Origin of the sequence: Comamonas sp. NyZ500 (assembly GCF_016772095.1) — a bacterium.
Classification (GTDB): domain Bacteria; phylum Pseudomonadota; class Gammaproteobacteria; order Burkholderiales; family Burkholderiaceae_C; genus Comamonas; species Comamonas thiooxydans.
Genome location: NZ_JAEIJE010000004.1, coordinates 222,252 through 279,665, shown reverse-complemented (window position 1 = coordinate 279,665; position 57,414 = coordinate 222,252). Strand labels below are relative to the sequence as shown.

The 57,414-nt window shown below is 65.1% G+C and carries 48 protein-coding genes (2 of these 48 running past the window's edge); 26 read left to right on the top strand and 22 right to left on the bottom strand.

Features of this window, described 5'->3' with window-relative positions:
- From JAO85_RS09180 to JAO85_RS09095, 18 genes are all read left to right on the top strand, one after another.
- On the top strand, positions 1–716 hold the 3' portion of the coding sequence (locus JAO85_RS09180) for a tripartite tricarboxylate transporter substrate binding protein (protein ID WP_039049527.1). Its footprint begins 313 nt before the window's first position; 716 of the gene's 1,029 nt are visible here — the last part of the coding sequence; its start codon lies off the left edge, out of view; it ends in the stop codon at positions 714–716.
- Between the two features lie 13 nt (positions 717–729).
- Positions 730–1,155: a DUF2809 domain-containing protein gene (locus JAO85_RS09175; protein ID WP_237734772.1), complete on the top strand. Its 426-nt coding sequence runs from the start codon at positions 730–732 to the stop codon at positions 1,153–1,155.
- Between the two features lie 6 nt (positions 1,156–1,161).
- Entirely contained in the window at positions 1,162–2,487 is a 1,326-nt protein-coding gene (locus JAO85_RS09170; protein WP_237734771.1) for a nitrate regulatory protein, read from the top strand.
- A gap of 259 nt (positions 2,488–2,746) precedes the next feature.
- Entirely contained in the window at positions 2,747–4,021 is a 1,275-nt protein-coding gene (locus JAO85_RS09165; protein WP_202787926.1) for a CmpA/NrtA family ABC transporter substrate-binding protein, read from the top strand.
- Positions 4,022–4,047: 26 nt separating this feature from the next.
- Entirely contained in the window at positions 4,048–5,040 is a 993-nt protein-coding gene (gene ntrB / locus JAO85_RS09160; protein ID WP_039049531.1) for a nitrate ABC transporter permease, read from the top strand.
- A gap of 109 nt (positions 5,041–5,149) precedes the next feature.
- Complete coding sequence (locus JAO85_RS09155) at positions 5,150–5,962, top strand: ABC transporter ATP-binding protein (protein WP_012836969.1); 813 nt, start codon at positions 5,150–5,152, stop codon at positions 5,960–5,962.
- Positions 5,963–6,252: 290 nt separating this feature from the next.
- Positions 6,253–8,715 carry a nitrite reductase large subunit NirB gene (nirB, locus tag JAO85_RS09150; RefSeq protein WP_039049532.1) on the top strand — a complete coding sequence of 821 codons (2,463 nt, stop codon included), beginning with the start codon at positions 6,253–6,255 and terminating at the stop codon, positions 8,713–8,715.
- A 177-nt stretch (positions 8,716–8,892) separates the two neighbouring features.
- Positions 8,893–9,291, top strand: coding sequence for a nitrite reductase small subunit NirD (gene nirD, locus JAO85_RS09145; RefSeq protein WP_039049533.1), 399 nt, complete (start codon positions 8,893–8,895; stop codon positions 9,289–9,291).
- A 79-nt stretch (positions 9,292–9,370) separates the two neighbouring features.
- Positions 9,371–9,484, top strand: coding sequence for a hypothetical protein (locus JAO85_RS25810; protein ID WP_080771226.1), 114 nt, complete (start codon positions 9,371–9,373; stop codon positions 9,482–9,484).
- Entirely contained in the window at positions 9,481–12,342 is a 2,862-nt protein-coding gene (locus JAO85_RS09135; protein WP_039049534.1) for a nitrate reductase, read from the top strand. The genes JAO85_RS25810 and JAO85_RS09135 overlap by 4 nt, the downstream gene beginning before the upstream one ends.
- Before the next feature lie 36 nt (positions 12,343–12,378).
- Positions 12,379–13,203: a uroporphyrinogen-III C-methyltransferase gene (cobA, locus tag JAO85_RS09130; RefSeq protein ID WP_202787925.1), complete on the top strand. Its 825-nt coding sequence runs from the start codon at positions 12,379–12,381 to the stop codon at positions 13,201–13,203.
- Between the two features lie 145 nt (positions 13,204–13,348).
- Positions 13,349–14,791: an NAD-dependent succinate-semialdehyde dehydrogenase gene (locus tag JAO85_RS09125; protein WP_202787924.1), complete on the top strand. Its 1,443-nt coding sequence runs from the start codon at positions 13,349–13,351 to the stop codon at positions 14,789–14,791.
- Positions 14,792–15,047: 256 nt separating this feature from the next.
- On the top strand, positions 15,048–17,012 hold the full coding sequence (locus JAO85_RS09120) for a TonB-dependent siderophore receptor (RefSeq protein WP_237734785.1): 1,965 nt from the start codon (positions 15,048–15,050) through the stop codon (positions 17,010–17,012).
- 5 nt (positions 17,013–17,017) lie between these two features.
- The gene (locus JAO85_RS09115; protein ID WP_237734770.1) at positions 17,018–17,914 is read left to right on the top strand and encodes a substrate-binding domain-containing protein; all 897 of its coding nucleotides are present in this window, start codon (positions 17,018–17,020) and stop codon (positions 17,912–17,914) included.
- Positions 17,915–17,939: 25 nt separating this feature from the next.
- Positions 17,940–18,476: a DUF2478 domain-containing protein gene (locus tag JAO85_RS09110; protein ID WP_003061844.1), complete on the top strand. Its 537-nt coding sequence runs from the start codon at positions 17,940–17,942 to the stop codon at positions 18,474–18,476.
- A complete protein-coding gene (locus JAO85_RS09105) occupies positions 18,470–19,522 on the top strand; it encodes an iron ABC transporter substrate-binding protein (RefSeq protein WP_202787922.1) in 1,053 nt (350 codons plus the stop codon). Before JAO85_RS09110 ends, JAO85_RS09105 begins: the two co-directional genes overlap by 7 nt.
- Positions 19,523–19,657: 135 nt before the next feature.
- Positions 19,658–20,659 (top strand): iron ABC transporter permease, encoded by a 1,002-nt coding sequence (locus JAO85_RS09100; RefSeq protein ID WP_202787979.1) that lies wholly within the window; start codon positions 19,658–19,660, stop codon positions 20,657–20,659.
- Positions 20,659–21,414, top strand: coding sequence for an ABC transporter ATP-binding protein (locus JAO85_RS09095; RefSeq protein ID WP_202787921.1), 756 nt, complete (start codon positions 20,659–20,661; stop codon positions 21,412–21,414). Before JAO85_RS09100 ends, JAO85_RS09095 begins: the two co-directional genes overlap by 1 nt.
- Before the next feature lie 5 nt (positions 21,415–21,419).
- Here JAO85_RS09095 and JAO85_RS09090 read toward each other — a convergent pair whose 3' ends face one another.
- From JAO85_RS09090 to JAO85_RS09080, 3 genes are all read right to left on the bottom strand, one after another.
- A complete protein-coding gene (locus JAO85_RS09090) occupies positions 21,420–23,414 on the bottom strand; it encodes an FUSC family protein (RefSeq protein ID WP_202787920.1) in 1,995 nt (664 codons plus the stop codon).
- A complete protein-coding gene (locus JAO85_RS09085; RefSeq protein WP_034381440.1) occupies positions 23,411–23,902 on the bottom strand; it encodes a MarR family winged helix-turn-helix transcriptional regulator in 492 nt (163 codons plus the stop codon). Before JAO85_RS09085 ends, JAO85_RS09090 begins: the two co-directional genes overlap by 4 nt.
- A gap of 179 nt (positions 23,903–24,081) precedes the next feature.
- A complete protein-coding gene (locus JAO85_RS09080) occupies positions 24,082–25,170 on the bottom strand; it encodes a YeiH family protein (RefSeq protein ID WP_202787919.1) in 1,089 nt (362 codons plus the stop codon).
- A 265-nt stretch (positions 25,171–25,435) separates the two neighbouring features.
- Between JAO85_RS09080 and JAO85_RS09075 the strand changes: the two genes are divergently transcribed.
- Together JAO85_RS09075 and JAO85_RS09070 are read left to right on the top strand one after the other, a co-directional pair.
- A complete protein-coding gene (locus JAO85_RS09075) occupies positions 25,436–26,392 on the top strand; it encodes a LysR family transcriptional regulator (protein WP_202787978.1) in 957 nt (318 codons plus the stop codon).
- A 127-nt stretch (positions 26,393–26,519) separates the two neighbouring features.
- Positions 26,520–26,741, top strand: a complete 222-nt coding sequence (locus JAO85_RS09070; protein WP_003058848.1) for a hypothetical protein — start codon at positions 26,520–26,522, stop codon at positions 26,739–26,741.
- A gap of 69 nt (positions 26,742–26,810) precedes the next feature.
- Here the strand turns inward: JAO85_RS09070 and JAO85_RS09065 are convergent, their stop codons facing one another.
- Entirely contained in the window at positions 26,811–27,311 is a 501-nt protein-coding gene (locus tag JAO85_RS09065; RefSeq protein WP_012836984.1) for a CreA family protein, read from the bottom strand.
- A 272-nt stretch (positions 27,312–27,583) separates the two neighbouring features.
- Here JAO85_RS09065 and JAO85_RS09060 point away from each other — a divergent pair, with 272 nt between their 5' ends.
- Positions 27,584–28,777: an MFS transporter gene (locus JAO85_RS09060; RefSeq protein ID WP_087864165.1), complete on the top strand. Its 1,194-nt coding sequence runs from the start codon at positions 27,584–27,586 to the stop codon at positions 28,775–28,777.
- Here JAO85_RS09060 and JAO85_RS09055 read toward each other — a convergent pair.
- The 4 genes from JAO85_RS09055 to cphA (JAO85_RS09040) form a co-directional block, all read right to left on the bottom strand.
- Positions 28,774–31,080, bottom strand: coding sequence for a TonB-dependent receptor (locus JAO85_RS09055; protein ID WP_202787918.1), 2,307 nt, complete (start codon positions 31,078–31,080; stop codon positions 28,774–28,776). The two genes, JAO85_RS09060 and JAO85_RS09055, sit on opposite strands and share 4 nt — an antisense overlap.
- An 84-nt stretch (positions 31,081–31,164) precedes the next feature.
- Complete coding sequence (locus JAO85_RS09050) at positions 31,165–31,539, bottom strand: DUF2946 family protein (RefSeq protein ID WP_202787917.1); 375 nt, start codon at positions 31,537–31,539, stop codon at positions 31,165–31,167.
- Between the two features lie 298 nt (positions 31,540–31,837).
- Positions 31,838–34,408: a cyanophycin synthetase gene (gene cphA / locus JAO85_RS09045; protein ID WP_003061870.1), complete on the bottom strand. Its 2,571-nt coding sequence runs from the start codon at positions 34,406–34,408 to the stop codon at positions 31,838–31,840.
- Between the two features lie 96 nt (positions 34,409–34,504).
- Entirely contained in the window at positions 34,505–36,685 is a 2,181-nt protein-coding gene (gene cphA / locus JAO85_RS09040) for a cyanophycin synthetase (RefSeq protein ID WP_087866060.1), read from the bottom strand.
- 225 nt (positions 36,686–36,910) lie between these two features.
- Between cphA (JAO85_RS09040) and JAO85_RS09035 the strand changes: the two genes are divergently transcribed.
- From JAO85_RS09035 to JAO85_RS09025, 3 genes are all read left to right on the top strand, one after another.
- A complete protein-coding gene (locus JAO85_RS09035; RefSeq protein WP_034361307.1) occupies positions 36,911–39,208 on the top strand; it encodes an ABC transporter ATP-binding protein in 2,298 nt (765 codons plus the stop codon).
- Entirely contained in the window at positions 39,205–39,696 is a 492-nt protein-coding gene (locus tag JAO85_RS09030; RefSeq protein WP_012836991.1) for a DUF1854 domain-containing protein, read from the top strand. Before JAO85_RS09035 ends, JAO85_RS09030 begins: the two co-directional genes overlap by 4 nt.
- A 205-nt stretch (positions 39,697–39,901) precedes the next feature.
- Positions 39,902–40,339, top strand: a complete 438-nt coding sequence (locus JAO85_RS09025) for a hypothetical protein (protein WP_034361309.1) — start codon at positions 39,902–39,904, stop codon at positions 40,337–40,339.
- 65 nt (positions 40,340–40,404) lie between these two features.
- On the opposite strand, the gene JAO85_RS09020 is transcribed toward JAO85_RS09025, so the two are convergent.
- The 4 genes from JAO85_RS09020 to gspF all read right to left on the bottom strand — a co-directional run bounded on the left by JAO85_RS09020 (position 40,405) and on the right by gspF (position 44,468).
- Positions 40,405–40,872 (bottom strand): EF-hand domain-containing protein, encoded by a 468-nt coding sequence (locus JAO85_RS09020; protein WP_202787916.1) that lies wholly within the window; start codon positions 40,870–40,872, stop codon positions 40,405–40,407.
- 71 nt (positions 40,873–40,943) lie between these two features.
- Positions 40,944–41,861 (bottom strand): 5'-nucleotidase, encoded by a 918-nt coding sequence (locus tag JAO85_RS09015; RefSeq protein WP_202787915.1) that lies wholly within the window; start codon positions 41,859–41,861, stop codon positions 40,944–40,946.
- 61 nt (positions 41,862–41,922) lie between these two features.
- Positions 41,923–43,125 (bottom strand): ammonium transporter, encoded by a 1,203-nt coding sequence (locus JAO85_RS09010; RefSeq protein ID WP_034381457.1) that lies wholly within the window; start codon positions 43,123–43,125, stop codon positions 41,923–41,925.
- Positions 43,126–43,244: 119 nt separating this feature from the next.
- Positions 43,245–44,468 carry a type II secretion system inner membrane protein GspF gene (gene gspF, locus JAO85_RS09005; RefSeq protein ID WP_045838483.1) on the bottom strand — a complete coding sequence of 408 codons (1,224 nt, stop codon included), beginning with the start codon at positions 44,466–44,468 and terminating at the stop codon, positions 43,245–43,247.
- 160 nt (positions 44,469–44,628) lie between these two features.
- On the opposite strand from gspF, the gene JAO85_RS09000 reads away from it, so the two are divergent.
- Entirely contained in the window at positions 44,629–45,378 is a 750-nt protein-coding gene (locus JAO85_RS09000) for an SDR family NAD(P)-dependent oxidoreductase (RefSeq protein ID WP_012836997.1), read from the top strand.
- 71 nt (positions 45,379–45,449) lie between these two features.
- On the opposite strand, the gene JAO85_RS08995 is transcribed toward JAO85_RS09000, so the two are convergent.
- From JAO85_RS08995 to JAO85_RS08975, 5 genes are all read right to left on the bottom strand, one after another.
- Positions 45,450–46,106: a glutathione S-transferase family protein gene (locus JAO85_RS08995; RefSeq protein WP_202787914.1), complete on the bottom strand. Its 657-nt coding sequence runs from the start codon at positions 46,104–46,106 to the stop codon at positions 45,450–45,452.
- 93 nt (positions 46,107–46,199) lie between these two features.
- Positions 46,200–46,889, bottom strand: a complete 690-nt coding sequence (locus tag JAO85_RS08990; protein WP_034381465.1) for a YafY family protein — start codon at positions 46,887–46,889, stop codon at positions 46,200–46,202.
- 125 nt (positions 46,890–47,014) lie between these two features.
- Positions 47,015–48,022: an LLM class flavin-dependent oxidoreductase gene (locus JAO85_RS08985; RefSeq protein ID WP_202787913.1), complete on the bottom strand. Its 1,008-nt coding sequence runs from the start codon at positions 48,020–48,022 to the stop codon at positions 47,015–47,017.
- Between the two features lie 45 nt (positions 48,023–48,067).
- Positions 48,068–48,352, bottom strand: a complete 285-nt coding sequence (locus tag JAO85_RS08980) for a hypothetical protein (RefSeq protein ID WP_202787912.1) — start codon at positions 48,350–48,352, stop codon at positions 48,068–48,070.
- Between the two features lie 96 nt (positions 48,353–48,448).
- The gene (locus tag JAO85_RS08975) at positions 48,449–50,401 is read right to left on the bottom strand and encodes a hypothetical protein (RefSeq protein ID WP_202787911.1); all 1,953 of its coding nucleotides are present in this window, start codon (positions 50,399–50,401) and stop codon (positions 48,449–48,451) included.
- 173 nt (positions 50,402–50,574) lie between these two features.
- Here JAO85_RS08975 and JAO85_RS08970 point away from each other — a divergent pair, with 173 nt between their 5' ends.
- The gene (locus JAO85_RS08970) at positions 50,575–51,753 is read left to right on the top strand and encodes a helix-turn-helix transcriptional regulator (protein ID WP_202787910.1); all 1,179 of its coding nucleotides are present in this window, start codon (positions 50,575–50,577) and stop codon (positions 51,751–51,753) included.
- 11 nt (positions 51,754–51,764) lie between these two features.
- Here the strand turns inward: JAO85_RS08970 and JAO85_RS08965 are convergent, their stop codons facing one another.
- The 5 genes in view from JAO85_RS08965 to gspL are tightly spaced (at most 13 nt apart) and all read right to left on the bottom strand, a layout consistent with a single transcriptional unit that may run on beyond the window.
- The gene (locus JAO85_RS08965) at positions 51,765–53,126 is read right to left on the bottom strand and encodes a GspE/PulE family protein (protein ID WP_012837004.1); all 1,362 of its coding nucleotides are present in this window, start codon (positions 53,124–53,126) and stop codon (positions 51,765–51,767) included.
- 13 nt (positions 53,127–53,139) lie between these two features.
- Positions 53,140–55,521, bottom strand: coding sequence for a type II secretion system secretin GspD (gspD, locus tag JAO85_RS08960; protein ID WP_039049558.1), 2,382 nt, complete (start codon positions 55,519–55,521; stop codon positions 53,140–53,142).
- A 3-nt stretch (positions 55,522–55,524) separates the two neighbouring features.
- Entirely contained in the window at positions 55,525–56,355 is an 831-nt protein-coding gene (gene gspN / locus JAO85_RS08955) for a type II secretion system protein N (protein ID WP_202787909.1), read from the bottom strand.
- 8 nt (positions 56,356–56,363) lie between these two features.
- A complete protein-coding gene (gene gspM / locus JAO85_RS08950) occupies positions 56,364–56,906 on the bottom strand; it encodes a type II secretion system protein GspM (protein WP_054074446.1) in 543 nt (180 codons plus the stop codon).
- Positions 56,903–57,414, bottom strand: the end of a protein-coding gene (gene gspL, locus JAO85_RS08945; RefSeq protein ID WP_202787908.1) for a type II secretion system protein GspL. It continues 715 nt past the right edge of the window; the window shows 512 of its 1,227 coding nt (coding positions 716–1,227); its start codon lies off the right edge, out of view — the gene reads right to left on this strand; the stop codon is at positions 56,903–56,905. The genes gspM and gspL overlap by 4 nt, the downstream gene beginning before the upstream one ends.

Here is a 57,414-nt window from a genome sequence, read left to right as displayed (position 1 = left end):
GCGCGGCCGACGGCTACACCTTTCTCGTGACGGCGCAAAGCGCCTACACCATCAATCCGGCACTGTATTCCAGGGTGCCGTTCGATCCCATCAAGGATTTCACTCCCGTGATGCAGCTGGCCGTCGCGCCTTATCTGCTGGTGGTGAATCCGAACTTCCCCGCCAGGAATCTGGACGAGCTGGTGGCCTATGCCAAGGCGCATCCGGGCAAGGTGGAATACGCTTCTGCCGGCAATGGCACGCTCAATCATCTGTTGGGCGAGATGCTGAAAAAGCAGAAGAACGTGAGTCTGCTGCATGTGCCTTACAAGGGAGCGTCGGCAGCCGCCACCGATGTGGTGGCCGGCCAGTTGCCGGTGACCTTCGGCAGCTTTCCCGGCGTGATGCCTTTTGTCAGCAGCGGCAAGCTGCGCGTGCTGGGCGTGGCCTCCGACAGGCCCACATCGCTGGCGCCCGAGATCCCCGTGCTGGGCAAGGGCCTGGCCGTGACCAGCTGGTACGGCTTGTTTGCACCGGCCGGTACGCCGCAGCCGGTGGTGGACAAGCTCCATCAGGCCGTCAAGACCGTGCTGGCCAGGCCCGAGATGGCAGAGCGCCTCAAGACTCTGGGCGCCGAGCGCGTGGAGTCCACGCCGCAAAGCTTCAAGGCCATGCTGCCGGCCGAGCTGGCGTACTGGAAGCAGGTGGTCAAGGACTCCGGCGCGCATATCGACTAAAGGGGACGACAGCTTGCTGATACATCTGGCCGCTGCCGGGCCCTTTCGTCGCTCACGGGCGGGCTTGACCCTGCTCATTGCGGCGGTCATTGCCATCGGGCTGGCCTCGCGCCGGGGCTACATGCCCTTTCCCGCCTGGCTGGGCAACTATCCGGGCGATGCGCTCTGGGCCTGGGTGGTGCTGCTGTGCGTGGCCTGGCTGAGGCCGGCCATCACGCGCGGCAAGCTCATGGGCTGTTCCCTGGCCATCGCCTTTGCCATCGAGTTCCTGCAGCTCTATCAGGCCCCCTGGATGCAGGCCCTGCGCGCCAACAAGCTGGCCTATCTGGTGCTGGGCAATGGCTTCGATCCCCTGGATCTGCTGGCCTATGTCGTGGGCATCGGTGTGGGCGCCATGGTGGACTGGCTCTGGGAGAGGCGGCAGCGTCGCCTTGCCTGAGATGGCATGAATCGTGCTCGTCGTCCATGGAATCAACATGACGACAAGCACTACCCCATGAAAACGCCTCTGCACTATCTGGTGGCTGCAAGGCAAAGCGAGATTGCCGAGCTGGAGCAGATCAGCCGCGCCAGCAGCCTGGTGGCGAGCATGTCCGAGCTCGTCCATGCGCTGCAGAAAGAGCGCGGTCTCTCGAATATCTTTCTGGTCAGCGGTGGAGCACAGGCGCAGCAGAGCCTGCTCGATCATGGCCTTCATGTGGACCGGGTCATGGAGCGGGTCTGCCTTGCGCTTGAAGAGCTGGGTGCGCGGGCGCCGGGCGCGCATGGCGCTCGCCTGTTCAACGCGATCGCCAATGCACTGCAAGGCTTTGAAGCCCTGCCGCTGCTGCGCCGCCGGCGCGATGCGCTGCAGCTGAGTGCCGAGGATTGCACGCAGGCGCTGATCCGCATGATTGCGGCCTGCCTGACCGTGGTGTTCGAGGCGGCGGACAGCGCTTGCGATCCCGATATTGCGAAATTGCTGGTGGCGCTGTTTCATTTCATGCAGGGCAAGGAGCTGGCGGGCCAGGAGCGCGCCACGGGGGTTGCGGCGTTTACCGTAGGGGTCGGCAAGTCGGAGCGTCAGCGCCATTGGCTGCATCTGATCGAGTCGCAGGAGCGCTGCTTTCAGGTGTTTGCAGACTTCGCCAGTCCCTCGGGGATGGAGCGCTGGCAGCAGCAATGCGGGGCCTGCCCCGATATGACGGTGATCGAGCGGCTGCGTCGAATGGGCTGCACGGCGGGGGACGGCGTGCTGCTGGACTGCAGCTTGAGCTCGCCATGGTTCGAAGCCTGTTCCAGCCGGCTCGATGCCATGCACCAGATTGAGGCATTCCTGGCCGAGGAGCTGCAGGTCCAATGTCTGCGCAAGCTGGAGCAGGCCGGTACAGCGCTCTGCCAGCAACTGGCGCTGCTGGAGATGCAGCCGCAACCAGGGACTCGTGCCGAAGCGGCTGCGGCCTTTCTGGGGGCCACGCAGTCAGCCGCCTCCTTGCCTGCGGAGGGGGCGTATGGGCTGCAGCTCGAGAAAAGCATTGTCTTGCTGGTGCAGGAGCAGTCCATGCGCCTGCAGGACATGCAGACCGAGATCGACAAGGCGCGCGCCACGCTCAAGGAGCGCAAGACCATAGAGCGGGCCAAGGGCGTGCTGATGAACTACCGCCAGCTCGGCGAGGGCGATGCCTACAAGCTGATCCGCCAGACGGCCATGAACCAGAACCGGCGCATGCTGGATGTAGCCGAGGCGATTCTGGCCACGGTGGACCTGCTGCCGGGTAGCACCAATTCATAGCCTTGGCCGCGCGGTGTTTGTTGCGCTGCACCAAATATGGGCCAGAACCGGAAGCGCAAAGCATGCTCCGCCTCTGATCACGGTCTGGCATGGTTTGTGCATGACTGTTGATGTCAAGCAGACCAAAGGCGGTCGCGCTTAAAGCGTTATTACGAGTGACCTGGGACAACGGCGTCCTTTTCTCCTCACACCCGAGGAGGGAAGGGCGCCTTTTTGTTTTCCGGATCGCCTTCACCACGATTCTTGATGGAGTTTTCTCATGAGCCAGCGCCTTCCTTCGTCTACTGTTCCTGCGCCCGAGCCTGTATCTGCCGGTGGGCGGCGCGAGTTTCTGCGCGTGGCTGGCGCCGCCGCCCTCTATGGCTCGCTGGGCCACCACGGCGCCTGGGCCGCAGGCTCCGACGCGCCGGAGAAGAAAGAGGTCAGGATAGGCTTCATCCCGCTGACCGATTGCGCCAGCGTGGTCATGGCCTCGGTGCTGGGCCTGGACCAGAAATACGGCGTGAAGATCGTCCCCAGCAAGGAAGCGAGCTGGGCCGGCGTGCGCGACAAGCTGGTCAACGGCGAGCTGGACTTCGCCCATGTGCTCTACGGCCTGCTCTACGGCCTGCATCTGGGCGTTGGCGGCCCCAAGAAGGACATGGCGGTGCTCATGGGGCTGAACAACAACGGCCAGGCGATCACGCTGTCCAAGGCCCTGGCCGACAAGGGGGCGGTCGACGGAGCCAGTCTGGCGAAGGTCATGGCCAGGGAAAAGCGCGAATACACGTTTGCCGGTACCTTCCCCACCGGTACCCACGCCATGTGGATGCATTACTGGCTGGCGGCTGCGGGCATCAATCCGTTATCCGAGGCCAAGCTGATCACCGTGCCGCCGCCCCAGATGGTGGCCAATATGCGCGTGGGCAATATGGATGGCTTCTGCGTGGGCGAACCCTGGAACCATCGCGCCATCATGGATGGCATCGGTATTACGGCCAACACCACGCAGGACATCTGGAAGGATCACCCCGAGAAGGTGCTGGGCACCACGGGCGAGTTTGCGCAGAAGAATCCAAACACCTGCCGCGCCGTGATGATGGCGATTCTCGAGGCCAGCCGCTGGATCGATGCCAGCCTGCAGAACAAGACGAAGATGGCCGAGACCGTGGCCCAGAAGTCGTACATCAACACCAGTGTGGACGCCATCAACCAGCGCATTCTGGGCCGCTATCAGAACGGACTGGGCAAGACCTGGGACGACCCCAACCACATGAAGTTCTTCAACGACGGGGCCGTGAACTTCCCCTATCTGTCGGACGGCATGTGGTTCCTCACCCAGCACAAGCGCTGGGGTCTGCTCAAGGCCCATCCCGACTATCTGGCCGTGGCCAGGCAGATCAACCGCATCGACCTCTACCAGCAGGCGGCAAGCCAGCTCAAGGTCAGCGTGCCCAAGGATGTGCTGCGCACCAGCAAGCTGATCGACGGCGTGGTCTGGGACGGCAAGAACCCTGCCCAGTACGCCGACAGCTTCAAGATCAAGGCCGCCTGAGGCCGCCACCTTAACGGAGAACCATCATGGTCAGTGCCGTACTTCACTCACCGCTCGAACTCGATCCTCCGCACGATCCGCAACTGGCAGCCCAGGCGGCCAATGATGCGCTGCTCGAAACTTCAAAAGAGATAGCTGCCGGCACAGAACTTGTAAAGGCTGAAGTGGAAAAAGATATCAAACCCAAAGCGATAGTCACGGCTCCGGTTGCGGTGGCGCCCAGCCGCTTGCGCCAATGGGCTGAACAGCTATTTGCTCAGGTCCTGCCTCCGCTGCTGGGGCTGGCGCTGCTGGTCGGGCTGTGGTCGCTGGTATCGAGCAGCACAGGCAAGAGCATTCCGACCCCGGCCGAGACCTGGGAGCAGGCCCTGCAGGTGTTCAGCGATCCCTTCTACCGCAACGGGCCCAACGACCAGGGCGTGGGCTGGAATGTGCTGTCCTCGCTGCAGCGTGTGGCCCTGGGCTTCGGTCTGGCGGCACTGGTCGGCATTCCTTTGGGCTTCGTGATCGGGCGCTTCGGCTTTCTGTCGCGCATGTTCAATCCCTTGATCAGTCTGCTGCGCCCGGTCTCGCCGCTGGCCTGGCTGCCGATCGGCCTGCTGGTGTTCAAGGGCGCCAATCCGGCAGCCATCTGGACCATCTTCATCTGCTCGATCTGGCCCATGGTCATCAACACCGCCGTGGGCGTGCAGCGTGTGCCCCAGGACTATATGAATGTGGCGCGCGTGCTCAATCTGTCGGAGTGGAAGATCGCCACCACCATTCTGTTTCCTGCCGTGCTGCCCTATATGTTGACGGGCGTGCGCCTGGCCGTGGGTACGGCTTGGCTGGTGATCGTGGCCGCCGAGATGCTGACGGGCGGCGTGGGCATAGGTTTCTGGGTCTGGGACGAGTGGAACAACCTCAACGTCAAGAACATCATCATCGCCATCTTCGTGATCGGCATCGTGGGCCTGGTGCTGGAGTGGGCCCTGGTCAAGCTGGCTTCGGCCTTTACGTTTGAAGAGGTCAAGACTTAACCCACCCCTGAGCCGCGCCCTCGGGCGCGTCACTCCCTCAAGGGGGCGCCACCGGTGGCCCGGCAAAGCCGGCGCCACGGTGGCCTCGGAAAAAAGCAAGGAGTACCTCATGCATACATCTCTCAGCACCAAGTACATCGAGATCCACGGGGTGGAGCAGACCTTCAAGACCGCCAAGGGACTGTTTCCCGCGCTGCGCGACATCAATCTGAACATTGCCAAGGGCGAGTTCGTCAGTCTCATCGGGCATTCGGGCTGCGGCAAGTCGACGCTGCTCAATCTGATTGCCGGCCTGACCATTCCCACGGGCGGTGCACTGCTGTGCGCCAACAAGGAAATCAAGGGCCCTGGGCCCGAGCGTGCGGTGGTCTTCCAGAACCATTCGCTGCTGCCCTGGCTGAGCTGCTGGGGCAATGTGCACCTGGCCGTGGAGCGTGTCTTCGGCAAGCGCGAAAGCAAGGCACAGCTGGCGCAGCGCACCGATGCGGCGCTGGCCATGGTGGGCCTCAGCCATGCGGCGCAAAAACGCCCCGGCGAAATCTCGGGCGGCATGAAGCAGCGCGTGGGCATTGCGCGTGCCCTGTCCATGGAGCCCCAGGTGCTGCTCATGGACGAGCCCTTCGGCGCTCTCGACGCCCTGACGCGTGCCAAGCTGCAGGACGAGTTGCTGGAGATCGTGGCACGCACCCAGAGCACCGTGGTCATGGTCACGCACGATGTGGATGAGGCCGTACTGCTGTCCGACAAGATCGTGATGATGACCAACGGTCCCGCTGCCACGATTGGCGAGGTGCTGCATGTGGCGCTGCCACGCCCGCGCAGCCGGGTGGAACTGGCCGAGGATGCCCAGTATCAAAGCTATCGCAAGGCGGTGATCGACTTTCTCTACACGCGCCAGGGCCATGTGGAGAAGGCGGCCTGAGCCTTTTTGATTTCAAGCTGCATGGCGCCTTGGGGCGCCATGTTTGTTTTGCACAGCAATAAAGCGGCCATGCACAAAAGCAGTGCATGCCGCGGGATGGAATAGTCTCTGCAGGCTGAGAAAAGCTGGCACAGCAATTGCGTGTTGTTCAGCGTGGCCAAGGTGGGTCACCGGGGGATGGTGCAAGGCTGGACCAGAACCCACAGACAAAGACGTCTACGCGTTCATGCAAGTCATGAAGCGCGCAGACGTCTTTTTTTTTGGCTTTGCAAATGCCCACGGGGACTCAGATGAAAAAATCCAAACTGGTCATGATTGGAAACGGAATGGCAGGCGTGCGTGCGCTGGAAGAGCTGCTGGCCATTGCCCCCGATCTGTACGACATCACGGTCTTCGGCGCCGAGCCGCATCCCAACTACAACCGCATTCTGCTGTCGCCGGTGCTCGCTGGCGAGCAGACGCTCGGCGATATCGTGCTCAACGACTGGTCCTGGTACCAGGACCACCATATCCTGCTGCACGCCGGCTATACCGTGACGGCCGTCGACCGGGCCCGGCGCACGGTGCATGCGGTCAATGCCCAGGGCGAGACCGCCAGCGCCGAGTACGACCGCCTGATCATGGCGACGGGCTCCAGGCCCTTCATCCTGCCCATCCCCGGCAAGGACCTGGAGGGCGTGCTGGCCTACCGCGACATCGCCGATACCGAGGCCATGATCGATGCGGCCAAGACGTTCAAGCATGCAGTGGTGATCGGCGGTGGCCTGCTGGGACTGGAAGCGGCCAACGGCCTCATGAAGCGCGGCATGCAGGTCACCGTGGTGCATGTCGGCGACTGGCTGATGGAGCGCCAACTCGACGATCAGGCGGGCCGCATGCTGCAGAAATCGCTGGCCGAGCGCGGCATGCAGTTCTGCATGCAGGCGCAGACCCAGGAGCTGCTGGGTGACGCAGGCGGCCGCGTGCGTGCCGTGCGTTTCAAGGACGGCAGCGAGATCCCGGCCGAACTGGTCGTGATGGCCGTGGGCATTCGCCCCAGCACCGAACTGGCCGAGTCCATGCACCTGCATGTGAACCGCGGCATCGTGGTCAGCGATACGCTGCAGACCGTGACCGATCCGCGCATCTATGCCGTGGGCGAATGCGCGGCACACCGAGGCATTGCCTACGGACTGGTGGCGCCCTTGTTCGAGCAGGGCAAGGTGCTGGCCAACCATCTGGCCGAGTTCGGCATCGGCCGCTATCTGGGTTCGCTGACCTCGACCAAGCTCAAGGTCACGGGCATCGATCTGTTCTCTGCAGGCGATTTCCAGGGCGGCAGCGATACCGAGGAAATTCTCATGAGCGACCCCTATGCGGGGGTCTACAAAAAGCTGGTCATCAAGGACGACAAGCTGGTCGGTGCCTGCCTGTACGGCGACACGGTGGACGGCAGCTGGTACTTCAAGCTGCTGCGCGAGGGCCGCAGCGTGGCCGATATCCGGGACAAGCTGATGTTTGGCGAATCCAATCTCGGCGACACCGGCCACCAGGGGCAGAGCAAGGCCGCGGCCATGGCCGACGGCGACGAGGTCTGCGGCTGCAACGGCGTGACCAAGGGCGCGATCTGCAAGGCCATCAAGGACAAGGGCCTGTTCACGCTCGACGATGTGCGCAAGCACACCAAGGCCAGTGCCAGCTGCGGCTCCTGCACGGGCCTGGTGGAGCAGATCATCATGTTCACGGCCGGTGGCGACTACTCGGCGGCCCCCAAGACCAAGGCCATGTGCGGCTGCACCGACCACGGGCACCAGGCTGTGCGCGACGCGATCGCTGAGCACAAGCTGCTCAGCACCGATGCGGTGTTCCGCTTCATGGAGTGGCGCACGCCCAATGGCTGTGCCTCCTGCCGTCCGGCCGTCAACTACTATCTTGTAAGCACCTGGCCCAAGGAGGCCAGGGACGACCCGCAAAGCCGCTTCATCAACGAACGCAGCCATGCCAACATCCAGAAAGATGGAACCTACAGCGTGATTCCGCGCATGTGGGGCGGTGAGACCACGGCCTCCGAGCTGCGCCGCATTGCCGATGTGGTGGACAAGTACCAGATCCCCACGGTGAAGGTCACGGGCGGTCAGCGCATCGATCTGCTGGGCGTGAAGAAGGAGGATCTGCAGGCCGTCTGGAACGATATAGGCATGCCTTGCGGCCATGCCTATGCCAAGGCGCTGCGCACGGTCAAGACCTGCGTGGGCAGCGAATGGTGCCGCATGGGCACGCAGGACAGTACCCAGATGGGCAAGGACCTGGAGCGCGCCATGTGGCGCATGTACGCCCCGCACAAGGTGAAGTTCGCCGTCAGCGGCTGCCCGCGCAACTGCGCGGAGTCCGGCATCAAGGATGTGGGAATCATCGGCGTCGATTCGGGCTGGGAGATGTATGTGGGCGGCAACGGTGGCATCAAGACCGAGGTGGCGCATTTCTTCACCAAGCTCAAGACCGCCGAAGAGGTGATGGAGTACACGGGCGCCTTCATGCAGCTGTACCGGCTGGAAGGCTGGTATCTGGAGCGCACGGTGCACTACATCAATCGCGTGGGTCTGGACTATGTCAAGCGCCGCATTCTCGACGATGCCGAGGGCCGCAGGGCGCTGTGGCAGCAGCTGCAGTTTGCACTGGATGGCGAGCCCGATCCCTGGTTCGAAACCGACAAGGCATCCGTGGATACGCGCCAGTTCCAGGCTCTGCCTGCTGATGTGTCAGTTGTTGCCTGAAACCGAGAACCTCTTTCAATTTTTCAGCAATTTACGAACCTGGCGCGGCATAGCCAAGGGACGGCGAGCAAGGGCCTGGGCGGCCCCGCCGCCCCGTAGTGAGGCCGTCGTCCCCCTCCCGCGAAGCGAGAGAGGGGGAAGCCGCAAAGCGGCTCAGGGGGAGCTTAGGAGATGTAAATGAGCGAATGGATTTCTATCTGCACGATGGACGACATCCCCGTGCTGGGAGCACGCCGCGTGGCGCGTGCACAAGGGCTGGATGTGGCCGTGTTTCGCAATGCCGACGATGAGGTGTTTGCGCTGCTGGACCGCTGCCCGCACAAGGGCGGGCCGTTGTCGCAAGGCATTGTGTTCGGGCGCAGTGTGGCCTGCCCGCTGCACAACTGGACGATTGCACTCAGCACCGGCGAGGCGGCGGCGCCCGATGAGGGCTGCACGCCTTATTTCAGCGTGCGCGTGGAGAACGGCGAGGTGCAGCTGCGCGCCGACGAACTGGCCAGCCGCGCCCTGGAGCAGACCCGCCCGCATGCCGGTCCCGCACATTGCGCAGCCAGGTCCGGCTGTGCTGCGGCCTAGCGTCTTGATTGATATGAGTTGAGTAGCAGCATGCGCTTGATAGCCGGGCGCTGCGGCGCAATTTCACTGAAAGTCTGCCATGCATGAGACCCGATCCACCTGTCCCTATTGCGGTGTCGACTGCGGACTCGCCTTCGGCGGTCCGCGTAGGAGTGAATCTGAACGCCGCCGCCTCTCTCTGGTGACGCCATGAAAGAAACCAAGTCCACCTGTCCCTATTGCGGTGTCGGCTGCGGCGTGGTCATCGAGTCCGATGGCCTGCAGATTACCGGCGTGCGCGGCGATCCCGAGCATCCTGCCAACTTCGGGCGCCTGTGCACCAAGGGCAGCACGCTGCATCTGACGGCAGCTCCTGCCTATGCTCAGCAGGGCCGTTTGCTGCAGCCCATGCGCAGGCTGGAGCGGACATCTGCGCCGCAGGCCGCGAGCTGGGATCAGGCCCTGGATGAACTGGCGGCGCGTATCGCCGGCATTCGCGCCGAACATGGGCCAGATGCACTGGGTTTCTATCTCAGTGGCCAGCTGCTGACCGAGGACTACTACGTCTTCAACAAACTGGTCAAAGGCCTGCTGGGCACCAACAATCTTGACACCAATTCGCGCCTGTGCATGAGCAGCGCCGTGGCCGGCTACAAGGCCACATTGGGCGCTGATGCACCGCCGGCCTGCTATGAGGACATAGATCTGGCCGGCTGCCTGTTCATCACGGGCAGCAATATGGCCTGGGCGCATCCCATTCTGTTCCGGCGTGTGGAGGAGGCCAGGGCGCGCAATCCGCAGCTCAGGATCATCGTGGCCGATCCGCGCCGTACCGAGACCGCCGAGCTGGCCGATCTTTATCTGCCGTTGCAGCCGGGCAGCGATGTGATGCTGTTTCACGGTCTGCTGCACATCATGTTGTGGGAGGGCTGGACGGACAGCGCCTTCATCGCGCAGCACACCAGCGGCTTTGCACAGCTCAAGGAACTGGTGCGTGAAGCCACGCCCGAGAAGGTCGCTGCCATCTGCGGCCTGCCCGTGGCGGACCTGTACCGGGCGGCGCGCTGGATGGCGCTGGGCGGTGCCGAGGAGCCGACGGACGTGCGTCGTCCCACGCTCAGTCTGTACTGCCAGGGTCTGAACCAAAGCCGCAGCGGCACGGCGAACAACGCCGCGCTGATCAATCTGCATCTGGCAACGGGTCAGATCGGCAGGTCTGGCGCCGGGCCCCTGTCGCTGACGGGTCAGCCCAATGCCATGGGAGGACGCGAGGTGGGCGGACTGTCCAATCTGCTCAGCGCGCATCGTGATCTTTCCAACGCCGCGCACAGGGCCGAAGTGGCGCGGCTATGGGGTGTGGAGTCGATTCCGAAGCAGCCCGGAAAGTCCGCGCTGGAGATGTTCGAGGCCGCTGCCGACGGCCAGATCAAGGCCTTGTGGATTGCCTGCACCAATCCCGCGCAGAGCATGCCCGAACAGGCTATGGTGCGCAGGGCGCTGGAGCGTGCCGAGCTGGTGGTGGTGCAGGAGGCTTTTGCCGCAACCGAGACCACGGCCTATGCCGACTGGTTGCTGCCTGCCTCCACCTGGGGCGAGAAGCTGGGCACGGTCACGAACAGCGAGCGGCGCATCTCGCGGGTGCGCGCTGCCGTGGTCGCGCCGGGGGCGGCACGCCATGACTGGCAGATAGGCGTGCAGCTGGCGCGGCGCCTGGAGCAGCATCTGCGGCCCTCGCTGCCAAGCTTGTTTCCCTATGACACTGCGAATGTGGACGCGGGTGCCGAAGCCATCTGGAACGAGCATCGCGAGTCCACACGCGGGCGCGATCTGGATATCACGGGTCTGAGCTGGGCGGTGCTGGAAGTCAAGGGACCCCAGCAATGGCCCATGCCCCAAGGCGCCAGCCAGGGCCGTCAGCGTCTGTATGGCGACGCAGTCTTTGCAACCGATGACGGGCGCGCACGTTTTGATGCCCAGCCCTGGCAGGCGCCGGCCGTGCCGCGCGATGCGCGACATCCGTTCAGTCTCAACACCGGTCGCCTGCGCGATCAATGGCATGGCATGACGCGCACCGGCCAGCTGGGGCGCCTGTTTGCCCATGTCAGCGAACCGCAGCTGCAGGTCGGCCCTCAGGACATGCAGCGCCTGCAGCTGCAGGATGGCGATCTGGTCCATGTCTCCAACCGCTATGGCGCCATCGTGTTGCCCGTGCAGGCGGACCCTGGCTTGCAGCCCGCACAGCTCTATCTGCCCATGCACTGGGGCAGCATGTATCTGAGCGGCATGGGCTCCAAGGGGCAGCGGCTTGCGGGCGTCAATGCCCTGACCACGCCCGAGCGCTGCCCGCGCTCCAAGCAGCCCGAGCTCAAGCATGTGGCCGTCAAGCTGCTCAAGGCCGAGCTGCCCTGGACTTGTCTGGGCATGGCATGGCTCGATGAACGGCAGCTGCAGTCGGTTCGCCAGGCTTTGACTGAATTGATGGCTGAGTTCGACTTCGCCAGCTGCGTGCTGTTCGGACGCGCCGTGCCGCTGGAAAAAGCGGATCAGGGCCGCACCGGCGTGCAGTTTCGCGCAGCGGCCTATGCCCAGCCCGGCGCCGAGGTGCTGGCGCGGCTGCATGGTTTGCTGCAGCTCGATGGCCCGCAGGCCATGCGCTATGCCGACGTGCGTCGCCAATGCAGCCGCGCCATGGCGATAGGCCGGCAGACGGAGGAGCCAAGGCTTGATGCCTTTTTGCTCTGCGGCGACGCCAGCGCCGGCCGCTGGCTGGGGCCGGTATTGCGCGACGAGCAATCGGTGCAAAGCTATGGGCGTCTGCTGCTGTCCTCGGGGGCCAGGCCGCCCGCCGCCATGCCGGCCCGGTCGCCGCAGATCTGTGCCTGCATGAATGTGGATGAGGCCAGCATCAACTCGGCGCTGACCACCTGCGAGGGCTCCGCCGACGAGCGGCTCGCGCAGCTCAAGACTTCTCTGGGTTGCGGCACGCGCTGCGGCTCCTGTATTCCCAGGATCAAACAACTGGTACATGCGACGCCTGCGCCTCAGTCGGCAGCCTTGCCGGTTGCCGCCTAGATTTCGATGTCCGGCAACGCATATGAAAGGCCAGTCATGACAAACAGCCATGCCACTTCCCTGCCGCCCGTGGGCCGCTGCTACCTGGTCGGTGCCGGCCCCGGTGATCCGGAGCTGCTCACGCTCAAGGCGCTGAGACTGATCCAGTCCGCCACGCTGCTGCTGGCAGACGATCTGGTGTCTGCCGACATCGTGAAGCTTGCCAGCGCTAGCGCCCGCATCGTTCATGTGGGCAAGCGTGGCGGGCGCGAGAGCACCTCGCAGGAATTCATCGAAAAGCTCATGATCATGGCGGTCCGCCAGGGTGAGCTGGTGGTGCGCCTCAAGGGCGGCGACCCCTTCATCTTTGGCCGTGGCGGCGAGGAGATCGAGCATCTGCGCATGGCGGGCATAGCCGTCGAAGTGGTCAACGGCATCACTGCCGGGCTGGCCGCGGCCACCAGCCTCGGCGTGCCGCTGACCCATCGCGACCATGCCCATGGTGTGGTGTTCATCACCGGTCATGCCAAGCCAGGCAGTGCCGGTCACGACTGGCAGTTGCTGGCCGGCACGGCCCGGATGCTGGGGCTGACGCTGGTGATCTACATGGGCGTTGCCACTGCCGGCATTATCCAGCAGCAGCTGCTGGCTGGCGGACTGCCGGCATCTACTCCGGTGGCCCTGGTCCAGAGCGCCAGCCTGCCCGCGCAGCAGCAGATACTGACCGAGCTGGGGCAGATGACGCAGGCGCTGGCATGCAGCGGACTGGGCAGTCCCTGCGTGTTCGTGGTGGGCGAGGTGGTCAGGCTGGCCTCATCGTCCGCCGAGGGCCTGGGCGGGCTGCTGGAGCAGGCGCAGCTGCGCCGGGCCGTGGGCGCATGAGGCCGATTGCTGACAGCTGTCTCCCTTTTGTCTGAGTGCCGAGCCCGCATGACTAGAATTTGTCCGGTAACCCCTGAACATTTGTCACACCCGGCCTCGTCAGTCTGCAGGGGGATAGCGGCGGCCGACACCTATGAGTCATGCGATGAGCACTGCATATCCCGATACCCAGCTTTTGATCGACGGACAGTGGCAGGACGCTGCCAGCGGCAAGAAAATTGATGTGCGCAACCCTGCAAGCGGCGAGGTGATTGGCCGTGTGGCCCATGCCGATATTGCCGACCTGGACCGCGCCCTGGCGGCGGCAGGCAAGGGCTTTCAGGTCTGGCGCAAGGTGTCTGCCCATGAGCGCGGCGCCATCATGCGCCGTGCCGCAGCCCTGCTCAAGGAGCGTGCCGACGAGATCGCCGCGCTGCTGACGCAGGAGCAGGGCAAGCCGCTGGCCGAGGCCAAGGTGGAAATCATTGCCGGCGCCGGCATCATCGAATGGTTTGCCGACGAGGCCCTGCGTGTCTATGGCCGCATCGTGCCTTCGCGTCGCCCCGAGCAGCAGCAGCTGGTGATCAAGGACCCCGTGGGCCCGGTCGCCGCCTTCACGCCCTGGAACTTCCCCGTCAACCAGATCGTGCGCAAGATCGGCGCGGCCCTGGCTTCGGGCTGCTCCTTCCTGGTCAAGGCGCCCGAGGAGACTCCGGCCTCGCCCGCAGCCCTGCTCAAGTGCTTTGTCGATGCCGGCATTCCTGCCGGTGTTGTGGGCCTGGTCTATGGCAACCCCGCACAGATTTCCGAATATCTGATTGCTCACCCCGTAATCCGCAAGGTGACCTTCACGGGCTCCACGGCCGTGGGCAAGCAGCTGGCGGCGCTGGCCGGCCAGCACATGAAGCGCTCCACCATGGAGCTCGGCGGCCATGCCCCCGTGATCGTGGCCGAGGATGCCGATGTGCAACTGGCCGTCAAGGCCGCGGGTGCGGCCAAGTTCCGCAACGCGGGCCAGGTCTGCATCTCGCCCACGCGCTTTCTGGTGCACAACAGCGTGCGCGAGGAGTTCACGCGTGCCATGGTGGCCCATGCCGAGGCATTGAAGGTCGGCAACGGCCTGGAGCAGGGCACGCAGATGGGCCCGCTGGCCAATCCGCGCCGCGTGACGGCGCTGACCCAGCTGATCCAGAACGCCGAGCAAAGCGGTGCCAAGCTGATGACGGGCGGCGCATCCTTTGGCTCTGCCGGCAACTTCTTTGCGCCCACGGTGCTGGCCGACGTGCCTTTGACGGCCGATATCTTCAACCAGGAGCCCTTCGGCCCCGTGGCGGCGATTCGCGGCTTCGACAAGATCGAAGACGCCATTCAAGAGGCCAATCGCCTGTCCTATGGCCTGGCCGCCTATGCCTTCACGCGCTCGCTCAAGACGACGCACCAGCTGTCGCAGGACGTGGAAGCCGGCATGCTGTGGATCAACCAGCCGGCACTGCCGTCTGCCGAGCTGCCCTTTGGCGGCATCAAGGATTCGGGCTATGGCTCCGAAGGCGGCCCGGAGGCGCTGGAGGCCTACCTGGTGGCCAAGGCCGTGGCGATCAGCTGCGTTTGAATCTGCAAGGCATTTGATGCAAGGCCACCCTCGGGTGGCCTTTTTTCATGGGATGTGTATGCCGTGGGGCGTATGGGGTCTGTTTGTCGATCGTTATTCCATAAATGAATAGCGGTGGCTAGAATCGACGGTTTTTTACATTCGACAACAAATTCCAGCCCGCGCCATGCCATTGCACTCCACGGTTTCCCAGATCCATCCTCCAAGTTTTGTTCTTCGCCGCAGCTGGTTGTGGGGCGCGCTGGCCATCGTGCCCATGGGCACGGCCTGGGCCCAGGTGGCAGCTGCGGGCGCAGCCGAAGCAGCCCGCCAGACTTTCACGCTGGGGACGGTGGAAGTCAGCGCGCGGCGCGAGGCCGAGGAACTCGGGGCCGGCGATATGCAGCGCGTGGGCAGTGCCGAGATGGAGCGCAGCAACGCCAGCACCGTGGCCGATGCCGTGCGCAATCTCCCCGGCGTGAGCCTGTCGCGCAACAACCGCAACGAGGAAATGATCAGCCTGCGCGGCTTCGACTCGCGCCAGGTGCCGATTTTTGTGGATGGCGTGCCGCTGTACGTGCCCTATGACGGTTATGTGGATCTGGGCCGCTTCACCACCTTCGACCTGGCCGAGATCAATGTGGCCAAGGCCGGCGCCTCGCTGCTGTACGGTCCCAATACGCTGGGCGGTGCCGTCAATCTGGTCACGCGCAAGCCGGTCAAGCCCTTCGAGGGCGACGTGCGCCTCGGTGTGGGCAGCGGCGGCGAGCGCAGGGCGAGCTTCAACCTGGGGGGCAACCAGGGCAGCTGGTACTACCAGCTGGGTGCCTCCTACCTGGAGGCCGACAGCTTTCCCCTGCCCCGGGGCTTCAGGGATTACAAGAAGCAGCCCACCGATACCGGCAGCAAGCGCGAGAACGCGGACCGCACCGACAAGCGCCTGTCCTTCAAGCTCGGACTCACGCCCAATGCCACGGACGAATACGCCATCGGCTATGTGCGCCAGGAAGGCGAGAAGGGCAATCCCGTCTACACCGGCCAGTCCACGCAGAAGAACGCCGTGCGCTACTGGCGCTGGCCCTACTGGGACAAGGACAGCCTGTATTTCCTGAGCACCACCCGTCTGAACGGCAGCAATGTGCTCAAGACGCGTCTCTACCACGACACCTACAAAAACGGTCTCGACATGTACAAGGACGCCAGCTACACGGCCCACGATCCGACCAGCAGCTACAAGGATGTGAGCAAGGGGGCCAGCGTGGAGTGGGTCAACTACGCCTTCTCAGGTCATGAGCTGCATGCGGCCTTCCACTACAAGCAGGACGAGCACACCGACGCGGCTTCGGGCAAGGACCCGCAGAAGCACTACCGCGATGTGGCCACCTCGCTGGTGCTCGAGGATCACATCGCCCTGGCCGAGCGCTGGCGCCTGACGCTGGGCCTGAGCTATGACCAGCGCGACGCCAAGCAGGTCTACCAGTGGCCCACGGGCTCGACCAGCGCCACCAACGGCCTGGCACGCCTGAGCTATGCGCTCACGGCCCAGGGCGACGAGGTCTATCTGATTGCCTCGCACAAGACCCGTTTTGCGACCATCAAGGACCGCTATTCGGCACGCATGGGTACGGCCCTGGCCAACCCCGACCTCAAGCCCGAGGTGGCCAACCATCTGGAGTTGGGCCTGAGCGGCAAGCCCTGGCAGGGCGGCAAGGGCCAGGCGGCGCTGTTCTACAGCCGGGTGCGCGACCAGATCCAGACCATGGTCGTTGACTCCACGGCCTGCGGCGGCAAGACCTGCAACCAGGCGCAGAACGTGGGACGCACGCGCAATGCCGGTTTTGAGGTGTCGCTGGCGCAGCAACTGTCGGCCCAATGGGCTCTGCATGCGGGCTACACCTATCTGAGCCGCACCAATCTCAGCGACCGCAGCATCACCTTGACGGACACGCCGCGCCAGCGCCTGACAGCGGCCCTGCAATGGAATCCGCAGGCCCAGTGGCAGCTGCGCGCCGAGCTGGAGGCAGAACAGGGCCGCAAGGTGCCGCTGTCGGCCAGCGGCCAGGCCCAGGTCTATCAGATGGCCGGCTACGGCGTGGCCAATCTGCGCGCGCGCTATCTGCCGCGTCCGGACACCACGCTGGACTTCGGCGTGGCCAATCTGGGTGACAAGTGGTATCAGCTGGCCGACGGCCTGCCCATGCCGGGGCGCAGCTGGTATGTGAACCTGGGCTACCGGTTCTGATGGTCATGCAAAACCTGCTTCGGACATCGCTGGCACGGCGTGACTGGCTGCGCAGTCTGGCTGCCCTGGGCATGGCCGGTGGCCCGGCCCTGGCGGTGAGGGCACAACCCGCTTCGGGCACCGGCGTACAGGTGGCGGCCGTGGGCGGACTCGTGCTGTGCGGCGTGTGGCCGCGCGTGGCCGAGCAGGCCAGCCAGGCCCTGGCCATGCCGGTCACCACCGTGGCGGCCGCGCCCAAGGAGGGCGTGGTGCCCGCCTTCGCGCGCGGCGAGGCGCAGATGCTGCTGATCCACGCCAGCGACGAAGCCATGGCACTGGAGGCCAGCGGCATGGCTTCCGCCGCGCGCGTCTGGGGCTGGAACCAGCATGTGATTGCAGGACCCGCTCATGACCCCGCAGGCGTGCGTTCGGTCGCTGACGGCACGCAGGCGCTGCGGCGCATTGCCGAGACCGGCTCGCCCTTCATCGCGTTGCGCGACCCCGGCAGCTATACCGTGGTGCAGCGTCTGTGGCGGCGCGGCGGCATACGACCCGATGCGCGCTGGCTGCGCGCCGACACCGGCCCGCGACCACAGGCCGTGCTGGAGCTGGCGGCGCGCGAGCAGGCCTATGCCGTGGTCGGCCATATTCCCCTGGCCTTCGGCAAGATGGGCGCCCCTGGCATAGAACTTCTGCTGCATGGCGATCCGCTGATGCGCAGGCCCTATGTGCTGCTCACGCCCGGCCCGCGCCATCCGGCCACGCCGGAGCAGCGCCGGGCGGCGGGCCTGCTGGCCGAGTATCTGCTGTCTGCGGCCGGCCAGCAGGTGCTGGAAGCGGCCAGCGGCGCGGGCGGCCCCTGGGTGTTTGGGCGCGACAGCGTGCCCGCCGGCATGAGCGCCGGTGCCGATGGACAGACTTGAGCGAAGGAGCTGCATGAGCACCGCTATGACGCCGCCGCTGGCGGCATTGATTTACCCCGATGAGCGGCACGATATCGAGGACTTGCTCGAAGGCGTGGCGCGGCGGCTGCAACAGTCGGGCCGGCAGGTGGGCGGACTGGTGCATCGCCAGAGTCGCTATGCCAATGGCAACAAGTGCATGCGTCTCGTGGATCTGCGCAGCGGCCAGCAGTTCGAGATGACCGAGGACCTGGGCGCTGCCTCGCAGGCCTGCAGCCTCAATCCGCAGGCCCTGGCCCGGGCCAGCGTTGTGCTGCGCCAGGCACTGGCCGATGGTGTGGAGCTGGCCGTCGTCAACTGCTTCGGCCAGCTCGAAGCCGCTGGCGGCGGTTTTGTCCAGGAGATCGCCGCTTTTGTCGAGGCCGGCATTCCCGTGGTCACGGCCGTGGCGGCCCGCCACGAGGCTGGCTGGCAGAGCTTTACCGGTGGCGCCTTCGTGCGCCTGCCGGTTGACGAACAGGCACTGCTGCACTGGTGCCGTCAGCAGCTGCAGCGCGAAGACCAGGGAGACCGGTCATGCTGACGCGGCGCCAATGGCTGCAGGCCGGTGCTGCGACGCTGGCATCGGGCCTGTATCAGGGCGGGGCCTGGGCGCAGGATGGCGGCTCGGTCATTGCAGCCCGCTTTGGTTCGCTGCCGGCGCGGGCTGGCCGCGTGTTCGCTTCGGGGCCGCCGGCAGGCGTTTTGCTGGCTGCGCTGGCGCCGCAGCAACTGCTGGGCTGGCCCATGCAGCTTGGCGATGCGGCGCGCGCCCATCTGGGAGCGCCACTGAAGACCTTGCCCTATCTGGGGCGCCTGTCGGGGCGCGGCAGCACGCTGCCGCTTGAAAAGCTGCTGGCGCTGCAACCCGATCTGGTGCTGGACTCCGGGACCTCCGACGCTACCCATGTCTCTGCCACCGAACGTCTGGCGCGCCAGACGGGCCTGGCATGCGTGCTGGTGCAGGGCAGCCTGAGCGACCATGCGCGCCAGCTGCGCGAGGTCGGTAGCTTGCTGGGTGCAGCCGAGCGTGGCGAGACCCTGGCCCGACATGCCGACGAAGTGGCCAGGCTGGTGCGCGCCGTGACCGCGGGGCTGGGGGAGCAGGCCCGGCCGCGCGTCTATCTGGGGCGCGGCGCCAACGGCCTGGAAACCGGGCTGGCCGGCTCCATCAATGTCGAGGTGATCGAGTATGCGGGCGGCCGCAATGTGGCGGCCCAGGCCGGCAGGGGCGGACTCACGCGCGTTTCCATGGAGCAGATCCTGGCCTGGGACCCCGAAGTCATACTGACCCAGGAGGCGGGTTTTGCAGAGCGCGTGCGCCAGGACCCCTTGTGGCGCGGCATCAGCGCCGTGCGCAGCGGCAGAGTGCACTGTGCGCCCGTGCTGCCTTTCGGCTGGCTGGACGGCCCGCCCAGCGTGAACCGGCTGATCGGCGTACGCTGGCTGCTTGAGAAGCTGCATCCTGGCCGGCCCGCGCGGCATGGCGCCACGCCCCTGGAGCAGGCGGTACGCGAGTTCTATGCGCTGTTCTATGGCATCCAGCTGTCGCCTGCGCAGTTGCAAGCGCTGCTGCAGGCGGCGCGCTGAATGCATGGGGCTGGCATGAAGTCATTCGATATCAGCGAAGGCACTCAAAGCCCGAAAGAAGCGGGAAGCCCGGAAAGCGCGGCATCCAGCAATGCCTCCGGGCATAGTCGCCAGCGCAGTCATCTGCGTGTGGGCATGGGCTGGTGGCTGGCCCTGGTCCTGCTGGCTCTGGTGTTGCTCTGGGCGCTGGGTTCGGGCCAGTTTGCGCTGGCACCGGCACAGCTGGCCGAAGCGCTATGGACACGGGCCACGGGAGCGGCTTCGCCGCTGCCGCCAGCGGCCGAAACCGTGCTCTGGAACATCAGGCTGCCGCGCATCGCAGCCGGCGTGGCGGTCGGCGCGATGCTGGCTGCAGCCGGTGCGGCCTACCAGGGCATGTTTCGCAACCCGCTGGTCTCGCCTGACATCCTGGGCGTTTCGGCCGGTGCCGGCCTGGGTGCCGTCATCGCCATCTATCTGGGCCTGTCGATGTTTGCCGTGCAATGGCTGGCCTTTGGTGGCGGTCTGATCGCAGTGGCCGTCGTGGTGGCTATCAGCGCCTGCGTGCGCAGGCACGATCCGGTGCTGGTGTTGGTACTGGCCGGTATTGCACTGGGCGCCCTGCTGGGGGCCGGCATTGCCCTGATCAAGACCCTGGCCGACCCGAACACCCAACTGCCGTCCATCACCTTCTGGCTCATGGGCGGCCTGTCGGCCGTGACGCTGCAGGAAGTGGCCGCCACGGCGCCCGTGATGCTGGCGGCCCTGCTGCCTTTGCTGCTGCTGCGCTGGCGTATCAATCTGCTGGCCCTGCCCGATGAGGAGGCACGGGCTCTGGGCGTGCCGGTCGGGCGGCTGCGCCTGGTGCTGGTGGTTTGCGCCACGCTGGGCACGGCGGCGGCCGTGTCGCTGGCCGGCATCATCGGTTGGGTCGGGCTGGTGGTACCGCATGTGGCGCGCCTGCTGGTCGGCCCCGATTTCGTGCGCCTGCTGCCGGCCTCGGCCCTGCTGGGCGCGGGCTTTGTCGTGGCGGCCGATACGCTGGCCCGCAGCATGGCGCGCATCGAGCTGCCGCTGGGCATTCTGACGGCCCTGGTCGGGGCACCGTTTTTTCTCTATCTGCTGGCCTGCACGGGCCGCCGCGAAGGAGATACCTGATGACGGTGCTGGACTTGCAGGGCCTGAGCACCGGCCATGGCCGCAGCGTGGTCAGCGAATCCGTGGATCTGTCGATTGCTACGGGCGAGGTGCTGTGTCTGCTCGGCCCCAACGGCTGCGGCAAGACCACGCTGTTTCGCACTGTGCTGGGCCTGCTGCCGCCGCTGGCGGGCCGGGTGCTGGTGGAGGGCCAGCCGGTACAGCACTGGCCGCGCGCGGAGTTCGCGCGCCGCGTCGGCTATGTGCCCCAGGCCCAGGCCGGGGTGTTTGCCTTCGAGGCGCTGGACATGGTGCTCATGGGCCGCGCCGCGCGCCTGCCCCTGCTGGTCAGGCCGTCCGGAGCGGACCGGGCCATGGCACTGGCCTGCATGGAGCGGCTGCAGATCTCCCATCTGGCCGCGCGCCGCTACACCGAGCTCAGTGGCGGCGAGCGGCAACTGGTGCTGATTGCACGCGCGCTGGCGCAGGAGCCGGCGCTGCTGGTCATGGACGAGCCCACGGCCAGCCTGGACTTCGGCAACCAGATCCGCGTGCTGGAGCAGATCGAGGCGCTGAGCGCACAGGGCATGGCCATGTTGTTGTCCACCCACCAGCCAGAGCACGGCTTGCGCGTGGCCAGCCGGATCGCTCTGCTGGGCCATGGTCGGCTGCTGGGCGTGGGCGAGCCGCGCGCCGTGGCCACGCCCGCAGCGCTGGCTGAGCTCTATGGCGTCAGCAAGGCAGCGATTGCCGCCCATCTCTCGGGCAGCCTCTGAAGCGCTCAGCGCAACGCGGCGCTGGAGGCAAAGAAGGCCGGATGCTCGCGGATGTCCTGGGCGGCCAGCCGCAGTTGCAGCGCCTGCTCGGGCTGGCGCTGCTGTATGCGCCGGGCCAGGCCTTGCAGCAGCGGCACGGCCCTGGCGGGAGCGCTGGGCAGTTGTTGCAGTCTCTGCAGCGTGCAGCGCACACCGCGCAAGCTGCTTTCGGACAGGAGTACATCCGCCTGCAGCTGGTGCAGGATCAGCACGGCCTTGCCCACCCGCAGCGCGGCCAGACCGCAGTCGGCCGCGTCCTGCACGGCGGGGGCGCTGACTTTTTCGGAGGCGCGCACCAGGCGCAGCAGGCGGTGATAGAGGCGGGCGCGCCACACGCGCACGTCGCGGGCGTGTACCGGGGCACAGGCCATGTCCTGCAGCTCATGAACCATCATGGCGCGCAGGCCGTTGAGCCTGCCTTGCGCGGTGACGGGCAGGATGAAGCGATAGGCGGCCCAGCCGGCCAGCGGGCCGGTGACGATGGCAAAAGCCATGGACAGCGAGTGGCCCACATCGAGCTGGTAGGGGAAATGCGGCGACAGCGCCAGCAGGATCACCATATTGCAGTCAAAGCCGTACAGCGTGGTGCGGCGGTGGCTGAGCAGCAGGGCGCCAAGGAAGATGAAGGGCAGCATCATCAGCACCATCTGCAGCTGGCTGTTGGCGAACGGCCAGGCAAACCACTGGCAGGCCAGCGCCACGCCCGCGCCCATGGCCTGGCCCAGAATCACGAAGCGCATGGTGAAGGCCGGGTTCTCGAACGAGGAGAACACGGTGATCATCACCGACAGGCCCAGCAACATATAGGCGCCGCCATGCCAGCCCGTGACGACCCAGATCAGGCCGACCAGAAAAATGGAGCTGAAGGCCCGCAGCATGGCCCGGCGCGCGCCCACCCAGTCGCTGTGCAGGACTACGGGCAACTGGCGTGCGCGATGGTGGGCCGGCAGAGTCAGGTCGCTGGCAGCCACAAAGTGGGCCTGCAGGGCCAAGCCGATATTGCCCAGGATTTCCTCGGCATGGCCCCAGCCTGCGGCGGCGCTGCGGGCCGTGGCAATGGCGTCGATGGCGGCCAGCGGTGCGGGCTGGGTTTCGAGCAGCATGGCAGCCTGCTCCAGTGCAGCCGTCATGGCCTGGGCGTGGTCGGGCGAGAACTCGGGAGTGATGGTCTTGCCCGTGCTGTCGCGCAGCCAGAGCAGGGCCGAGATCTGGGTGTTGATCAGGCGACGCAGCGCCCGCACGGCGCGGCGTGAACGCTGCGAGCCCGCGGCATGTGGGTCCAGCCCTTCTTCGATGGCAGCCATCACGGCCAGTCGCTCGGCCAGGTCCCTGGGGCTGAGGGCGCTATGCCCGCTGGCCGTGGCCTGTGCCGCATCGGCGATATCGCGCAGCAGGCGGGCGCAGAGCCGGCGTACCCTGCCGTCGCCGGGGATTTCAGCTCCCACGGGCGTGAACAGCCAGCCCACGACAAGGGCGGCAGCCACGCCGGTCAGTGCGGTGAACAAACGATCCCAGCCCAGCGCGTAAACATGGGCGGGGTTGCCGTTGTCCAGCAGGGCAACCATGGAGGCCGAATAGCCGGCCAGCATGGTGCCGTAGGAGGCAAAGCTGCGCTGCAGATTGCCCAGGCCCGCGCAGATGCCTATCCACACCGCCAGCCCCGTGACCAGCCAGAGCAGATCTCCATTGGCCACCAGCACCAGCACCACGCCGGCGGCCGTGCCGACCAGCGTGCCCGTAGTACGGAAGAAGCTTTTCTCGAGCAACTGGCCGCGCAGCGGCTGGGAGGCGGCCCAGACCGTCATGCCCGCCCATTGCGGATGTTCCAGCCCCAGGGCCCAGGCGGCGAACACGGCAATACAGGCTGCAAAAGCCGTGCGCAGATGCTGGCGCAGGCGGGCGCTGTCAAAGCCCCATCGCGTGGCGCTCTCCAGCAGGCGGTCGTAGGCAGCCACGCTCATGCGCGCTCCTCGGTGTCGGGCTGGGCTTGGGCTGAGCGCTGCTCGTGCATCTGCTCGATGCGGGCGCGAATCTTGTTGACGCCGTCCAGCATGGCTTCGACCTCGCAGTCCTCAAGGTCCTGCAGCAGGCTGAGCTCGGCCTCGAGCATGGTGGCTCGGACATGGTCCACGGCGCCATGGCCTTCGGCAGTGAGAAAGATGCGCTTGCTGCGGCGGTCGGCCGCATCGGCGCGGCGCTCCACCCAGCCCTTGCCTTCGAGAATGTCCAGCAGGCGCACCAGGCTGGAGCCGTCCAGGCCCACGCGCTCGGCCAGCTCCTTTTGCGTCACGCCGTCGCCCCAGGCGCGCAGATGCAGAAGCGGCGTCCAGGTGGCGTCGGTCAGGCCGCTGGCCGCCAGCTGTTCTTCGACAAAACGCCGCCATTGGCGGGTCAGGGTGACCATGAGAAAGCCCAGGCGGTCGCGGGAGGGAGCATCGGCAAAAGACATAGCCGAATTTTGATGCTTGCTCAATTAATTTGCAATTCAAACTAATTGAGTCTGCATTTATAGCAAGGGTATTCCCTTGTATTTATACAGAAAAAAAAGAGAGCGACAAGCGCTCTCTCTCTCAAGGGTTTCAGACCTGTAGATGTTCTAGTTCTAATCCAGTCAGGCGCAAGCCGCTATCAAAACAGTGTGGGAATCCAGAGGTTCAATGCCAGGCCGGCGATCAGCAGCCAGGCAAACAGCGCCAGGGCCAGAATCAGCGGCCGGGTGCCGGCAGCACGCACCGCGCGGATATGGGTGGTCAGGCCCAGAGCGGCCATGGCCAGGGCCAGCAGCGCGTTGTCGAGTTGAATGCCGACGCTGACCGCTTCCTTGGGAAGCACGCCCAGGGAGTTGACGCCGGCCATGGCCACGAAGCCCACGGCAAACCAGGGAATGGTGATCCGGTTGCCGGGCTGGCCGTCGTTCACGCCCAGGGCCCGTTCGCTGCGTGTCAGCCACATGGACAGCACCAGCAGGAAGGGCGCCAGCATCATCACGCGCACCATCTTGGCGATCACGGCCGTATCGGCGGCTTGGCTGCCTATGGCTTCGCCGGCGGCCACGACCTGGGCCACCTCATGCACGGTGGAGCCGACGAAAACGCCGTACTGCTGCATGCTGGTGTCTATCCAGCCGTACTCGGCATTCCAGTGGAACAGCGCCGGGTAGAGAAAAGTGCCTATGGTGCCGAACACCACCACGGTGGCCACGGCCACGGCCACGTCCTCGGCACGGCCCTTGACCACGGGTTCGGTGGCCAGCACGGCGGCAGCGCCGCAGATGGAGGCGCCTGCCCCCACCAGCATGGTGGTGCGCTTGTCCATGCCCAGCAGCTTCTGGCCTATCCACTGCGCCAGCAAAAAGGTGCTGGACAGCACCAGCGCATCGATCACCACGCCGGCCATGCCGACCTGGCCGATGTCCTGGAAGGTCAGGCGCAGACCGTAGAGCACGATGCCGGTGCGCAGCAGGCGGGCCTTGGTGAAGGCGATGCCGCTGGCACACTGGCTGGCGATGGCCGGATAGATGGTGTTGCCGATCAGCAGACCGATGATGATGGCCAGCGTCAACGCGCTCAGGCCGTTGTTCCTGATGGCCGGAAACAGCGCGGCCCAGGTGGCGACGGCAGCGATGGCACCTGCCAGCAGCAGGCCGGGAATCATCCCGCCGGTTTTGTGCATCCAGCCTTGCGAGGGTGCGGAGTTTTTCAGTGTTGTAGTGTTCATCGTGACCTTTCGCAGCAGGCAAGACAACAGGTCTGATTGCCGGCATGGAGATCACTTTAGATTTCTTGGTTATATTTGTATAACTAATAGTTTTTGTAAGATCAACCTATAAAACAGGTAGATTGGGCTTTCTGGCGCCTGCAATTCGACTCAATCATTGACGACATGAGTCGCTGATGGAATGGCCGGGCTGTCCGTTTTCTGCCGGCAGGCATGGGCTACCGGCGAGCCTGCTGTCATCGATACGAATATACGAATCATCGTCATGCTGCACCTCACCTTGCGTCAGTTCGAGATCTTCTGCGCCGTGGCCCAAAGCGGTACCACGGTGGCGGCCGCAGAGGCCGTGGCGCTTTCGCAGTCGGCCACCAGTGCCGCGCTGCAGCAGCTGGAGCAAGGCCTGGGCGTGCAGCTGTTCGAGCGCGTGGGCAAGCGTCTGGTGCTCAACGATGCGGGCCGCGCGCTGCTGCCCCAGGCCCTGGGCGTGCTGGAGCAAGCCAGAGGCATAGAGCAGACGTTTTCCGCGCGTGCGGCCAATATGCCGGTGCGCCTGCGCGTGGCGGCCAGCACCACCATCGGCACCTATGCGCTGCCCGAAGTGCTGGCGCGTCTGGCACGCTCGCATCCGCTGGTGCGCGTGGACCTGCAGATCGCCAATACCCAGGAAGTGGGCGAAGCCGTGCTGGCCATGGAGGTCGACATGGGCCTGATCGAGGGCAGCAGCCATTGGCAGGGGCTGGAGGTCGAGCCCTGGCTGCGCGACGAACTGGTCATCGTGGCATCGCCGCAGGACCCGCTGGCCGAGCAGGCGCGCAGCAAGCCGCTGGGCGTGGCGGCGCTGCGCAAGGCGGCATGGCTGCTGCGCGAGGCGGGTTCGGGCACGCGCGAGATGGTCGAGCATGCGCTGCTGCCACATCTGCATCAGTTGCCTGCGGCTGCCACGCTGGGCAGCTCCGAGGCCATTGCACGCTGTGTCGAGCAGGGGCTGGGCATCAGCTGTCTGTCGCGCGTGCTGGTGCAGTCACAGCTGCAGGCTCGTGCGCTGGAGATTCTGCCCACCACCTTGCCGCGCATGTGGCGCAACTTCTCTCTGGTGCAGCGCGCCGGAAAGCGCCGCTCGCCCGCGCTGCAGGCCTTTGTCGATGCCTGCAAGGCCAGCGAACCGGCGCTGAGCGAGCCATCGTGTCCATCCAATGTCAAACACGCTGTAGCGCATGAATGACAGACGTCGACAGCTATGGTTTTCTTAACAATGATTTGCTTGCGACACCGGTTTTTGCCCCTATATTGGGTAGACAAGTCGGGCGCGCGCTGCGCGGCACCGGCTTTCTCAAGCAGGGAGGAACACCATGAAAACCATCGATGAAATGCTGCACCTGGACCTGCTCACTCACGAACAGCACTTGCAGATCAGCCACTGGATCGACGATGCGCAGTCCCCCGAGGCCATTTTGCAGATGCCTGCCGGACTCTGGCAGGCCGTGGAGCGCGCCAGCCAGGCCATGGGCGTGAACGAGGATTTGCTGCGCCCGCCGGCGCTGGACGCGGGTGGCCTGACTTTCAGTCAGTAAGTCGCCGGGCTGGGTCTCAGTCAAAACTACCTCAAACGCAGGCTGCACAAGCGCAGCCTGCTCTGATTTCTATTTCAACGGGATAGCCGTGCCCTGGGGCACGGCCACGGCGGTGACGCTGTTCTGCGGAGAGCCCTCGATCACCCGGTCCGAGTAGGTCATATAGATCAGGGCATTGCGCTTGGCATCGACCATGCGCACCACACGAAGGCGCTTGAACAGCAGCGAGGTGCGCTCGGTAAACACTTCTTCCTGCTGCCTGAGCGGCGCGGGGAACTGGATATTGCCCGTGGCCTGGCAGGAGATAGACGCTTCCGAGCGATCCTCGGCCAGGCCCAGGCCGCCCTTGATGCCGCCGGTCTTGGCACGCGAGACATAGCAGGTCACGCCCGGCACCTTGGGGTCGTCATAGGCATCGACCACGATCTTGTGATCCGGGCCAATCCACTTGAAGACGGTGTCCACGGCGCCTATCTGCTCGGCATGGCTCATGCCGACAAAGGCCATGGTTCCTACGGCGGCGGTCGCAACGGCCAGAGCGGCGGAGAGCAATTTCATGGTGGTGCGCATACAGTGAATTAAGGGTTAACCCTTGTTTTTAACAGGGCATTGTGTCCCGGGCAAGGGATTGGCAGCCGGCCTTAGGACAATACCGGCTGCTGCAGAGCTTTCTGTATTGCATCACGGTTTGTCCCGGCCTGCTGGCGGGCACCGGCAGCTGAGACGCTGCCACAGGCATGACACAGCGCATGCCGGTCTTGCTAACTCCCTCTTTGATCTGCGACGGCCCTCGGGCGGTGGCTCCATGCAAGCGCCGCATCCACCGGATGTGGCTGTTATCTATGTCGGTTAACGTTTCCGCGCCCGGTCTGAGCGCTTCCTCCCTGTTGTTGATGGCACTGGCCTGTGGCCTGTGTGCGGGCGGCAACTATTTCAACCAGCCACTGCTGCACTCGATTGCCGGTCATTTCTCGGTCAGTGAGTCGGCGGCTGCGACCAGCGTGACGCTGGCCCAGGTGGCCTATGCGGCAGGTCTTTTGCTGCTGGCCCCGCTGGGCGACAAGCTGCAGCGCCGCGGCCTGGCCGTGAGCCTGATGTTGCTGGCTGCCCTGGGGCAGGCGCTATGCGGCCTGGCGGACCAGTTCGATCAGTTTCTGCTGGGCACGCTGATGGCCGGTCTGTTCTCGGTTGCAGCCCAGGTGCTGGTGCCCATGGCGGCGGCCCTGGCCCAGCCGGGGCAAAGCGGGCGGGCCGTGGGCTGGGTCATGAGCGGTCTGCTGCTGGGCATTCTGCTGGCGCGCAGCGTGGCCGGCATGGTCTCGGAGGCCTGGGGCTGGCAAGCCGTCTACCAGGGCGCTGCGCTGGTGATGGCCGTGGTCGCGCTGTGGCTGTGGAAGGCGCTGCCGGCATCGCGCAACCCCAGTCCTGTCAGTTATCCACAGGTGCTGAGAAGCATGTGGCATCTGCTGCGCAGTCAGCCGGGTCTGCGCCAGCGTACCCTGGTCAGCGCGCTGGCGTTCGCCTCGGTCAGCGTGCTGTTCTCGACCATGGCGCTGCAGCTCTCCAGCGGTCCCCTGGGCCTGGATGACGGGCAGATAGGCTTGATCGGTCTGGCTGGCGCGGCCGGTGCCTTGGTGGCCACGCAGGCCGGGCGTCTGGTGGACAAGGGCCTGGGCCGCGTGAGCTGCGCCATCGGGGCGCTGGCCCTGCTGCTGTCCTGGCCGTTGCTATGGGTGGGCGGAGCGCATCTGGGCTGGTTCGTGCTGGGCATGGTGGTGATCGATCTGGGCCTGCAATGCCTGAACATCACCAACCAGGCCACGGTGGCCCAGCTCCTGCCCGCGGCGCGCGGCCGCATGAATGCCGTCTATATGACGGGCTATTTCACGGGCGCGGCGGCGGGCTCGGCGCTGGGGACTCTCGCCTGGCGCATCAATGGCTGGCAGGGTGCCTGCGCCCTGGGCCTGGCCCTGGCGCTGCTGGCCTGCCTGGGCACTTTCAGAATGCGCAAGACCCACGGGCTTGTGGCCGCTTAAAGATCCCAGCGCAGGGAGGCGCTAAAGCTTCTCTGCGGATAGGGATGGAAGTTCCAGTACCTGGCATTGTTGGCGTTGTCTATGCCGAAGGCTGCCGATAGCTGCCTGTCGATCTGATAGCGGGCCCGCAGATCGACGCTGAAATACTGGCTGGCACCCATATAGGTGTCGGCATGGACATCGCTGTTGTCGAGATTCGAGTACTGGCGTCCGCTGTAGCGCGCGGCCACCGTCAGGGCCCAGCGTTCATCGGGCTTGTAGGTGGCCCAGGCCGTGGCGCGCCAGCGTGGCACGCGCGGCTGCCATTTGCCGACGCTGGCCGGATTGGCGGCATTGGCCGTGATGCGCGAATTGGCCCAGGTCAGGCTGCCGCCCAGGTCCAGCCCGCGAATCCACACCGACTGCGCCGAGTAAGCCAGCTCCAGCCCCGAGGTACGAACCTGATCCACGTTCTGCACCGCAGAGATGGTGGTGCCGGGAATCAGCTGGCTGTAGAGCGCATCGCGCGTGCGCTCGTGGAACCAGGTCGCGCGCAGCAGGCCGTTACCCAGGTCTTGCTCGGCCGTCAGCTCGCCCGTCCAGGACTTTTCGGGTTTCAGATTCGGGTCGTTGATGAAGGACAGCGTGCCGCCCGAAGTCGCGCCATACAGCTCGCCCACGGTGGGAAAGCGCACGGCACGGCCTAGCGAGGCCTTGAGCGTGGTGTTGCGGGCCAGCTGGTAGGCCAGCGCGGCCTTGGGCGAGAAATGCGATTCGCTGCGCTGGGCGTAACTCAGCTGGCTGCTGGTCGTGGCGGTGCGGCCCTGGCTGGCCGTCCAGTCCTCCCAGCGCAGACCCAGCACGGCCTTCCAGTCCCTGGCCAACTGCCAGCTGTCCTGTGCCCAGGCATAGCGGGTCTCGGCCCTGCCGCCGACCTGGCTGACGACAGCCTGCTCGTTGGCCGGGCCGGACTGCCAGTCGCCCAGCACGTTGTATTTGCTGATGTTGAGCTTGTAGGCATCGCGGCCCAGGCCGAAGTCCACGATATGTGCGCCTTTCATTCCCTGCGGCCGCCATGTGCCCTTGGCGGCCAGCGTGTTCCAGCCCGTGCTGTCCTGATCCTGCAGCGTGCCCTTGCCGCCCAGACTGGCAGCCGGCTGGGCCACGGTGGGAACACGCTGCTGATCCTTGCCGTAGTCATAGAGGCTGGCGCTGAGCTCCCAGTCGAACTCGCCCTGGGTATGGCTTTTGAGCGAGACGCCATGCATGGTGTGTGTCTGCTGGTCCTGGCTCAGGCCGAAGGCGGTGTCGGCCAGCTTGTAGGTCTTGCCGTCGATATTGATGTTGCCGCTATAGACCGGCTGGCCGTCGGGCCCGCGCAGATAGGTCTCGGAGCTGCCTCTGGCGCTGTTCTGCCACCAGCCCAGGGTGTAGCTGGCGCGCAGCGTGGGCGTGATGTCATAGGCCAGCTTGATCTTGGCGTGATCCTGCCGGGTGCGGTACTGCGTGCCCGCGCCCAGGATGTACCAGGGCTGGTTGGTGGTGTTGAGCCCGGCAATGGCACCGGTCACGGGCGTGCCGGCACCGCCCGCCACGCCGGCGGACTGCAGCACGGTGGGGAAGGTCATGGGCTGGCCCTGGCTGTCGCTGCGGCTCAGATTGATCCAGTACGACCAGTCGCCGCTTCTGCTGCCGATGGAGGCGCTGGTATTCCAGCTGCGGTAATGGCCGCTGCTGCCCAGCACGTCGGCACTCTGGTGGGCATAGCCGGCGGCCACATGGGCTTCGAGCTTGTCGGGCATGCGCGTCACATAGTCCACCACGGCGCCGGCGGAATTGCCGGGGTAGGCGGCGGAGAACGGGCCGTACATGACATCGACGCGTTCGATCTCCTCGGGCGTCACCAGGCCCCAGCGCGGCGCATAGTTGCTGCCGTTGGCAATGCCATTGCCCAGATAGTTGGACAGCAGAATGCCGTCGGCATAGACGGCCGAGCGAGCGCTATTGCCCGTGCCCGAGGCCCGCGTGGAGAGGATGGCGTGGTTGTAGTCGCCGATATAGCGCTTGCGCACCAGCAGGCTGGGCAGATATTTGAGCGCGTCCTCGCTGTCGGTGGCATTGATGCGCGTCTCTATCTCCTCGCGCGTGATGCCTTCGATGGTGGTCGGAATCTGCGTGGGCAGCGAGCTGGGCTGGCCGCCGTTGACGGTGACCACGCCCAGGGTCTTGGAGCGCTCAGGCAGGTCGGCGGAATCGGTCGAGGTCTGGGCCAGGCACGGCCATGCGATACCACTGACCACCAGCGGCAGAAAAATCTGTTTCATGAATGCTTACCTTGGGACGTGGTCGTCCCTATGAATCTGATAGCGGCCGGCGCAGATCGGAACTGCGCTAGAGCCCGAAATGGTTCAGAGGTAAGCGGGAGGCGGTCCGCGCGCAGGCAGAGGAGCGGCGGTGATGGCGGCGATGCGCGCCCGCTGCACGGGCTGCAGCGCATGCCACAGCGGCGACTCGGTAGGCGGCGGCAGCTGCAGCGCGGGCGGAGGCGGTGCTGCATGGGGCAGGCACATGGGGCAATCGAGGTGACCCGCACCCAGGGCACTGCCGCCGTCTTCGCCCTTGACGATCAGCTTGACCGCGCCGGTGCTGGTGCAGATCAGCTCAAACCCCTGAGACTGGATCAGCGGAGCGGCTGCCGCCACCCCCATGGACAGTGCCAGCCATGCCAGCACGCACCGGCCCAGCAGGCAGGTGGCTATGCGGCGAAGCTGTTGCAAGGTCATGGGTGGGCTGGGCGTTGCGAATAGGCGTCCGGATCATACGTCGTCTGCTGGCGCAGAGCATGCGTGAAAACCGCCGCGCAAGCCCTGCCGCAGGTGCAAAGTGCTGTGACTTCAAATACAAAACCCGGCGCAAGGCCGGGTCGGTATGGAGGTGCCGAGGGTTCATGCACGGCTCCTGGGCTGGAGTATAGGCACTCGCTCAAGCGAGAGATGGCAAGCAAGAGCCTGGCCGGCCGCGCCGCCTCGCGGCGAGGCCGTCGTCCCCCTCAGGGGGAAGGCGCGTCAGCGCCTCAGGGGGTCACTGTCCATTCACATGCTTGCGCAGATGCTCCAGCGCTTCCTCCACCTGATCCACCAGCACCAGACACAGGTCGCCGGGTTGCAGGCGGGCCAGGGCATGGTCGATGGCGAGAAACTCGCCATGGATCTCTGTGCTGTAGCTGGTGCGCGGAGCGCCTTCCAGGCCCTTTTTCAGCAGGGCCAGGACTTCTCCATCCACGCGGCCACGCTGGCAGGCGTCCTGATAGAGCACCACATCATCGAACACCTTGCCCAGGATCTGGGTCTGTTCGGTGATGTCCTGGTCGCGGCGATCGCCGGCGCCCGAGATCACCACGCTGCGGCGTTTGGCGGGCATGGCTTCCACGGCCTGCGACAGCGCGCGGATGGCGTCGGGGTTGTGGCCGTAGTCGGCAATGATGGTGGCGCCCTTGTAATCCATCACATTGAAGCGGGCAGGGGCGTTGTCGCTGTCGTTGAGGAAGCCGGCCAGACCGCGACGGATGGTCTGCCAGGGCAGGCCTGCGGCCCATGCGGCGCCGATGGAGGCCATGACGTTTTCCACCTGGAAGGTGATGGTGCCGTTACGGGTCAGTGGAATGTCGCGCAGCGCGATGCTCTCGCGCCAGGAACCTTCTGCGGCCACGATGGCGTCGCCATCGACATAGACCACGCGGCTGCCCTGGGCACGGTGCGTGGCCATGACGGGGTGGTGGCGGTCGGCGGCAAAGAAGATGACCTTGCCGGGGCAGACATGGGCCATGGCCGCGACCAGTGGATCGGCGGCATTGAGCACGGCATAGCCGGTGGAAGCCACGTTCTGCACGATGACGCGCTTGAGAACGCTGACATCTTCCTTGGTGGTGATGAAGTTCAGGCCCAGGTGGTCGCCTTCGCCCACATTGGTGACCACGGCGACCTGGCAGCGGTCAAAGCCCAGGCCTTCACGCAAGATGCCGCCGCGTGCGCATTCCAGCACGGCCGCATCGGTCTCGGGGTGGGCCAGGGCGTTGCGCGCACTCTTGGGGCCGGAGCAGTCGCCGCTGTCGATCTGGCGGCCGTTGACGTACACGCCATCGGTGTTGGTCATGGCAGTGCGCCAGCCATGCGAGGTGAACAGGTGAGCGATCACGCGCGTGGTCGTGGTCTTGCCGTTGGTGCCGGTGACGGCGACCAGGGGGATGCGGCCGTCGTCGCCGGGCGCGAACAGCTCGTCCACCATGGGCACGCCCACATTGCGGGGACGGCCGAAGGAGGGCGCCAGGTGCATGCGCAGGCCGGGGGCGGCGTTGACTTCCACGATGCCGCCACTTTGCTCTTCCAGAGGCTTGAGCATGGTTTCGCAGACCACGTCCACGCCGCAGATATGCAGGCCTATGGTCTGTGCGGCCTCGATGGCGCGCGCGGCGATTTCGGGATGCACATCATCGGTCACATCGGTGGCGCTGCCGCCGGTGGACAGATTGGCGTTGTTGCGCAGCACCACGCGCTGGCCCTGGGCGGGCACGCTGTCAGGCGTCAGGCCTTCGCTGGCGATGCGGGCGATGGCGATATCGTCCAGCCGCACCTTGGTCAGTGCCGTGCCGTGGCCGGAGCCGCGGCGCGGGTCCTGGTTGACGATGTTCACCAGCTCGCGGATGGTGTGCTGGCCGTCCCCCAGCACCTGGGGAGGCTCGCGGCGGGCGGCAGCGACCAGCTGGCCGCCGACGACCAGCATGCGGAAGTCATGGCCGGGCAAAAAGCGCTCGACGAGGATCTCGTCGCCAAATTCGCTGGCGGTCTTGTAAGCGGCCTCCAGGCCTTCGCGGGTGGTGATGTTCACCACCACGCCCTTGCCCTGGTTGCCGTCCTGGGGTTTGACCACCACGGGAAGACCCACTTCCTGGGCCACGGCCCAGGCGTCTTCCACGTCGGTGACGGGACGGCCCATGGGCACAGGCACGCCGGCTGCATGCAGCAGGCGCTTGGTCAGATCCTTGTCCTGCGCAATGGATTCGGCCACGGCGCTGGTGGAGTCGATCTCGGCGGCCTGGAAGCGGCGCGCACGCGAACCCCAGCCCAACTGCACCAGCGAGCCGGTGGTCAGGCGACGGAAGGGAATGCCGCGTGCCACGGCGGCATCGACGATGGCGCCGGTCGAGGGGCCGATACGGTCGTCCTCGTCCAGCTCGCGCAGCTCGGCAATCGTGGCGTCGGCGTCGAAGGGCGTGTCGTTCAATGCCGCCTGAATCAGGGCTTCGGCACGCTCCATGGCCAGCTTGCCCACGGATTCTTCGGTGTACTCGACCACTACCTGGAAGGTGCCGTGCTCCACGGTCTCGTGGGTGCGGCTGAAGGTGACGGGGCAGCCAGCCTGGGCCTGCAGCGACAGGGCGGCAACTTCCAGCACATGGGCCAGCGACAGGCGCTGGTCTGCGCCATGCGGCTGCAGCGTACCGATGGTGGGGAAACGCGCGCGCAGCTTTTCTTCAAAGCCGGGCATGGCGGTGTACAGCAGCTCGCTGTCTTCGCAGTGCACGATGGCTTCGATGGCGGTGCTGCGGGTCCAGAGGTTGGGGCCGCGCAAGGCTCGGTTGCGAGTGATCTGCATAGTGTTTCTTTCAGCTGAATTTCAAGCTTTTTCTTGGTCTGACGCTTGTGAGGAAAGCGTCAGCAGCTATATCTGTTGAAGCGTTTTATGGGGCAATCAAGCCTGGTATTCAAAGGTCTTGATGCCGGCGCCGATCAGCTCGGGTGTGATGTCCAGCGCCCAGGCGGAGGCAATCGCAGCCAGCAGCGCGCTGGTGTCGGGGCGCTTGCCGCCGGCCAGGGACAGCGCTTCCAGCGTGCCCAGCACACGTTCCTGCGTGCCTGTGGCCAGCACCACGTTGCTGCCCTTGAGGAAGACGGCGCGGCCGCCTTCATGACGGGCTTCGGTGTTGGCGCGGTGGGCGGCGACAAATTCATTGTCGGCGCCGGTGGCGTACAGAATGACTTCGCCGTCGCAGAGCTCGGCCAGATCGGCCACTTCGGGCAGGTCGGCGTTGAGCACGCCCGCGCCTTCGTCCAGCACCACGTCGATCTGGGTGCGCATCACGCGGCGCATCTGGCCGGGCTCCAGCACATCGTGATCGGCAAGCTGCTCGTAGCCGTCCATGTCGGTGACCACGCCGACCAGGCAGCGGTCGTAGGCCAGGCCTTCTTCCAGGATGGAGCGGGCCGTGGTCTGGATGACGGCGGCTTCGGCCAGACGGTTGGTCAGCAGACGATGGGCTCCGGCCCAGTTGGCGGTATTGGTCTTTTGCGTATGGCGATTGGCGAGGAACATGCCTTCGCTGCTGGCCACGCCGGTCAGCTTGCCCGACAGCTGCAGCAGCCAGCCGACCAGGCGCGAAATGAAGGCGTTGTTGCGTGTGCCCACAATGCCGACCACGGGGATGCGACCCGCGCCGGCACCGTCTTCGCGGGGGAAGAGATGGTCGGCAATCGCCATGCCCACGGGGCGCGGTGCGCCGCTGGTGGGCTTGAGGTGCATCAACAGGCCAGGGCCGGCGTTGACTTCCAGAATAGCTCCCTGGCCCTGCATGGGCTTGGAGACATCCTTGAGGATCATGTCCATGCCGGCAATGTCCAGGCCGACGATCTTGGCGGCCAGCACGGCGTAGTAAGCCACGTCGGGGTGCACATCGTCGAGGCAGTCAATGGCCATATTGCCGTTGCGCTGCAGCAGCACGCCCTGACCCTGGGGAATCACGCTGTCGGGCGTCACATGCTGACGATTGAGCTCCAGCTTGACGGCACCGGCTTCCAGATTGATCCAGTCCAGCGGGTATTCCTGCTCGGGGCCGCGGCGCGGGTCCTGGTTCAGCACTTCCACCAGCTCGCGCAGCGTGGCATTGCCATTGCCGTAGACGGAAACCGTCTCGCCCTTGGTCGCGGCCACCACCTTGCCGCCCACGACCAGCAGGCGGTGCTCCACGCCGTCGATGAATTTTTCGACGATCACGTCCGAGCCTTCGGGCTGGGCCAGTGCAAACGCGGCCTTGATGTCTGCTTCCTTGGACAGCTCCAGGGTCACGCCACGGGCATGGTTGCCGTCCGAGGGCTTGACGGTCACGGGAAAGCCGATGTCCTGCGCCACTTCCCAGGCTTCTTCGGGCGATGCCACGATCTGGCCTTCGGGCACGGGCACGCCGCAGGCGGCCAGCAGGCGCTTGGTGAAGTCCTTGTCCTGGGCAATGCCTTCGGCGATGGCGCTGGTCTGGTCGGACTCTGCGGTCCAGATGCGGCGCTGTGCCGCGCCATAACCGAGCTGCACCAGGTTGCCGTCGTTGAGGCGGATATGGGGAATGCGGCGCTCGCTGGCGGCATCGACGATGCAGCCGGTCGAGGGGCCCAGGTAGCGGTCGTTGATGGCCGTCTTGATGGCATGCACGGCGGGCTTGAGGTCGAACGGCTCGTCATTGATGGCCGCCATCAGCAGCTTGTGCCCATATTCCAGCGCCACGCGGGCCACGGCCTCCTCGGGGCAGCGGAACACCATGCGGTACACGCCGCGCCTGGAAATTTCGCGGGTCTGACCGAACTCGGCGGGCATGCCGGCCAGGTTCAGCAGCTCGATGATGACATGCTCCATCACATGACCCATCCAGGTGCCGCCTTCCAGGCGCTGGATGAAGCCGCCGCGTTCACCGACGCCGCAGGTGTGCTCGATCAGATCGGGCAGCCAGCTGGTCAGGCGCTCGTTGAGGCCGGGGATCTTGTTGGACGGATAGTCTTCCAGCTCTCCCAGATCCAGCCAGACCTCCAGTACCGGGCGGTAGGTCCAGACACTGGGGCCACGCAGGAAAGTTGTGCGCAAGAGTTGGATGTCGTTGAATTTCGCCATGTTGATCAGCGGATAGGAATGAGGAGAGCAGGTTTTCTTAAACTCCTGCCCCTGATAGGTTGGCATTGTGCGCCCAGAATCTGCATTGTGAAGCTTGTCAGCCTAAATGCAGGTTCGCGCGTTAACCAGGATATATCGGACGTCAGGCGCAGCCATATTCACCATGCCGATGCGGTTGCCCGCATGACTCTTGGAGCCGCCATCGGCGGAGAAAAATAACTCAACATGCAACATCACCATACTGTGGACGCCTCGGCAGTCTTTGCCGGCCCCCTGGGGGGCGAGCTGCGAGCAAGACTCGCTGAACATGAAAACGTATTAGCCGTCGTCCCGGTTGACCTGAGTGCGGATTTGCAGTTCGGCAGCGGCCTGCTGGCCCTGACCCAGGAGCGTCTGCTGGCCTGCGATCCCAAGACCCAGCAGTGGCGTGAATGGGCCCTGGCGGTAGATCAAAGCCTGCGCCTGCAGGATCATGGCGGTGTGGGCAACCTGGAACTGCATGACAGGAGCGCGCGTCTTGCACAGTGGCTGATCACGCTGAAGCATCAGACCTCCATGCTGCAGCTGATGCAGCAGTTCGACCGCCAGCGCGAGCGCATCGCCCGTCAGGAGGCCTATAGCGCGGTCAGCGATGAGGATGTCCCGCATTGCCCGGTCTGCCACTCGGTGCTGCCGCCCGATACCGAGGAATGCCCGGCCTGCGCACGCCAGCAGGCGCCCCAGACCTCCACCTGGGTGCTGCTGCGCCTGTGGCGTTTTGCCAAACCCTATCAGGGCCAGCTGCTGCTGGGCTTCTTGCTGACCCTGGCCACCACGGCGGCCCAGTTGGTGGCTCCTTATCTGACCATCCCGCTGATGGACAAGATACTGATTCCGTTCCAGAACGGTGAAAAAATCGACCGGGATCTGGTTTTCTTCTATCTGGGCATGCTGCTGCTGTCGGCGCTGCTGGCCTGGGCATTGGGCTGGGCACGTACTTTCGTGCTGGCCAAGGTGTCCGAGCGCATAGGCTCCAATCTGCGCACCACCACCTACAACCACTTGCTGAACCTGTCGGTGGACTACTACGGCAGCAAGCGCACGGGGGATCTGATGGCGCGTATCGGTGCCGAAACCGATCGCATCAATCTGTTTCTGTCGCTCAACGCACTTGATTTTGCAACCGATGTGCTGATGATCGTGATGACATCGGCCATCCTGTTCTCCATCAACCCCTGGCTGGCGCTGGTCACGCTGGTGCCGCTGCCCTTCATCGCCTGGATGATCCACACCGTGCGCGACCGCCTGCGCACGGGCTTCGAGAAGATAGACCGCGTCTGGTCCGAGGTGACCAATGTGCTGGCCGACACCATTCCCGGTATCCGCGTGGTCAAGGCTTTCGCCCAGGAAAAGCGTGAAGCCGACCGCTTTGCCGACGCCAATCTGATCAATCTGCAGGCCAACGACAAGGTCAACAAGACCTGGTCGCTGTTCACCCCCACGGTGACGCTGCTGACCGAGGTCGGCATTCTGGTGGTCTGGGGCTTCGGCATCTATCTGGTGGCCGGCGGCTCCATCACGGTCGGTGTGCTGACGGCCTTCATCGCCTATATCGGCCGTTTCTATACCCGCCTGGATTCGATGAGCCGCATTGTCTCGGTCACGCAGAAGGCTGCTGCCGGTGCCAAGCGCATCTTCGACATCCTCGACCATGTCAGCAATGTGCCCGAGCCCAGCAACCCCGTGAAGCTGCCCGGCAAGGCCAAGGGTGCCATCACCATGGAGGATGTGGGCTTTCGCTACGGCAGCCGTGCCGTCATCAAGCATCTGAACCTGGAGATCAAGCCCGGCGAGATGATCGGACTGGTCGGCCACAGCGGCTCGGGCAAGAGCACCCTGGTCAATCTGATCTGCCGCTTCTACGACGTCTCCGAGGGCTCCATCCAGCTCGACGGCGTGGACGTGCGCCGCATGTCCGTGTCCGACTACCGCAGCAATATCGGCCTGGTGCTGCAGGAGCCCTTCCTGTTCTTCGGTACGATTGCCGAGAACATCGCCTACGGCAAGCCCGATGCCACGCGCGAGGAAATCGTGGCCGCGGCGCGTGCCGCCCATGCCCACGAGTTCATCCTGCGCCTGCCCCACGGCTATGACTCCCTGGTCGGCGAGCGCGGCCAGGGCCTGTCGGGTGGCGAGCGCCAGCGTATCTCCATCGCGCGTGCGCTGCTGATCGATCCGCGCATCCTGATCCTCGACGAAGCCACCTCGGCCGTGGATACCGAGACCGAAAAGGAGATCCAGAAGGCGCTGGACAACTTGGTCCAGGGTCGCACCACGATCGCCATTGCCCACCGCCTGTCCACCTTGCGCAAGGCCGACCGTCTGGTGGTCATGGATCGTGGCGAGATCGTCGAAGTCGGCCCGCACGACGAGCTGATGGACCTCAAGGGCCATTACTTCCGCCTGTACGACGCCCAGGCACGCCGTGCCGAAGAGGATGCGCAAGCGGCCGGCCTCAAGCTGCAGACCAAGGAAACACAATGATCGAAGCTCCCCAATCCAATCTGAGCGGCATGCAGCTGGAGCGCAACGCCCATGGCCGTCTGGTGCTGACCCTGGGTAACGGCCTGGTCTACGAAGCCGTCGTTCCCGTGCGTGCATTTCCGATTGCCGCGCCTGCCGAAGGGCTGTCGCTGATCGCCGCCGATGGCAAGGAAGCGCTGTGGGTGGCCCGCATGGCCGACCTGCATCCCGAGCATCGTCAGCTGATCGAGCAGGACCTGGCAGTGCGGGAGTTCGTGCCGACCATAGAGCGCATTCTCAAGGTCTCGAGTTTCTCCACCCCCAGCACCTGGGAGCTGCAGACGGATCGCGGTCTGACGCAGATGGTGCTCAAGGCCGAGGAAGACATCCGCAAGCTGGCCGGGCGCACTCGACTGCAGATCACGGGCCAGGATGGCGTGCAATATCGGATTCCCGACAGCAGCAAGCTGGACCGGCATTCGCGCAAGCTGCTGGAGCGCTTTCTGTAAGCTGCGCAGCGCGACTATTTCAAGGGCCTCGCATAATCGCGAGGCCCTTTTTTGTATCAAATTGCGCAGTGGTGCTTGATATACATAGACTAATAGCTATCAAAATAGGATTGAAAATAATCCTACAGTTTTCTCAAGCGTGGCCGATAACAGGGCGAGATAGCTGATTTTCCGCCTGCACCTTTTTACTGCCGAGGGCCAAGCCATGCAAATTCCACCTCTAGACCGGACACAGACGCCCTGGCGTACCCAGGGTGCGGATTTGTATTCCACAGGCGCCTCTGGCGCCGCGCCGGTGCGCCCCGTGAATGCGGTGAATGCGACGGAGTCGGTGGACAAGATCGGCGAGGGCCGCACAGTGCGCGAGCCCGAGAAGCCCTCGGCTCCCGATACCGAGAACCGCGACTGGACGCTGGCCGAGGAGGTCAAGCAAAAGGAGGAGGTCGAGGAGCCGCCCAAGGAGCCGATCTCCAAGCAGCTGATCGAGTTCATCCAGTCCATGTGGCGCGCCAGCGCCCAGGCGGTGGAGCAGGCGCAGGAAACCAGCAAGTCGGAAGATCTGCTGCAGAGCAAGCAGCAGGCGCGCAATGAACCGCTGACTTATTCCGAGCCCCGGATAAAGCGCAGCGGCAACGCCAAGTAAGCGATTGCTTTTGTTTTGAGAGCTGATTGCGCTTGATATTCAAGCGCTTCAGCTATTTTTATAGATTATTTGCTTTCAGGGCCTGCGCTATCAGCTTCTGATTTGTGAGCATCGTCCTTGGCCGGCGCAGCAGCCACGGCTTCCGCGGCCTTGGCCTTTTCACGTGCTGCCCGGTATTTGACGGCAAAGGCGCGCACTTCCTCATAGGTGACGAAGCCGTCCTTGTTGGTGTCGGTTTCGTCAAAGGCGGCGGCCAGCTTGGGGATGATGGCCACTTCCTTGCGGCTGAGCTTGCCATCCTGATTGAAGTCCAGCATCTTGAACTGCTGCTGGGCCTTGATTTCGCCCTTGGAGAGCTGGGTTCCCTGTCTTTCCGCCATCCTGTCGCCGGCGGTTTCCTCGGCGCGCACCGTGGGCAGCAGCAGCACGGCGCTGGTCAGCAGCACGCCCATGGCGGTCTTCATGACCGAGCTGCTGCGCGCGACGATGGGGTGGTTCTTGGCTTTTGACATAGCGGTACAGATGAGGGCCATGACGGCATTCTCAACCTCCGGCGCGCCGCACTTTCAAAGTTTTGCATTCGCTTGCCGGACTTTGCCAAGCTTTACGTAGGCAGCGCTGCCTTGTCATGGGCAATGCCGCTGCGCACATGGCCCGAGGGAACATGTCCGGCCGCATTGCGCACATGGCCGGTCTGGTCGTCGAAGAAGAAGTCGGGCTCGAACTCGCGCAGAAAGCCGCCCTTGGCCAGTCCGCCGAGGAACATGGCTTCATCGACATCGATCTTCCAGTCCATCAGCGTATTGAGCGCGCGCTCATGGGCCGGGGCGCTGCGCGCCGTGACCAGGGCCGTGCGCACGCGCATCCCGGCCACATCGGCCTGCTGCAGGCGGTGCAGGGCGGCCAGCAGCGGCTTGAAAGGGCCTTCGGGCAGCGGCTGGGCGGCTTTCTCCAGCTCATGCTGCTGGAAAGCCTCCAGGCCCTGGGCCTGGAAGATGCGTTCGGCCTCGTCGGAAAACAGCACGGCATCGCCGTCGAAAGCGATGCGCACTTCGCGCGGATGGCTGCTGCTGGCGCGCATGGAGTCGGTGAACACATGGGCGGCCGGGTAGCCCAGCTGCAGTGCCTGGGTCACGTCATCGGCATTCGCCGACAGAAACAGCTGAGCTCCCAGAGGGCGCAGATAGCCGAAAGGGTCACGCCCCTGGGTGAACACGCCGCGCTGTATGGAGTGCAGGCCGTGGGCCTGGGCCGAGCGGAAGACGCGCATGCCGCTGACGGGGTCATTGCGCGAGAGCAGCACCACCTCCACATGCTGCTGTGCCTCGGTGTTGAAGGCCAGCAGCTTCTTGACCAGCGAGAAGGCAACGCCGGGCGCGGCAGGCACGTTCAGCCGCTCGCGCTGCAGGCGCAGATAGGTTGCCGGGTCGCTGTCCTCGAAGAGGCTGTTTTCCTCCTCGAAATCGAACAGGGCTCGCGAGGAGATGGCGACGACGAGCTTGTCGTTCAGGGTCATGGCCATGGCGGTACGGCTTTGAGCGGATGTGCAGACAAGCTTCGATGATACGCAGGCCGCCGCGCCCTCACCAGTTGGCTTCGCGCTCTGGCGTGGCACTGATATGGTGTATGGACAGATCGGCGCCGTCGAATTCCTGTTCCTGGCTCAGGCGCAGCCCCATGGTTTTCTTGAGCAGGCCGTAGACCAGCAGGCCGCCGAGCGCTGCCCAGGCCACGCCCATCAGCGTGCCTATGAGCTGGGCCAGCGGATGCACGCCGCCAAGCCCGCCCAGCGCTTGCGTGCCGAAGATGCCGGCTGCAATGCCGCCCCAGGCGCCGCACAGACCGTGCAGCGGCCACACGCCCAGCACATCGTCGATCTTCCATTTGTTCTGCGTCAGCGTGAACATGAAGACAAAGATGGCGCCGGCGGCAGCCCCCACGACCAGTGCCCCCAGAGGGTGCATCAGATCCGAGCCCGCGCAGACGGCGACCAGACCGGCCAGCGGGCCGTTGTGCACAAAGCCCGGGTCGTTTTTGCCCACCGCCAGGGCGGCCAGCGTGCCGCCCACCATGGCCATCAGCGAGTTCACGGCGACCAGACCGGAGATCTTGTCCAGACTCTGGGCACTCATCACATTGAAGCCGAACCAGCCCACGATCAGAATCCAGGCGCCCAGCGCCAGGAAGGGGATGCTGGAGGGCGGTGTGGCCGCAATCGCTCCGCCCTGGCGGTAGCGATTGCTGCGCGGGCCCAGCAGCAGCACGGCACCCAGAGCGATCCAGCCGCCCACGGCATGGACCACCACGCTGCCGGCAAAGTCGTGGAACTCGGCGCCGGTCAGCGCCTTGATCCAGGCCTGCACGCCGAAATGCTGGTTCCAGGCAATGCCCTCGAAGAAGGGGTAGATCAGGCCCACGATCATGGCCGTGGCGATCAGCTGGGGCCAGAACTTGGCGCGTTCGGCAATGCCGCCCGAGATGATGGCGGGAATGGCGGCGGCAAAGGTCAGCAGAAAGAAGAACTTGACCAGGCCATAGCCGTTGAGTGCCGTCAGCTGCTCGGCACCCACGAAAAAGTGCGTGCCGTAGGCCACGCCATAGCCGAGAGCGAAATAGACCACGGTGGAGACCGAGAAGTCGACCAGGATCTTGACCAGGGCATTGACCTGGTTCTTGCGGCGCACGGTGCCCAGTTCCAGGAAGGCGAAACCGGCGTGCATGGCCAGGACCATGACGGCGCCCATCAGAATGAACAGGGCATCCGCGCCCTGTTTTAGTGCTTGCATGAAAACGCTCCAGCTGAAATTTGCTATTTATTGGTGCGAAATTGCGGAAAAAAACCGCAATGCACTAAAAGAAAGCAAGAATTGCGCCAAGCTGGAGTGGGTGCTTCCCCACCGCCGGCCTATTTGACGAACTGGTTGAGCTGGATGATGGGCATGAGCACGGCCAGCACGATGAGCATGACCACCAGTCCCATGACGACGATGAGCAGCGGCTCGAGGATCGTGGCCAGGTGCATGGCACGGCGCTGGACCTCGGTGGACAGCTGGGTGGCGGCACGCTGCAGCATCAGCGGCAGCTGGCCCGTCTGCTCGCCCAGCCGGGCGAACATGGCGACCAGGCCCGGAAAGCGCTTCTTCTGAGCCAGGGCCGAGGCCAGTGGCGCGCCTTCGCGCACCAGCACCAGCGCATCCATGGCATCGGCGCGCAGCGCGCGGTTGTTGAGCGTCTCGGCCGCGGCCTGCAAGGCCTTGAGAATGGGCACGCCCGCTCCGGCGAGCATGGCCAGAGTGCCGGCAAAGCGCGCCGCGTTATAGCTGCGCGAGAGCCGGCCTATGAGCGGCAGACGCAGCCACTGGGCATCGAAGCGCTCGCGAAACGCCTCGTTCCTGAGCGCCAGCCGAAAGCCCACGGCAGCCAGCAGCAGCACGGCCAGCATGAACCAGCCGTAGTGGCGCACAAAGTCGCTGATGCCGAGCATGACCACGGTGAGAAACGGCAGCGCACGCTTGGTGCCGGCAAACACGCCGGCCACCTGCGGCACCACATAGCTGACCAGAAAGATCACGATGACGATGGCCACCAGCGTCACGATGGCCGGATACAGCGAGGCGCCGATGAGCTTGGACTGCAAGGCCTGGCGCGCCTCCAGGTCGTCGGCCAGGTTTTCCAGCACCGGACCCAGGCTGCCGCTGGATTCGCCGGCGCCGATCACGGCGCAAAAGATATCGGAAAACTCGCGTGGATGCTGCTCCAGCGCCCTGGCAAAGCTGGAGCCGGCATTGACCTCGGCCCTCAGCGCCGCGACCAGCTGATGCTGGCGTTCATCCTCGGCTTCCTCGGATAGCGCGGCCAGTGCGCGTTCTATGGGCAGGCCGGAGCTGACCAGGCCCGAGAGCTGGCGGGTCCATACCGCGAGGCTGGTGGAGTTGAAGACCGGGCGCGTGAACCATCCGGAAGCGCCGGTGCGGCCCTGGCCCTTGCCAGCGGCGACGGGCTCGACCTGCAGCGGCACCAGGGCCTGGCTGCGCAGCTGGCTGCGCGCGGCACGGGCGTTGTCGGCTTCCAGGGTGCCCTTGCGGGTCTGGCCCTGGGCATCCAGGGCTTCAAAGGTAAAGGCGGGCATGCGCGAATCGATCTGACGGGTGAGGGGTTAGTGCAGATGGTAGCGACTAATGATGTCAGCACTTAGGCGTTTGAGAGAGCGAGCCCGGCTTGACGCAGGTCAGGACTACCGCGGGCGAGGTCGGCACAATGGTCTGCCGATTCAAGAATGCGAGGTTTCGATGCTCAAGGACAAGGTTGCATTGGTGACGGGGGCTGCATCCGGCATAGGCCGTTGTGTGGCGCTGACATGGGCCAGGGAAGGCGCGCGGGTGGTGCTGGCCGACCTCAACGAGGAGCAGGGCCAGGAGAGCGCGGCCCTGGTGCGCGAGCTGGGTGCCGAGGCACTGTATCTGCGCGCCGACGCCGGCAGCCCGGCGGATCATGAAGCGCTGGTGGCCCTGACCATGCGCCACTTCGGCAGGCTGGACGTGGCCTGCAACAACGCCGGCATTGGCGGAGCCAGTGCGCCAACCGCCGACTATCCACTCGATGCCTGGGAGCAGGTGCTGCGCGTCAATCTCTCGGGTGTCTTCTATGCCTGCAAATACCAGATTGCCGCCATGCTGCAAGGCGGTGGCGGCTCCATCATCAATATGGCATCCATCCTCGGCGCCGTGGGCTTTGCCAACTCTGCGGCCTATACGGCGGCCAAGCATGGCGTGCTGGGCCTGACCAAGGCGGCAGCGCTCGAATATTCGGCCCGGGGCGTGCGAATCAATGCCGTGGGGCCGGGCTTTGTCCAGACCCCCATGATCAGCGGTCTGGAGCAGGACCCGGCCACGCATGCGGCGCTGGTGGCGGCCCACCCCATGGGACGGCTGGGCCAGCCCGAGGAGATTGCCGAGCTGGTGGCCTGGCTGGCCAGTGACCGCGCGTCGTTTGTGACGGGCGCTTATTACCCGGTCGACGGCGGTTACTTGGCGCGCTGAGCGGTCTGCAGCGGTTTGCTATAGATTTTGATGACCCTGCGCTTGACTGGCAAGCGCTGCGGGTCAAAACCTTAAACGACTGGCGCCATGGCGGCGGCTTGCATATCGCCGTCGATCTCGTCGGCGCGCGCCGAGGCTGCACGCTGCAGCAGCGGCGTGGCATAGGCCTCGAATTCGGGCCGCCTGGGCAAGCTGCCGTCCATCATGCTCCAGCCGATATAGCTGGCCAGATACAGATCGGCGGCGGTGAAGTGGTCGCCGCAGACATAGCGTTTGCCGGCCACCGCATGCAGCAATGTGTTCAGCACATCGTCAAAGCGGCCAAAGCCCGCGCTTATGGCTTGCTGATGAGTTTGCGATTGCAGCCAGCCTTCGTTGCGGGCGGTTGTGACGGCCTCCACCGGCCCGGCGACAAAGAACAGCCAGCGAAAGTAGCTGGCCCGTTCCGGGCTGCCCATCGCCGGGGCCAGTCGTTTCTCGGGAAAAAGCTCGGCCAGATAGGCGAGGATGGCTCCGGTCTCGGTGACCACGGCATCGCCATGCTGCAGCGCCGGGACCTTGCCCATGGGGTTGATGGACAGGTACTCGGGCGACTTCATCTCGGGTCCGAATTCCAGCTCAATGGTTTCATAGTCGGCACCGCATTCCTCCAGCATCCAGCGCACCATGCGGGCGCGTGATCTGGGGTTGCTGAAAAAGCGCAGCTTGGGTTGTTGAGGTGTGGACATTGCGGCTCTCCTTGGCGGGCTGTTGTGACATGGCAAAAACGCCATGCAGCCAATGTAGGAGCGGGGGCTGACAGTTTCTGTCAGCAGTGCCGCTCAATCCAGCGTGTAGCCGGTTTCGTCCAGCCAGCGCTGTATCAGTGCCTGGCGCCGCTGCGGATAGCGTTCTCCGAGATCCTCTAGCGCGTCCACGCGGTCGGCGCGAAAGTGACGAAAGGCCTGGCGCAACTCGCACCAGGCCGAGACCACGCGGCTGCGCTCGAAGTAGGCCATGGCAAACGGCCAGACCCGGCGCTGGCTCGGCACGCCATGCTGGTCGCGGTAATGCAGCACGACCTTGTGTTCGGCGCGGATGGCGCGGCGCAGCGCGGCCTGCCAGGGCTCGGCCGGCGGATCTGTCTGCATATTGGGAACCAGCAGGCCGCTGGTGTCGACGGCAATGCGCAGCTCCAGCGGCAGTGCTGTGCGTATGCGGTCCATGGCGGCGGTGGCGGCCTGGGCCAGTTGCGGATCAGCCTGCAGGCTGGCCCAGCGCGCGCCCAGCAGCAGGGCCTCCAGCTCGTCGGCGTTGAACATCAGCGGCGGCAGCAGAAAGCCGGGCCGCATCTCGAAACCTATGCCGGGGTCGCCCAGGATGTCGGCGCCCTGGGTGCGCAAGGTGGCGATGTCGCGGTACAGCGTGCGCAGGCTGATGCCCAGTGCCTGGGCCAGTTCGGGCCCGGTCTGCGGCTGACGGGCGCGGCGCAGCGTATCCAGCAATTGCAGCAGACGGGCGGAGCGGCTCATGAAAGAAATCTCGGAGATGAACGACGCAGGAGTTTGGCATGCTCTCATGCCGGGACGCTGGTTTGTCGTTCTCTCTGCACTCCCTCCTACCGCGCAGCGTGAGAGGAGGGAGCTGCCAGGCCCGCTCAGGCGGCGGTGTTCATGGCGCCAGCCGTGATCTCCAGGCTGCGCAGGCGCAGCTCGGCGTCATAGACATCGCTGACGATCATGAATTCATCGGCCTGGGTCTCGTCGGCCAGCTTTTGCAGGCCCTGGCGCACGGTATCCGGGCCGCCGATGACGCCCACGGCCAGAAAATCGGCAATCGCCGCCTGGGCGCGCCCATCCAGCTGCTCCCAGAAGTCCGGTATCGGGGGCATGAGGCGGGTGCGGTTTCCGGTCAGAATGCCGAGCACGCGCTGATAGGTGCTGCTGGCCAGAAACCGCGCCTCTTCATCGCTGGGGGCTGCAATCACGGGCACGCCGACAATCGCGTAAGGCTTGGCCAGCGTGGCACTGGGCTTGAACATCTGGCGGTACAGGGCCAGGGCCTGGTGCAGCATGCGTGGCGCGAAGTGCGAGGCAAAGGCGTAGGGCAGGCCCATATGTGCAGCCAGCTGGGCCGAGAACAGGCTGGAGCCCAGCAGCCAGATGGGCACGTGGGTGCCGGCACCGGGCATGGCGATGATGCGTGCTCCATCCTGCTGATCGCCGAGCAGGCGCTGCAGCTCCTGCACGTCGCGTGGGAAGTCCTCCTCGGTCTCCACGCGGTCGCGGCGCAGGGCGCGCATGGTCGCTGCGTCGGTGCCCGGCGCGCGTCCCAGGCCCAGGTCGATGCGGCCCGGGTAGAGCTCGGCCAGCGTGCCGAAGGCCTCGGCCACCACCAGCGGTGCATGGTTGGGTAGCATGATGCCGCCCGAACCCACACGAATCTTCTGCGTGGCGCCCGCGATGTGGCCGATCAGCACGGCCGTGGCCGAACTCGCAATGCCCGGCATATTGTGGTGCTCGGCCAGCCAGTAGCGGGTGAAGCCCAGCTTCTCGGCCTGCTGCGCGGTGCGCACGGCAATCTGCAGAGCATCGGCCACCGTTGCACCTTCGCGCACGGCGACCAGGTCCAGCATGGACAGCTTGACGTTGTTCAGGGATTTCATGGCGATTGATCTATATGGTTTTGATAGCTTGCAGCGTTTTCTGGGTCAGCGTTTGCGGCCGACCTCACGTCCAAAAACAATGCCGACCAGCACGCCCCAGACCAGCAGCACGGCGGCCATGGCGTAATAGCTGCTGCCGGCCTGCATGGCAAATACCGAGCCCAGCAAGGCGATCAGCGCCGCCATGCGGATCATGCGGCGCAACTGATCCACGGGCAGGCGGGCCTTGAGGTTGAACAGCACGGCGAGGCTGATGACAGCCAGGGCGATCAGCAGCAGAAACAGATCGCCGCCATAGGGCTGGACGGAAGTGCGAAGGTTTTCAAGCATGGCAACGATTCTGGCAAAGGCTCAATGACCGCTGCTGACTGAGGCCATGCATGAAAAAAGCCCACCGTGAGGTGGGCTGTGCAACGAGGCGGGGAGTCAGTTCAGGCCGAGGGCGCCAAGCAGCGCATCGGCTGCCGTGCCATTGAGCCGCTGCTGATTGCTGACCATCTGCTTGTCCCGATAGCCGACATAGGTGATGCCGCCGCGCTCGACGAACAGGCGGTAGCTCTGGAAGTTGCTGACATTGAGCTGGGTGGGCTCCTGTGCGAAGCGCAGCACCTTGGCATCTGCCTGGGTGGCGATGCTGTAATTGCTGACCAGGATCGTCTTGCAGGTGGACACGCCGTTGATGAACAGGGTCCGGTTGCTGGGCAAGCTGCTCATATCGCCCTCGCATTCATAAAAGCGTGCGCGCTGTTCGCCGCCGTTCTCGAAACCCACCATATAGCGCTTGTAGGCGGCGCTGCCATCGGGCTTGAGATAGTCGCGGCGGCTGACCAGCACGCGTGCGTTGTTGCCATGCACATCGGCGGCCGAGACATTGGGCGCAAAGTCGCCGGCATTCCACGCGATGAATTCCGCAAGCGTGGCGCTGCGCCAGGTGCTGGTGTCAGGGTTGTTGGGGGCGTCGGCACGGGCAATGGTGGCGCGGTTGGCGTTGTTGCTCAGGTAGTAGTCGCTGCCGCCCAGGTCGGTGACGGTGCGATAGCTGAGCGTGGAGCCGCTGGGGAAAGTCGTTTCGGCTGGAACCTGATCGGGCCTGGGGCCCCAGCTGGCAAAGCTGCCGTCGGCTGCGTCCTGCCACGGCGCGGAGCGGATCTCGGTGACGATGTCGCGCATCTTCAGGCCGGCGATATTGCGCACGCTTTGCTTGGCTCTGCTGGCCAGGCTTTTGCAGTACAGGGATTCGGTCTCGCCGCTGGCAAGGCTGGTGACCTGCTGCACGAAATCGGTGGGACAGGCAAACCATTCGCTGCCGGTCCAATAGACCTGCGGCCGGGTCCAGGGCTGCTCCTGGCCGCCGACCACGCGCTCGCGGAACTCCGTGAAATAGCGTTTGCCGTTGGCATCGGGAGTGTTCTGCTCGGCCGTGGCTTCGAAGGCCCGGATGTAGTAGTTGCTGGTGTCGGTAAAGCTGAGCCAGCGCAGCTGCGTGCTCGCCGCGGGGCCGCCGGCCTCGGGGCTGCTGGATTGCGACTGCATGGCTGCGATCAGGCCCACATTGCCGGCCGTGACGCCCGAGGCACTGGCCACCTGCTGGGCGGCGGTTTCCATGGCGGATTGCTTGTCCTTCATGGAGCTGCTGGTGTCGCTGAGGGCGGGATTGTCCAGCACGGCCGTGGCCAGGGTTTGCAGCTGCTGCAGCAGCACGCTGTTGACGGCGGCGTTGAGCTGTACCGAAGTCAGCGGCGCGCCGTCGACGCCTGTGGCGCCTGCCGTGTTGCTGAGCTGGGTCTGGGTGGTCACCACGATCAGGCGCGCCATGGTTGCGGCCAGCTTGCCGGCGTCGCTGCCGTCCTGGGTGAAATCCGCCAGCACCGAAGTGCCCAGGCCCAGCTGGCTCTGGATGGCTGCTGCCGCATCGCTGGTGCTGCTGCCCGTGGCCTGGCTGTGCGCCTGGACCAGGGTGCTCAGCGGGCTGACGACGCCAGGCTGATCGGCGGGCGCTCGCAATATGAAAGCCACGGGAACGGCGCCGGTGTCGGCATCGACGGAGTCCTTGGTGACCAGGGCCAGAATCGGGAACTTGCCCACATCGGCCTCTGGCACTTCCAGGCTGGCCTGACCGGCTGCATTGGTGACGGCAGTGGGCTCCCCGGTGTCGCAGCTGCCGTTGTCGTTTCTGTCCATGCAGACCCTGACGTTTTGCAAGGCGCCGTCGATCACGGTGGTGGAGATCGATTTTGTGGCTGGAGCCGGGGCGGGCGACGGAGCGGGAGAGGCGCTGTCGCTGCCGCCGCCGCAGCCGGCAATGGAGGCAATCAGGACCAGGGTGCCCAGGGACACTGAGCGGCGGATGAATGGTGTGGTGGTGGGTGCTTGTGACATGGCAGCCTTTGGTTGATAGAGTGGCTGCCGTTGTTTGTAAGCACTTGTTGTCGCGAAAACATCACCAAAATGGGTGAAGGGTTTGCAGCTATTTCAAAGTGTGAGTAAATGAAATGAATCCCCAGCGAAGCTCCATGAGGTGCTTGCTGTGGCGAGCCTTGGAAGGAGGCTCTATGGCGGTAGCGCATCTGCCTTTGATGTTGCAGGAACGGTTGCCCGCATTGATTGCGGCCATCTACGAGTCGGCACTGGAGCCGGCGCGCTGGCAGGGCTTTCTGGCCTTGTTAGGCGCGGCCCTGCGTTCACCGGCCAGCGTGATCTGGGCCAACGACTTTGCGCAGCGGACGGTGGATCTGGACGGGGGCTTTGGCACTTTCGGCGCCAGTCAGGGCTTTGCCGCCGCCGAACTGGAAAGCTTTGCCACGCACTACTGTCAGTGCAATGTCTGGCTGCAGGACCAGAGCCTGCATAGACCGGGCACGGTGGTGAATTCCTCCACCCTGTTTCCCGACCGGAACCTGCCGGGTACCGAGTGGTATGGCGACTGGCTGCGGCCTCAGGACCTGTTCTATTCCTGCGCGGCCGTGGTCGACAATCAGCATGACCGATCGTTCAACATCACCGTTGTCAGGCCGCATGCCGTGGGTGCCTACAGCGCCGAAGAGCTGGGCCTTGTGCAGCAGCTCATGCCGCACCTGCAGAGCGCATTTGCGATGCACCGACGCCTGTATCGTACCCAGGCATTGCTGAATGCATCGCTGGCCGTACTGGAGGATCTGCCGGTAGGCGTGGTTCTTCTGGACGAGCGTGCGTCCGTGATGCATGCCAGCAGCCGGGCCTTGCGCCTGATGGAGCAAAGCCAGCTGATGTATCGCGCGGCTGACGAGAGCCTGCAGGCTACCAATGCCGCAGACCAGCGCTGGCTGCAGAAAGCCATGCGGGACTGTGTTACCACGGGGCTGGGCAAGGCGCTGCACCACGGGCGGGCCAGCCGCTTCACAGGGCTGGCCGGACAGCAGTTGCAGGTCATGGTGTCGCCCTTGCCCATACATAGCAGCCCCTATGGCGAGCGCAGTGCCGCCATGCTGCTGATCAGCGATCCGGCGCTGAGCATTCCTTCGCTGCAGGATTTGCTGCGCAATCTCTATCGGCTCACGCTGGCAGAGGCTCAACTGGCCCAGGCGCTGATCAATGGCTGGACCCTGCAGGAGTTCGCCGAGAGACAGGGCCTGTCCATCCATACCGCGCGTTCGCAATTCAAATCGGCAGCGGTCAAGGTCGGTGTGGGGCGGCAGGCTGATTTCGTGCGCGTGCTGCTCACGGGGCCAGCCATGCTGCGCTGGCGCGAGTGAGTCTCGGACCCTCAGTCGCGCGTGACGCGCATCACCTCGGCCTGGGTGGTGATGCCTTCGCGAACCAGGCGTTCGCCATCCTCGCGCATGAGCTGCATGCCTGCAGCCATGGCAGTCTCGCGGATCTCGGCCTCGCTGGCACCGCGATGGATCTGGGCGCGAATCGCATCGTCCACGGCCAGCAGCTCGAAGATGCCGGTGCGGCCACGGTAGCCGCTGGGCTCGCTTTGGTCGACCTTGCGTACCAGGCGCTGCGCCAGCACCCCCAGCAGCGATGAGGACAGCAAAAAGGGCTCGACCCCCATGTCGATCAGGCGGGTGACGGCGCTGGGTGCGTCGTTGGTGTGCAGCGTGGCCAGTACCAGGTGGCCGGTGAGCGAAGCCTGGATGGCGATCTGCGCGGTTTCGAAGTCGCGGATTTCGCCGATCATGATCACGTCCGGGTCCTGGCGCAACAAGGCGCGCAAGGCCTTGGCAAAGGTCAGCTCGATCTTGGCGTTGACCTGGGTCTGGCCCACGCCGGCCAGCTCATATTCGATGGGGTCTTCCACCGTCATGATGTTGCTGTGGCTGGCGTCCATGCGCTGCAGCGCGGCATAGAGCGTGGTGGTCTTGCCCGAGCCCGTGGGGCCGGTGACCAGCACGATGCCGTGCGGCTGTGCCGTGAGATGGGTAAAGCGCCTGAGCGTCTCGCCGCCCATGCCCACGGCTTCCAGGCTGAGCTTGCTTTCGCTCTTGTCCAGCAGGCGCAGCACGGCGCGCTCGCCGTGGGCGCTGGGCAGGGTGGAGACGCGCACGTCAATGGCTCGCGTGCCCAGGCGCAGGCTGATGCGCCCGTCCTGGGGCAGGCGTTTCTCGGCGATGTCCAGGTCGGCCATGATCTTCAGGCGGCTGATCAGGGCGGCGTGCAGGGCGCGGTTGGGCTGCACCACTTCGCGCAGATCGCCGTCCACGCGAAAGCGCACGCTGGAATGGCGCTCGTAGGGCTCGATATGGATGTCCGAAGCACCGTCGCGCGCCGCCTGCGTGAGCAGGGCGTTGAGCATGCGGATGATGGGGGCGTCGTCGGCGGTTTCCAGCAAGTCCTCCACGGCTGGCAGGTCCTGCATCATGCGCGTCAGATCGGCATCGGACTCGACCTCGCTGACCACCATGGCCGCGCTGGAGTCGCTTTGCGCATAGGCCGCGCTGATGCGATGGGCCAGCGCGCCGCTGTCCAGCAACTGCCAGCGTTGCACCGCATGCTTGCGCTGCACTTCGGAAATGGCCGACCAGTCGGGTTGCGGACCATGCCAGAGCACGGGCTCCTGGCCGTCATCCTCGATCAGCAGCTGGCTGCTGCGGGCAAAGCCATAGGGCAGGGGGTAGCGCATGCCTGGCCTTCGCTTACAGGGTGCCCGGGGGCAGGGTGGCGGGCGTCACAGGCGTCACGGTCACAGGCTGGCCGTTCACCATGGGCTGGCCTGGGCGCGTGAAGTCCACGATCTCGGGCTTGGCCCCGGGAACGATAGCCACATTGGGCACGCTCGCCGGTGCAGCACCGCTGGATGCGGGCAGCAAGGGCGCGGCATTGACATTGCGCATCAGCAGATTGGGGTCGGGCTGCACGGTTTGCTGCATGCCGCGAATCGACTCATAGCGGTCCTGCGAAAGCTGGCTGGTGGAGTTGGCGTCACGCAACACCGTGGGGCGCAGAAACACCATCAGATTGGTTTTCTTGCGCTCGCGGCTGGTGTTGCGGAACAGATTGCCCAGCAAGGGAATGTCGCCCAGCAGCGGCACGCGCTCCTGGCTCTGGCTGTATTCGTCGGCAATCAGGCCGCCCAGCACCACGATGGCGCCGTCCTCGACCAGCACATTCGACTCGATGGAGCGTTTGGTGGTGGTGGCGCCGGACTGGGCGTTGGCGGTGCCCTGCTTGACTGCCGAGTTCTCCTGGTAGACGGCCATCTTGATGGTGCCGTTCTCGTTGATCTGCGGACGAATCTTGAGCAGCGTACCCACGTCCTTGCGCTCATAGGTGGTGAAGGGATTGACCGAGCCCGAGGTGCCGGCGGTGTTGGTATAGGAGCCTGTGGGGAAGGGCACGTTCTCGCCCACCATGATGCTGGCCTCCTCGTTGTCCAGCGTCATCAGATTGGGCGTGGAGAGAATGTTGGTGTCGCCGTCGCCCTGCATCAGGTTGACCAGGGCGCCCAGGCTGGTGTTGCCGTTGACGTTCTGGGTGAAGCCCAGGTTCATGCCCTTCATGCCGCCGATCGCCGAGGCCTGGCTGTCGGTGAGGGGCGTGCCGTTGACCAGATTGCCCACGGCACCCGACAGGCCGAAGATGTTCGAGATGCCGCTGATGGAAGTGCCGTTGCCGAGCACGCCCAGCACGCGGCCGTTGTTGCGGATCACCGAACTCCATTGCACGCCGAGCTGGGCCGCCTTGTCGGCGGAGACTTCGACAATCAGTGCTTCGATCAGCACCTGGGCGCGGCGGCCGTCGAGCTTGTCGATGACAGTGCGCAACTGACGGTACAGCGGGCCGGGGGCGGTGATGATCAGCGAGTTGGTCGTGGGGTCGGCCTGGATCATGCCGCCCGTGGAGGGTTGCTGGGCCGTGCCGAAGCGCGAGCTGGGGCCGCTGTTGCCGCCGCCCAGGCCTACGGTGGCGCTGCCGTCCGTGCCGCGTGAAATGACGGGCTGGGAGCTTGCTGCATTCGTGGTCGAGCCGGCGGCTGCTGTCATGCCCGGCTGGCCGCCCAGGGCGGTGCTGGCGCTGGTCTGGGCGTTGATGGCGGCACGCAGCGTGGCGGCCAGGGACACCGCGTCGGCGTTCTTGAGATACACCACATGGATGTTGCCGTCGTCACCGTTGCCCGTCATGGCCGGCTGGTCCAGACGCGCGATCAGCGAGCGGATCTGCGACAGCTTGGCCGGGTTGGCCGCTCGGATCAGCACCGAGTTGCTGCGCGGCTCGGCCAGTATGGAGGTGCGGAAGCTGGTGTCCGCCTGGCCTGCTGCCGCACCGGCTCCGGCCTGGACCACGCCGCCTGCGGTGGCAGAGCCGCCTTCCATGAGGCGATTGACCAGGGCCACCATGTCGGCGGCAACGGCATGACGCAGCGAGATGACTTCCACATCGGTGGCGTTGGATACATCGGTGCTGGCGATGATGCGCGAGATGCGCTGCAGATTGTCCGCGTAGTCGGTGATGATCAGCGAGTTGTTGCCGGGGTTGACGTTGATGGTGTTGTTGGGGCTGATCAGCGGCCGCAGCACGGGCACCAGATTGTTGGCGTTCTCGTAGTTGAGCTTGAAGATCTGCGTGACGATCTGTCCGCCGCCAGCCTGACTGCCGCGTCCGCCCTGGCCGACGGAGACCTCGCTGGACTGCAGCTTGGCATCGGCTTCTGGAATCACCTTGAACAGACCTGCCGACTCCGTCACCGTGAAGCCCTGCATGCGCAGTGCCGCCAGGTACTGCTGATAGGCAGTGGCAGGCGAGACGGCCTTGTCGGTCAGCAGCGTGATCTGGCCCTTGACGCGCGGATCCACCACCACATTGCGATTGGTGATGGCGGCCATGGCGCGCGACACGGCTTCAATGTCGGCATTGGTGAAGTTCAGCGTGACCGGCTCGCCTGGTCGCAAACTGGGAGTGGCATTCGCTTGTCCGCTCTGGGTTTGAGCATGAATAGGTGCTGAAATGCAGACGGCAAGCGAGGCAACAGCTATCGAATGCAGTGTGTTTTGCCAGGCGGTGCGTGAATGCTGAGTCATGTGTCAACCAAAGGTGATGATGGAGCGCGCACCCTGGCGGCGCCCCAAGATATTGAGCAAATTCGACAGAGCGGCTTCGCGCTCGGGGCTGGCAGAGGCTTCGCCCCTGAAATGCAGGCGCGAGTCCACCCATTGCCCCTGGCCGCTGAGCTGCAGGTCGCCGCCCAGCGTGGTCAGATTCAACTGGGCATTGTCTCCGCCCTGTATATCGAGGCGGTAGCTGCCCAGGGGCTTGAGCGACGACAGCCTGGACGATACGGCCAGGGCTTCGAGCCGCGTCAGCCCCTGGCTGTTGGCACGACCGGCGCGATACTGCAGCGTCAGCCCGACGGTGGACAGGCGCAACTGGCCCTGCAGGGCCACGGTGTTCCAGGGAGTGCCCAGGCCGGCCAGCATGTCGGCGGGCAGTTGCAGCACGCCGTCCTTGAGGCGCACCGTCATGGCGTTCCAGCCCGGCTGCAGCTGCGCCAGCATCGGGGTACTGGTGCAGCAATCGCTTTGCAGGCTGATGCTGGCGCCGCTCAGGCCGGGTCGCAGTGTCCAGTTCAGGCGCGTGGGCAGGCTGCTCTGGTCCTGGCTGTCCTTGCCGCCCGTGAGCACCAGTCTGGCCGAGCCGCGCCAGAGCGTGCCGCGCGGCTCCTGCAGCTGTACCTGGTCGGCTGTGATCGATTGCACGCCTGCGGCCAGCCAGGCCGCCGGAGCCTGGACCAGCACCGTCAGCAGAGCACCCAGCAAGGCACCGCCCACTGCCCAGCGGCGCGGCGAACGCGGATCGCCCGGCTCACGCGGTCTGCGCGAGGCTTTGCTGGTGGTGCGTGAGGTGCTCAGGCTCATGGTCGCGGCTAATTCTGTACACCTGCGTTGTCGGGCAAATCGAGCAGCAGATTGCCGCTCCAGCGTGTAACGGCAGCGCCGTCGACGCTTTCTCCGAGATTGCGGTTGAGCTTCATCTCGGCCACCGAGGCATGGCTGTTGTCACGCACCTGTGCCAGCCAGCGGGCCAGGGCGGGGGCGGCGGCATTGCTCAGGCTGACCTGGGCACGGTTGCCCAGCCACTGCAACTGTGCGCTGTTGCCGAGTTCGGTCTTGAGCGACTGCTCCAGCTGCGTGCGCGCATCGACGCTATTGCCCTGCGGCTGCTGGCGCAGCAGCTCGGCCTGGGCCTGCATCTGCAGCATGTTCTGCAGCTCGCGCTCCGCTGCCGCATGGCGTGCGGGGGCCGTGCGCAGGCTGTGCAGTGCCGGTGCCAGCGCCACCCACCAGAGCAGGGCCAGCAACACGACGCTGGCGGCGATCAGCAACAGATTCTGTTCGCGCTGGGCCAGGGCGCTCCATCGCTGGCGCAGCGGAGCCAATGCGGTTTTCAAGGCGTTTTTCTGCTTCATGGCCTAGCCTTTGCACTGAGCACCAGATCTGCTCCTTCGCGTTGCAGCATATAGCCATTGGCCTGCAGGCTTTGCTGTGCGTCGCCCAGTGCTTCGGGACTCAGGTCCAGACCCGAGATACGCAGCTGCTTGTCCTGGTATTGCAGGCTCTTGGCATTCTGCACGCCCTGAATGCCGGCGCTTGCGGCCAGCAGGGCTTCAAGGTCGCTGGCGGACAGTGCGCCGGAGTTGCTGCGCAGCAGATCCAGTTCGCGTTGCATCTGTACCGGAGCATCGATGATGACGGGCACGTGAGGGAAGGTGGTCTGAAGTACCTGCTTGGCCTGCTGCTGGCGCAGTTCGATGGCACGGTTTTCCCTGAAGGCCCAGGCGTTGAGTCCGGCCAGCTGGGCGACGACGGCAATGCCTGCTGCCCAGCGCGCAGCACGCCATTGCGGGGCCTTGGCAAAACCATGCCAGGCATCGAGCAGGCGGCGCTTGGCGCGGGTGCTGCCGCCCAGGTCCAGAT

Excerpts from the sequence above, each read along its gene's own strand:
- nirD (WP_039049533.1), top strand. The coding sequence starts at position 8,893 with ATGAGCGAATGGATTTCTATCTGCACGATGGACGACATCCCCGTGCTG.
- JAO85_RS09000 (WP_012836997.1), top strand. The coding sequence starts at position 44,629 with ATGCTCAAGGACAAGGTTGCATTGGTGACGGGGGCTGCATCCGGCATA.
- cphA (WP_087866060.1), bottom strand. The coding sequence starts at position 36,685 with ATGGCGAAATTCAACGACATCCAACTCTTGCGCACAACTTTCCTGCGT.
- JAO85_RS09020 (WP_202787916.1), bottom strand. The coding sequence starts at position 40,872 with ATGGCCCTCATCTGTACCGCTATGTCAAAAGCCAAGAACCACCCCATC.
- JAO85_RS09050 (WP_202787917.1), bottom strand. The coding sequence starts at position 31,539 with ATGACCTTGCAACAGCTTCGCCGCATAGCCACCTGCCTGCTGGGCCGG.
- JAO85_RS09075 (WP_202787978.1), top strand. The coding sequence starts at position 25,436 with ATGCTGCACCTCACCTTGCGTCAGTTCGAGATCTTCTGCGCCGTGGCC.
- JAO85_RS09060 (WP_087864165.1), top strand. The coding sequence starts at position 27,584 with ATGTCGGTTAACGTTTCCGCGCCCGGTCTGAGCGCTTCCTCCCTGTTG.
- JAO85_RS09015 (WP_202787915.1), bottom strand. The coding sequence starts at position 41,861 with ATGGCCATGACCCTGAACGACAAGCTCGTCGTCGCCATCTCCTCGCGA.
- JAO85_RS08965 (WP_012837004.1), bottom strand. The coding sequence starts at position 53,126 with ATGCGCTACCCCCTGCCCTATGGCTTTGCCCGCAGCAGCCAGCTGCTG.
- JAO85_RS09125 (WP_202787924.1), top strand. The coding sequence starts at position 13,349 with ATGAGCACTGCATATCCCGATACCCAGCTTTTGATCGACGGACAGTGG.
- gspN (WP_202787909.1), bottom strand. The coding sequence starts at position 56,355 with ATGAGCCTGAGCACCTCACGCACCACCAGCAAAGCCTCGCGCAGACCG.
- JAO85_RS08975 (WP_202787911.1), bottom strand. The coding sequence starts at position 50,401 with ATGTCACAAGCACCCACCACCACACCATTCATCCGCCGCTCAGTGTCC.
- JAO85_RS09085 (WP_034381440.1), bottom strand. The coding sequence starts at position 23,902 with ATGTCTTTTGCCGATGCTCCCTCCCGCGACCGCCTGGGCTTTCTCATG.
- gspF (WP_045838483.1), bottom strand. The coding sequence starts at position 44,468 with ATGCCCGCCTTTACCTTTGAAGCCCTGGATGCCCAGGGCCAGACCCGC.
- JAO85_RS09095 (WP_202787921.1), top strand. The coding sequence starts at position 20,659 with ATGACGGTGCTGGACTTGCAGGGCCTGAGCACCGGCCATGGCCGCAGC.
- nirB (WP_039049532.1), top strand. The coding sequence starts at position 6,253 with ATGAAAAAATCCAAACTGGTCATGATTGGAAACGGAATGGCAGGCGTG.
- JAO85_RS08990 (WP_034381465.1), bottom strand. The coding sequence starts at position 46,889 with ATGAGCCGCTCCGCCCGTCTGCTGCAATTGCTGGATACGCTGCGCCGC.
- JAO85_RS09090 (WP_202787920.1), bottom strand. The coding sequence starts at position 23,414 with ATGAGCGTGGCTGCCTACGACCGCCTGCTGGAGAGCGCCACGCGATGG.
- JAO85_RS09100 (WP_202787979.1), top strand. The coding sequence starts at position 19,658 with ATGGGCTGGTGGCTGGCCCTGGTCCTGCTGGCTCTGGTGTTGCTCTGG.
- JAO85_RS08980 (WP_202787912.1), bottom strand. The coding sequence starts at position 48,352 with ATGCTTGAAAACCTTCGCACTTCCGTCCAGCCCTATGGCGGCGATCTG.
- gspM (WP_054074446.1), bottom strand. The coding sequence starts at position 56,906 with ATGAAGCAGAAAAACGCCTTGAAAACCGCATTGGCTCCGCTGCGCCAG.
- JAO85_RS09105 (WP_202787922.1), top strand. The coding sequence starts at position 18,470 with ATGCTGACGCGGCGCCAATGGCTGCAGGCCGGTGCTGCGACGCTGGCA.
- JAO85_RS09115 (WP_237734770.1), top strand. The coding sequence starts at position 17,018 with ATGCAAAACCTGCTTCGGACATCGCTGGCACGGCGTGACTGGCTGCGC.
- JAO85_RS08995 (WP_202787914.1), bottom strand. The coding sequence starts at position 46,106 with ATGTCCACACCTCAACAACCCAAGCTGCGCTTTTTCAGCAACCCCAGA.
- JAO85_RS09030 (WP_012836991.1), top strand. The coding sequence starts at position 39,205 with ATGATCGAAGCTCCCCAATCCAATCTGAGCGGCATGCAGCTGGAGCGC.
- cobA (WP_202787925.1), top strand. The coding sequence starts at position 12,379 with ATGACAAACAGCCATGCCACTTCCCTGCCGCCCGTGGGCCGCTGCTAC.
- JAO85_RS09035 (WP_034361307.1), top strand. The coding sequence starts at position 36,911 with ATGCAACATCACCATACTGTGGACGCCTCGGCAGTCTTTGCCGGCCCC.
- cphA (WP_003061870.1), bottom strand. The coding sequence starts at position 34,408 with ATGCAGATCACTCGCAACCGAGCCTTGCGCGGCCCCAACCTCTGGACC.
- JAO85_RS09120 (WP_237734785.1), top strand. The coding sequence starts at position 15,048 with ATGGGCACGGCCTGGGCCCAGGTGGCAGCTGCGGGCGCAGCCGAAGCA.
- JAO85_RS08970 (WP_202787910.1), top strand. The coding sequence starts at position 50,575 with ATGGCGGTAGCGCATCTGCCTTTGATGTTGCAGGAACGGTTGCCCGCA.
- ntrB (WP_039049531.1), top strand. The coding sequence starts at position 4,048 with ATGGTCAGTGCCGTACTTCACTCACCGCTCGAACTCGATCCTCCGCAC.
- JAO85_RS09065 (WP_012836984.1), bottom strand. The coding sequence starts at position 27,311 with ATGCGCACCACCATGAAATTGCTCTCCGCCGCTCTGGCCGTTGCGACC.
- gspD (WP_039049558.1), bottom strand. The coding sequence starts at position 55,521 with ATGACTCAGCATTCACGCACCGCCTGGCAAAACACACTGCATTCGATA.
- JAO85_RS09055 (WP_202787918.1), bottom strand. The coding sequence starts at position 31,080 with ATGAAACAGATTTTTCTGCCGCTGGTGGTCAGTGGTATCGCATGGCCG.
- JAO85_RS09010 (WP_034381457.1), bottom strand. The coding sequence starts at position 43,125 with ATGCAAGCACTAAAACAGGGCGCGGATGCCCTGTTCATTCTGATGGGC.
- JAO85_RS08985 (WP_202787913.1), bottom strand. The coding sequence starts at position 48,022 with ATGAAATCCCTGAACAACGTCAAGCTGTCCATGCTGGACCTGGTCGCC.
- JAO85_RS09070 (WP_003058848.1), top strand. The coding sequence starts at position 26,520 with ATGAAAACCATCGATGAAATGCTGCACCTGGACCTGCTCACTCACGAA.
- JAO85_RS09110 (WP_003061844.1), top strand. The coding sequence starts at position 17,940 with ATGACGCCGCCGCTGGCGGCATTGATTTACCCCGATGAGCGGCACGAT.
- JAO85_RS09155 (WP_012836969.1), top strand. The coding sequence starts at position 5,150 with ATGCATACATCTCTCAGCACCAAGTACATCGAGATCCACGGGGTGGAG.
- JAO85_RS09170 (WP_237734771.1), top strand. The coding sequence starts at position 1,162 with ATGAATCGTGCTCGTCGTCCATGGAATCAACATGACGACAAGCACTAC.
- JAO85_RS09025 (WP_034361309.1), top strand. The coding sequence starts at position 39,902 with ATGCAAATTCCACCTCTAGACCGGACACAGACGCCCTGGCGTACCCAG.
- JAO85_RS09165 (WP_202787926.1), top strand. The coding sequence starts at position 2,747 with ATGAGCCAGCGCCTTCCTTCGTCTACTGTTCCTGCGCCCGAGCCTGTA.
- JAO85_RS09080 (WP_202787919.1), bottom strand. The coding sequence starts at position 25,170 with ATGAACACTACAACACTGAAAAACTCCGCACCCTCGCAAGGCTGGATG.
- JAO85_RS09135 (WP_039049534.1), top strand. The coding sequence starts at position 9,481 with ATGAAAGAAACCAAGTCCACCTGTCCCTATTGCGGTGTCGGCTGCGGC.
- JAO85_RS25810 (WP_080771226.1), top strand. The coding sequence starts at position 9,371 with ATGCATGAGACCCGATCCACCTGTCCCTATTGCGGTGTCGACTGCGGA.